The sequence below is a fragment of the Azospirillum sp. TSO5 genome (genome assembly GCF_003116065.1).
Classification (GTDB): domain Bacteria; phylum Pseudomonadota; class Alphaproteobacteria; order Azospirillales; family Azospirillaceae; genus Azospirillum.
Genome location: NZ_LGQY01000093.1, coordinates 1 through 46889 on the forward strand (window position 1 = coordinate 1; position 46889 = coordinate 46889).

A 46889-nucleotide genomic window follows, 5' to 3' on the forward strand; every position below is an offset into this window, starting at 1 on the left:
GCCCAGCCGTGCAGTCCTTCGCGCTACCGCGCTGACCATGAACGCCGAATCCCCTCTTGACCGGTATGACGGGGGATCATCGGCACTCTCCGGAGGATGCGGGCGCTGGGTCTCGGGCGCTGGGTCGGGGGTGGCTTGCGGGTCTCAAAGCCACGCGCGCGCGACCATAGCGGTGCCGGGGGGCGTTTTAAAGCCTCACGATGCGCCGTGCCCAACCCGGCCCGGGCTTGGCCATGATCGGGCGCCGGCGGCGGCCTGCGGCGTCATTAATCTTCGCGGTCGAATCGTTGCCGGCCGAAGGGAATCCGCGCCTAAGATTGAATGGACCGACTTTCCGCCGATTCCCTGTCCGTTCGCCGCGGTGCCGCCCCATGGCGATCCAGGGGAGAGGAAAACAGTCAAAGAGTCGCGCCGCGGTGGATTTGGTTCGCTCGCAGTTGAATCGGCGCGAGCATTAAGCAACACTTGCACAGCGCATCGGGGCTGGCCCAAGCTCGCATCCGGAAAGCCTATCCGAAGGGAGCCCTTCTTGTCCGACCCCGTCGTCGAACTGGTCCGTGCGCCGTCGCGCTCGTCCGACGAGGCGCGGCTCTACCGCCTGCAGTTCCTGGCGTCGATGGCGCTGGTGTCGGCGCTCGTCCTCGGGCTTGGCTTCTACTTCGTCTGGCAGCATTGGGCCGACCTGGAGCACGACCTGCACCAGAGCGAGACGCGCTATCTCCAGGAGCAGCGTCAGACTCTGATGCAGGAGGTGGAGAATGCGCAGTCCTATCTGGCCTACATGCGCTCGCGCGTCGAACCGCTGCTGAAGGACCATCTGCGCACCCAGGTGAACGAGGCCTATGCCATCGCCCGCAGCGTCCATGACCGGGAACGGAACATCCTGCCCGAAGCGGCGGTGAAGGAATCGATCAAGCAGACCCTGCGGCCGCTGCGCTTTTCCGGCGGTCGCGGCTACTACTTCATCCACGACATGAACGGCAACTCGCTCCTGATGCCGCCGGACCCGTCGAGGGAGGGAGCGCCGAATGACGGAACGTCGCCCTCCGCCGTGCCCGAAACGGCGGAGGATTCGGTCGTGGACGAGCTGATGCGGGCGGCCCATGACCCCAACCGGCGCGGCTTCGCCCGCTATCGCGTGAACCAGCCCGACGATCCGACGCAGACCGTCGACAAGCTGGCCTTCGTCCGTCTGTTCGAACCCTATGACTGGCTGATCGGAGCCAGCGATTCGCTGAGCGCCGTGGAGACGCGGCTGCAGCATGAATCGCTGGATCGCCTGCGCGCCTTCCGGTTCGGCGAGACCGGCTTTATCGGCGTGCTGCGCCAGGACGGGCAGGTGCTGCTGTCGCCCACCGCCCCGGCGTCGGAGGGGATGAACGCCCGCGATCTGCCATGGAAGACCGAGCGCGACATCGTCACCCGCATGCTGGACGTCGGGCGTCAGGGCGGCGGCGAGCTGCGCTACGATTGGATCCATCCGGTCTCGGCGCGGCCTACGCCGAAGATGGCCTATGTTTCCGCCCCCAACGTCTGGGGCTGGATCCTGGTCGCCGGCTCCTACATCGACGATGTCGGCCGCGAGATGGAGGTCCGCCGGGCGGAGATCAGCCGCGGCGTCAACCAGCGGGTCTGGACTACGGTCGCCGTGCTGGGCGTGGCGTTGGCGGCCTCGGTCGGCGTGTCGTGGCTGGTCACCGGCTGGATCCGGCGCATCGTCGGCGGCTATCAGCTGCGGGTCCGGCACAGCGACAGCATGCTGCGCGAACGGGCGCGCCAGCTCTATCTCGCCAACTTCTTCATCGACCATGTGTCCGAGATCGTCGTGCTGGCCGACGCCGGCCTGCGCATCGCCTACGTGAACCCATTCGGCTGCAAGGCGCTGGGCGGCAGGCTGGACGATCTGGTGATGGGGCAGGCCGACCTGCTGAAGCGCTTCGCCGCGGAGGGCGAGGACGCTGCCAGCCATTACGAGACCGCCTATCTCACCGCCGACGGCCGCATGCTGGAGCTTGAGGTCACCGCCAGCCGCATCACCTACGAGGGCGACGTCTATTACTCCGCCATCGCCCGCGACATCAGCGAGCGCAAGCGGGCGGAATGGCAGCTGCGGTTGTCGGCCAAGGTGTTCGACAACGCGGCGGAAGGCATGTTCGTCGCCAACGAACACCGGCAGATCGTCGCCGCCAACGATGCCTTCTCCCGCATCACCGGCTATGGGCGGGACGAGGTGCTGGGCCGCGGCCCGGAATTCCTGCGCTCCGACCGCAACCCGCCGGAATTCTATGACGAGCTTTGGGCGCAGCTGCGCGCCGAGGGCCATTGGGCCGGCGAGATCTGGAGCACCCGCAAGAATGGCGAGGTGTTTCCGGAATGGCTGAGCGTCAAGCTGGTCAGGAACGAGGACGGCGCCGTCGCCAACTACATCGCCGCCTTCACCGACATCACCGAGACCCGCGCGCAGGAGGAGCGCATCCGCCATCTGGCGCAGTTCGACTTCCTGACCGACCTGCCCAACCGCTTCCTGCTGCGCGACCGGCTGGAGCGCGCGATCCTGGCCGCCGGCCGCCACGGCACCAAGGTGGGGCTGCTGTTCGTCGATCTCGACCGTTTCAAGACCATCAACGACAGCCTGGGCCATCAGGTCGGCGACGGCCTGCTGCGCGAGGTGGCGGTGCGGCTGAGCGGCACCGTGCGGGCCAGCGATACGGTCAGCCGGCAGGGTGGCGACGAGTTCATCATCCTCATCAGCGACATGGACAGCCCCGACGCCGCCGGCATCGTCGCGCGCAAGGTGCTGCACGCCCTGTCGGAACCTTATCTGATCGACGGGCACGAGCTGCAGGTCACGCCGTCCATCGGCATCGCGATCTACCCCGACGACGGCACCGGCATCGATGCGCTGCTGAAGAGCGCCGACATGGCGATGTATGCCGCCAAGGAGGCCGGGCGTGCGACCTACCGGTTCTTCACGCCGGAGCTGAACCGCCGTGCGTCGGATCGCATGTGGACCGAAAACAACCTGCGCCGCGCCTTGGCCAACAACGAGCTGGAGCTGCATTTCCAACCGCAGTTCTCGCTGGACGACCGCCGGCTGGTCGGGGCGGAGGCGCTGGTTCGCTGGCGCCAGCCCGACGGCACGCTGATCATGCCCGGCCAGTTCATTCCGGTGGCCGAGGACACCGGCCTGATCCTGCCGCTCGGCGACTGGGTGCTGGGCGAGGCTTGCCGCCGGGTGTCTGAACTGCTGCGCCACCGCGACCTGCTGATCGCCATCAACCTGTCGGCGGTGCAGGTGCGCCGCCCCGGATTGGCGGAGCGGGTGGCGGGCTGGCTGTCGGCCTACGGCATCCCGCCGTCGGCGCTGGAGCTGGAAGTGACGGAAAGCGTCCTGATGGACGAGTCCGATGTGGTCTCGGAAACCTTCTCGCAGCTGCGCGAAATGGGCGTGCCGCTCGCCATCGACGATTTCGGCACCGGCTATTCCTCGCTGGCCTATCTGAAGCGCTTCCGCGTCGACAAGCTGAAGATCGACCGCAGCTTCGTCAGCGGCCTGCAGGCCGACGACCCGGACAGCGGCGCCATCGCCGAGGCGATCATCGGCATGGCCCGGTCCTTGCGCATGCAGACGCTGGCCGAAGGGGTGGAGACGGAGGAGCAGTACGACTGCCTCGCCGGGATGGGCTGCGACCAGTGCCAGGGCTATCTGCTGGGCCGCCCGATGCCCTACGAGGATTTCCTGGACTTCGTCCGCCGCGATGCCGCCGCGGCCGGGCTGCTGGTGGCGGAGGTGGTGGACTAGGCGCCCATACCCGCACTGCGGTCACCCGTACCGGTCACCCGTACCGCAGCAGCCTTGTCCCGTTCGACTTCAGCCATGCCCGCGGCCATTCCACGCCGGTGCCGTCGGTCAGGCTGGCGCACAGAGCCCAGAAGCGCGGGGAATGGTTCATCTCGCGCAGATGCGCCACCTCATGCCCGACGACATAATCCAGCACCGGTTCGGGTGTCAGGATCAGGCGCCAGGAGAAGGACAGCCGGCCGGTGGACGAACAGCTGCCCCAGCGGCTCCTGGTGTCGCGGATGGTGACGGCGGCGACGCGGGCGCCGATGGTCGCGGCCTTCAACCGGGCACGGGTCGCCAGTTCGCGCTTGGCCTCGGCGGTCAGGAAATCGCGGATGCGGCGGGCGATGTGCTCCGGCTGGCCGCCGACCAGCAGGGCGCCGTCCTCGATCCTGGTCGCACCGCGCAGGGCAGGGTCGTGGCGGATGACATGCTCGACGCCGAGATAGGGCACGCTGGCGCCGTCGGCGAAGGGCAGGGAGGGCGGCATCGCCGCCAGCCGCGCCCGCAGCCAGCCGTCATGGCGGCCGACGAACTGGCGGGCGTCGGTTTCCGACACGCCGACCGGCACCACCACCTGGACCAGCCCGCGACCGGGATCGACGCGCAGGGTCATGCGGGTGGCGCGCGCGCTCTCCCGCAACTCCAGCGGCATCGGCAGGCCGGAAATCTCCAGCGCCCGCGGCGGCTGGGGCGGTCGGGCGGCGGATCGCTTGCGGCGACGGGACGGGGCGGGGCGGCGTTGCACCATGAGCGTCTTATAGCGCGGCCGACGCCGGATGCGGAAGCGTCCTCCGCCCTTTGTCGGAATGGCGCAGCGGCCCGGCTTCTGATCTAAGTCTTAAGGCTTTCGAACGAACTTAGGCCATGGGGTGGACTGAGGTCACATTTGACACGATCGATTGGAGCACAAGATAAAGCAGAGGTAACGCGGCGGTCAGTGGACCTCCCTTTTATCGCCGATCCTGCCGCCCGTTTTCCTGTTGTTGGTCTTTCCCGTAGCCTTGCCGAGTACACGCCAATGCCTCTCATCCCAGAACAAACGCCGACACGCGAGGATTGGTTGGACGCCCTGCTGTCGGTCGGCGGATCGCCTCAGGCCCTGCTTGGTGAGGATGGGCGCGTGCTGGTGGCGAATCGTGCCTTCGCCGACGCTCTTGGCTGCCCGCCAAACGCGGTGGAGGGGAAGACCCTGGTGGAGGCCGGTCTGCCCGCCGGCACCGCCGACGGGATCGAGGGGCTGCGGCGGCAGGTGATGGAGACCGGGATAGCGGCCAGCGCGGCCGGCCCGCTCCCCGGCCTGCCGTCTGCGCTGGCGCTTTCCCCGGTGGCGGATGCCGGAGGGCGGATTCGCGCGGTGGCGCTGGTCGCCGATGCCGCGGCAGCCGCCTTGGCCGAAGCGAGGGCGGAGACCGCGCAGGCGCGTGCCGATGCCGAACGCGCCCGCACCGCCAAGGGCAAGTTCCTGTCCGCGGCCAGCCACGATCTGCGCCAGCCCTTCCAGGCGATGCACCTGTTCCACCATCTGCTGAGCGGCCGGCTGACCGATCCGACCTCCATCGAACTGGCGAACAAGCTGGAGCAGGCGATCATCGGCGGCGAGACCCTGCTGCGCGCCCTGCTGGACGTGTCGGCGCTGGAAGCGGGGCTGGTCACCGCCAAGCCGCAGACCTTCCCGGTCGACGAACTGCTCGCCAAGATGCTGGAGGAGTTCGGGCCGGAGGCGGAGGCCAAGGGGCTGCGCTTCAACGTCCATCCGCTCGACGCCCAGGTGACCAGCGATCCGGTGCTGATGGAGCGGCTGCTGCGGCCCATCATGGCCAACGCCCTGCGCTACACCCTGAAGGGGGGCATCCTGCTGGCGGCGCGGCGGCGCGGTGCGAACCTGCGCATCGAGGTGTGGGACACCGGCGTCGGTATCGATCCGGCCAACCATGCCGTGATCTTCGAAGACTTCCACCAGCTCGGCAATCCCGGACGCGACCGCAAGCAGGGACTCGGCCTCGGTCTCGCCATCGTGCGGCGGCTGGCCCAGGTGCTGGGGCATCCGGTCACCGTGCGCTCCAGGCTTGGCAAGGGTTCCGTCTTCGCGGTGGAGGTGCCGCTGGCCGGCAATGACGGTGACCGGTCGGGTGACGACTCCGCTGACAGCGACCCTGACCCGGCGGTCGGCCAGTCTGCGTCCGCAACTCCGACGGCGGCCGGCACGGTGCTGGTGATCGAGGACGATGCCATGCAGCTGGAGGGGATGGGGCTGCTGTTGCAGGGCTGGGGCTATGCCGTCATCCCCGCCCGCGGCATCGACGAAGCCTGTGCCGGGTTGGACGGGGGCGCCGCCACTCCCGACCTCGTGCTGTCCGACCTGCGCCTGTCGGGGCCGGAGACCGGCATCGACGCCATCCAGGCGGTGCGTGCCCGCTGCGGCCGGCGGGTGCCGGGCGTCATCGTCACCGGCGACACCGATCCCGACCGGCTGCGCAGCGTCGACCGCAGCGGCTTTCCTATGGTCCACAAGCCCTGCGACCCGACCGCCCTGCGTCGCCTGCTCAGCCGCAGCCTGCCGCCCGTTCGCCGGCCTGATACCGCCTGCCCAAGTTAGACATTTCGCGCCCGCGCATTTTCGCTCCGCAACATTTCATCACCGTGGTTTTCACGTCATAAAACTGTAAAGCGGCGTCTTGACAGACCCTGGTATGCGTGCGCAGTGTGACGGTTAGAGCAACCAAACAGTTTCGAAAACGATCATCGTACCGCCGGTCTTTTTCGCAAGCGCACACAGCGCCGTATGCGTTTGCCACCAAAACTTCACGAAAGCGTCGCGGGATGGCAACCCGTTGCCCTCATGACAACCGCGCACCATACCGGGATAGGGAGACCCACCGCATGTTGACCCGCCGCAAGCTTGCCCTCCTGACGGGCGCCGCCACCACCACCGCGCTGCTGTTCGCCGCCGCCCTGCCGGGCTCGGCCCTGGCGCAGCAGAAGACGGTGGTCGATTTCTGGCACGGCCTGCCGCAGCCGCTGGGCGGCCAGCTGGAGCAGATCGTCAAGGACTTCAACGACAGCCAGCAGGCGGTCCAGGTCAACGCCTCCTACAAGGGCAGCTATCCGGAGACGATGCAGGCGGCCATCGCCGCCTTCCGTGCCGGCAACGCGCCGCACATCGTGCAGATGTTCGAAGTCGGGACCGCCACCATGATGGCCGCCGGCCCGGCGGTGAAGCCGGTCTATCAGCTGATGCAGGAGACGGGGGCGTCCTTCGACGCCAATGCCTACATCCCGGCGGTGAAGGGCTATTACTCGTCCAAGGACGGCAAGATGATGGCGCTGCCGTTCAACAGCTCCACCACCATCATGTTCTACAACAAGGACGCTTTCCAGAAGGCCGGCCTCGACCCCAACAAGCCGCCGGCGACCTGGCCGGAGATGATCGAAGCGGCGAAGAAGCTGAAGGCGTCGGGCTCCACCTGCCCGCTGACCACCTCCTGGCCGGTGTGGGCGCAGTTCGAGCAGCTGGGCGCCATTCACAACACGCCCTTCGCCAGCCAGGCCAACGGCTTCGGCGGCCTGAAGGCCGAGCTGAAGATCAATGCGCCGCTCTACGTCAAGCATGTCCAGACGCTGATCGACATGCAGAAGGACGGTCTGTTCAAGTATGGCGGCCGCGACAACAAGCCTGACGCCCTGTTCCCGTCGGGCGAATGCGCGATGATCCATGCCTCATCGGGCCTGCGCAGCCGTATTCTGAAGGAGGCGACCTTCGCCTGGGGTGCCGCCCCGCTGCCCTATTGGCCGGAATTCGCCAAGGATGGCCCGAAGAACAGCATCATCGGCGGCGCCGCCTTCTGGGTGATGACTTCGCCCAAGCGCACGCCGGCCGAATACAAGGCGGTGTCGCAGTTCTTCACCTACCTCGCCCGGCCCGAGGTCGATGCCAAGTGGCACATGGACACCGGCTATGTCCCGGTGACGATGAAGGGCTTCGAGCTGACCAAGGCTCAGGGCTATTACGAAAAGAACCCCGGCGCCGACGTGCCGGCCGCCCAGCTGACCCGGACGCCGACCACCGAGAACAGCATGGGCCTGCGCCTGGGCAACCTGCCGGAAATCCGCAACATCATCCAGGAAGAGCTTGAGAAGGCCTTCCAGGGCCAGCAGGACGCCAAACAGGCGCTCGACGCCTCGATCAAGCGCGGCAATGCCGTGCTCCGCAACTTCGAGCGGGCCAACAAGGGCTGATTGGCAGACTGAAACCTTCCCGCCTCCCCCTCTCCCCCCGGGGAGAGGGGGAGGCGGGCGGAGAGGGGACTCCGCCCTAGCGCAACGCCTAACCCACGAAAGACCAACCTTTGCAGCGTCGCGTCACCTTCGACAGCCGGCTGTTGCCCTATCTGCTGCTTGCGCCGCAGGTGGCGGTGACGCTGGTGTTCTTCATCTGGCCGGCGGCCCAGGCGGTCTGGCAGTCGGTGCATCTTCAGGACGCCTTCGGCATCCGCAGCGAGTTCGTCTGGTTCGAGAATTTCACCTATGTGCTGGGCGATCCGAACTATCTCGACACGCTGAAGACCACGGTGATCTTCAGCGTCGCGGTGACGGTGCTGGCGATGGGCGTCGCGCTGCTGCTGGCGGTGCTCGCCGATTCCAAGATCAAGGGCGCCAGCGCCTACAAGACGCTGCTGATCTGGCCCTATGCGCTGGCCCCGGCCGTCGCGGCGGTGCTGTGGATGTTCATCTTCAATCCCGACATCGGGTCCTTCGGCCGCGCGCTGCGGGCGCTCGGTTTTGATTGGGACTACCGGCTGAACGGCGGGCAGGCGCTGCTGATGGTGATCCTCGCCGCCAGCTGGAAGCAGGTGTCCTACAACTTCATCTTCTTCCTGGCCGGGCTGCAGGCGATCCCGCGCTCGGTGATGGAGGCGGCCAGCATCGACGGCGCCGGGCCGGTGCGGCGGTTCTGGACCATCACCTTCCCGCTGCTGTCGCCGACCACCTTCTTCCTGCTGGTGGTCGACATGGTCTATGCCTTCTTCGAGACCTTCGGCACCATCCACGCCCTGACCCAGGGCGGGCCGGGCAAGGCGACGGAGACGCTGATCTTCCGCGTCTATCAGGACGGCGTGGTCAACAACGACCTCGGCGGGTCGTCGGCCCAGTCGGTCATCCTGATGGTGATCGTCATCGCGCTGACCGCGGTGCAGTTCCGCTTTGTCGAGCGCAAGGTCCATTACTCATGAAGCAGACCCGTTTCATCGATCTGGTGCCGCACATCGTCCTGATCGTCGGCGTGCTGATCTTCGCCTATCCGATCTATGTGACGCTGATCGGCTCCACCTGGGATGCCGGCACCATCGGGCGCGGCGGCCTGCCGCTGTGGCCGGGCGGGGAGGGGGCGGCGAACTACGCCCAGGCCTGGGTCGGCGAGGCGGGCGAGCGCGCCATGTACACGCCCGTCCGCACCATGATGCTGAACAGCCTGGTGATGGCGCTGTCCATCGCGCTGGGCAAGATCGCCATCTCCATCCTGTCGGCCTATGCGGTGGCCTTCTTCCGCTTTCCGCTGCGCATGGCCTTCTTCTGGCTGATCTTCATCACGCTGATGCTGCCGGTGGAGGTGCGGATCATCCCGACCTACAAGGTCGTCGCCGATCTGGGGCTGATCAACACCTATGCCGGGCTGTCCATCCCGCTGATCGCCTCGGCCACCGCGACGCTGCTGTTCCGCCAGTTCTTCCTGACCATCCCGGACGAGCTGCTGGAGGCGGCGAAGATCGACGGCGCCGGGCCGGTGCGCTTCTTCATCGACGTGGTTCTGCCGCTGTCGCGCACCAACATCGCGGCGCTGTTCGTCATCCTCTTCATCTATGGCTGGAACCAGTATCTCTGGCCGCTTCTGGTCACCAGCAGCGGCGACATGGAAACCATCGTGACCGGCATCACCAAGATGATCGGCACCGGCGAATCGGCCAACGACTGGCACATCATCATGGCGACCACGGTGCTGGCGATGCTGCCGCCGGTGGCAGTGGTGGTGTTCATGCAGCGCTGGTTCGTCAAAGGTCTTGTGGACAGCGAAAAGTAAGCGCGGGCGAAGGGAAAGAAGAACAATGGCAACCGTTGAAATCCGCAACGTCCGCAAGTCCTACGGCCCGGTCGAAGCGATCAAGGGCATCGACATCGCGATCCAGGACGGCGAATTCCTCGTCCTGCTTGGGCCGTCGGGCTGCGGCAAGTCCACCCTGCTGCGCATGGTCGCCGGACTGGAGGGCATCACCGGCGGCGAGATCGCCATCGGCGGGCGCGTGGTCAACCAGCTGGACCCCAAGGATCGCGACATCGCGATGGTGTTCCAGAACTACGCGCTCTACCCGCACATGTCGGTCTTCGACAACATGGCCTACGGCCTGAAGATCCGCGGGATTCCGAAGGCGGAAATCCGCGCCCGCGTCGACAAGGCGGCGGAGATCCTCGAACTCGGCCGCTTCCTCGACCGCCGGCCGAGCCAGCTGTCGGGCGGCCAGCGCCAGCGCGTCGCCATGGGCCGCGCCATCGTGCGCGAACCCGCCGCCTTCCTGTTCGACGAACCGCTGTCGAACCTGGACGCCAAGCTGCGCACCCAGATGCGGGTGGAGATCAAGCGGCTGCAGGACCGGCTCGGCATCACCAGCCTCTACGTCACCCACGATCAGGTGGAGGCAATGACGCTGGCCGACCGTATCCTGGTGATGAACCATGGCGTGGCCGAGCAGATCGGCACGCCGCTGGAGGTCTATCAGCGCCCGGCCAGCCTGTTCGTCGCCGGCTTCATCGGCTCGCCGCCGATGAATGTGCTGGACGGCCGCATCGACGACCGTGGCGAGGCCGTGCTGCTGCCGCGCGGACAGCGTCTGCCCCTGCCGCAGCCGCGCGCGACCGATGCCGGCCGGCCGATCAAGCTGGGCATCCGGCCGGAGCATCTGGCGGTCGCCGCGGACGGCTTCACCATCGAGATCGAACTGGTGGAGGCGCTGGGGGCCGACACGGTGGTCTATGGCCGCCTGCCGGACGGCGAGACGCTGCTGGTCCGCATGGCCGGCATTCCCACCGTGCGCGAACGCGACCGGCTGACGGTCGCCCCGCAGGACGGCGCCCTGCACCTGTTCGATGCGGTGACGGGGCGTCGGATGGAGTGACCGGGGGGAGTCACTCTCCGATCAGAAGTCCGAACAGCGTCCCTTGAATTCCCAGTCGCCGTAGCGGGTCGGTTCCGGCCCCTTCGGACCGCCGATCTCGCCGGGCTTCTGCTCGGGGCCCTTGGTCTCCGTGGTTTCCGGGGCGGCTTCGGTGGCGGTCACCGTCTCGGCGGCGTCCTGCTGCGGCTTGGTCTGTTCGGTCATAATATCCATCGCACTGCTGCGGGCATCTTGAACGCGGGCGCGGATCGGGCCCATATCTTGGATCGGGGCGGGTTACCCCGCCTCGGCGCATCCTGAACCGATATGGCGATCATGACCAGCTATCTGAAGACCACCATTCTCCTTGCCGGCCTGACGGCGATCTTCATGGCGGTCGGCTTCCTGCTGGGCGGCAAGACCGGCCTGATCATCGCCTTCGTCTTCGCGCTGGGCATGAACCTGTTCAGCTATTGGAATTCCGGCGACATGGTGCTGTCGATGTACGGCGCCCGCGAGGTCGACGCCTATTCGGCGCCCGAATTCCACGGCATCGTCGCCCGGCTCGCGGAGCGCGCCGGCCTGCCCATGCCGCGCGTCTACATCATCCAGAACGACCAGCCCAACGCCTTCGCCACCGGCCGCGACCCGGAGCATGCGGCGGTCGCCGCCACCACCGGCCTGCTGCAGCGGTTGACGCCGGAGGAGATCGCCGGCGTGATGGCCCATGAACTGGCTCATGTGAAGAACCGCGACACCCTCATCATGACCATCACCGCGACCATCGCCGGTGCGGTGTCGATGCTGGCCAATTTCGGCCTGTTCTTCGGCGGCTCCAGCAATGACGAGCGCGGCGGCAACCCGCTGGGCATGGTCGGGGCGATCCTGGCCGCCATCCTCGCCCCCATCGCCGCCACCCTGGTGCAGATGGCGATCAGCCGCACCCGCGAGTTCGAGGCCGACCGCATCGGCGCCGAGATCTGCGGCCGACCCAACTGGCTGGCCGATGCGCTGACCAACATCCACAACAGCGCCACCCACATCGCCAACTATCAGGCGGAGGCGCATCCGGCGACCGCCCACCTGTTCATCGCCAATCCGCTCAGCGGCGCCAGCATGGCCAGCCTGTTCTCCACCCACCCCGACATGGGCGAGCGGGTGGCACGGCTGCGCGCCATGGCGGCCCAGACCGGCAGCTTCAGCAGTGGTGGGTTCGGGGGTGGCGGCTTCGGTGGCGGCCATACCCCGCCGCGCGACGGCCGCTCGCCCTGGGGGGCGCCGCCGCAGGGTGGCAATCAGGGTGGAACTCAGGGCGGGCAGGGCGGCTTCATGCCGCAGAACCGCCGCGGCCCGTGGGGCTGATCCGGGGCTGATCTCCGCAATGGTCCTCTGGTAAAGCATTGCGCGCCGAAGGGGTAGACGACTACCCTTCCGGCACGCGCTCAACCATGACGGTTGCCAGGGGAAGCTTGGCCAGGGGAAAATTGCATGTCCGACGCCGCGAAATACCGCCTTGTTACCCGTTCCGATTTCGACGGGCTCGTCTGCGCCGTCCTGCTGAAGGAACTGGGCATCCTCGACGAGATCAAGTTCGTCCATCCCAAGGACATGCAGGACGGCAAGGTCGAGATCACCGGCCGCGACATCACCACCAACCTGCCTTATGTCGAAGGCGCCCATCTGGTGTTCGACCATCACCTGTCGGAGACCATGCGCGTCGGCGAGAAGCCGAACCACATCATCGACCCCAAGGCCCCGTCGGCCGCCCGCGTCGTCTATGATTACTATGGCGGGAAGGAGCGCTTCCCCACCATCTCCGACGAGATGATGCTGGCGGTCGATCAGGCCGACTCGGCACAGTACCAGCGCGACGACGTCCTGAACCCCACCGGCTGGACCCTGCTGAACTTCATCATGGACGCGCGCACCGGCCTGGGCCGCTTCCGCGAGTTCCGGGTGTCGAACTACCAGCTGATGATGGACCTGATCGACTACTGCCGCAGCCACTCCATCGCGCAGATCCTGGAACTGCCCGACGTGAAGGAGCGGGTGGAGCTTTACACCCAGCATGCCGAGCTGTTCGTCGATCAGCTGAAGCGCTGCGCCACCGTGCGCGGCAACGTCGTTGTGCTCGACCTCCGCAAGGAGGAGACGATCTATGCCGGCAACCGCTTCATGATCTACGCGCTGTTCCCCGACACCAACGTGTCGATCCATGTGCTGTGGGGCCTGAAGCAGCAGAACACCGTGCTGGCCTGCGGCAAGTCGATCCTGAACCGCAGCTCGAAGACGGACATCGGCCCGCTGATGCTGCAGTATGGCGGCGGCGGCCATCAGGCGGCCGGCACCTGTCAGGTCGACAACGACCGGGCCGAAGAGGTATTGGAGGCCATCGTCGCCCGCATGCGCGCGGACGGCTGACCTTCACGGGCAGAGCCTTCACGGGCAGAGCCCCCACTGACAAAGCCCCCAAAGACAAAGCGTTGAGCGATTGAGCGCCTTTCCTCCCTTCCCCGACGGCACCCTGTTCGACGCCGGCTGGCTGTCCGCCCTGTCGGATGAGGTGCCGAGGGCGGAGGCGCTCGACCGCGCCCGCCCGGTCGTCGCCGACGCCATCGCCCGCACCGACGCGGCCGGGGTGGCGGCGCTGGCCCGCATCGACGCGCTGGTGACAGGGGCGGCGCTCGACGCCATCCCGGCCTTGCTGGCGGCAGAGACGGTGGAGTTGCCGGATGCCGCCGCGGCCGCCGAACGTTCGATCCACGATTTGATGAGCCGCGTCGCCTACAAGCGGCGCGAGCTGATGCCGCTGTTCCCGGACCTGATCGAGCGTGTCGCCGCCGTCCATGCCGCCGCGGTGCAGGCTTGCGGCACGGCACGCTGGCGCCTGATGGCGGCGCGGGCCCGGCTGCAGCCGGGCCGGCCGTCCAGCCCGATCCAGGGGGGCGGCACCCGCTATGTGAAGAGCGACCGTTTCGACGCCCGCGCCGCCGAGAGCCTGCCCGCCATCGACCGCACCCGCGCCGACCGCATCCTGAAACGGCTGGGCGAGGCGCCGGTGCCGGACGAGCTGGAGCTTCGCCCGCTGGATGACGGCGACGACCTGTGGACCATCAAGGCCGGCGGGATCAGCCGCTTCATCCTGCGGGTCGAGCGCGACCGGCGGGGGCCGTTCTATATGGTGGAGGATGTCGGGCCGCAGGCGGCCTGAACCTCACGACGCCTGCCGTGATCGTGTCTGTTCCCGATAGAAGATGTAGACGCCGCTGCCGACGATGATGATCGTGCCGGCGATCGTCGACAGGCGCAAATCCTCGCCGAACACCATCAGAGAATAGACCGCCGCCCACACCAGCGTCGTGTAGCCGAAGGGCGCCACGGTGGCCGCGGGCGCGGCGCTGTAGGCCCGAATCAGGCAGAAATGGCTGATGCCGCCCAGCGTCCCCAACAGCACCATCAGAGCTGCCGCCGTCAGGTCCGGTGTCACCCAATTGAAGGGCAGGGCCAGGGTGCAGACCACGGTGCCGGCCATGCCGGTGTAGAAGATGGTGGTGGTCGGCGAATCCGCGCCTCTCAGCTTGCGCGTCGCGATCTGGTACAGCGCGTTGCTGAATGCCGCAGCCAGCGGCAGGGCCAACGCCCATTGGAAGGTGCCGCCCACCGGCCCGACGATGATCAGCGCCCCCGCCATGCCCACCAGCACGCCGACCCAGCGCCGCCAGCCGACCTTCTCGCCCAGCAGGGGCACCGACAGCGCCGTGATGAGGACCGGCGCGGCGGCGGCGATCGCCTGCACCTCTGCAAAGGGGATGCTGCGCAAAGACAGGACGGCGAGCAAGGTTGTCGCCAGCAGCAGGCAGGAGCGGACGAGTTGCAGGGGCAGGCGGTGCGACACCATCAGATGCGGGCTGCGCCACGCGACGACGATCCCGACCAGCAACATATGGACCGCAAACCGCGCCCAGGCGACCTCCATCACCGGATAGCTTTTGGCCAGGATGCGGGTGGTGGCGTCCTGGCTGACGAACAGCAGCGTGGTCAGGATCATCCAGAAGATGCCGGCCCGGCCGGCCCGCCGCTCGGCCAATGAATGCTCCGGCAAGGATCGCTCCGCCTGCACCGCATCGCCGGGGCTGGCCCGCGTGCCCGCAGCCGTCGTCGTTTCCCCCATCGCCATGGCCCCGCCTTCCCCAAGGTTGCCATATTAGTATATGGGCGGAGCGGATGCGGTGACCTGCCAAGGGCGTGACATTGCCGTGCCTGCCGCGCAGGGCTGCGGAGCGTCAGATCCCCGCCACGCCCCACAGCAGCAGCGCCACCAGCCCGACCAGCAGCAAGGCTGCGACAGCGGAGAGAGCGAGCGCTCGCCCGATGTCGGCGGGGGTGGCGCGGGCTCGGCCGTCGCCGATCCAGTTCTCGGTGATGACCACGCCGCCGTCGCGGTGCGGGCCGCCCAGCGCCAGCCCCAGCGCGCCGGCCATCGCGGCGATGGGCCAGCCCATGTTCAGCGACGGGTGCTTGCGCGCGTCACGGCCCAGTGCGCGGAGCGCGGCGCCGGCCTTGGCGGTGCCGATGAAGGGCGCGGCCAGCGCCAGCAGCAGACCGGCCAGCCGGGCGGGCAGGGCGTTCAGCGCATCGTCCAGCGTCGCCGCGGTCAGGCCGAAGCGGCCATGGCGGACGCCGGGGCTGCCCAGCGCGGCGTCGGCGCCGTCCAGCGCGGTCCAGACGAACAGGCCCGGCACGCCGAGCAGGGCATAGCCGAAGACCGGCGCCACCAGCTTGCGGTCGAAGGCGCGGGCGGCGGCCTCCACCGCGGCGCGGGCGATGCCGTGCTCGTCCAGGCCATAGACATGGCGGCGGGTCAGCGACTGGATCGCCTCCTGACCGGGAACAAGCCCACCGCTTTCCAGGGCGCGGCGTACCGCGCGGATGCGGGTCCAGGCGGCCCGGCCGCGCAGGCCGCAGAGCAGGGCCAGCAGTTCCACCATCCAGCCGCGGCCGATGGAGCCGATCCACTCGACCAGCAGCCCGGCCGCCACCGCGATCAGCACCAGCGCCAGCACCACCAGCGCCCCGCGGATCACCTGGGCCGACTTGCCCCGCTCCGCCCGGTTCAGCCGGGCATCGGCGGCGTTGCAGAATCGCCGCGCCAGCCCCGCCGGGTCGGGCAGGATGCGGTCCAGCCAGTCGCCGAACAGCGCGTCGATCCCAAGCGCCAGCAGCAGGAGCAGCAGCGGGCCGGGACCGCCGAAGGCCGAACCGAACATGAAGTCTCCGCGAAGTAGAGTCCGGCTGTCAGCGTGCGCCGGCTTGGCGCAGCAGGGTGCCGACGCGGGCGTTGCGGCTGTCCTGCGCCCAGTTCAGCGCGGTCCGGCCGGTGAAGTCGGAGCGGTCGACCTGCGCCCCGGCCTTCAGCAGCCGGTCCACCACGTCGGCCCGGCCGCTGCGGGCGGCGACCATCAGCGGGGTCATGCCCTCGCGGTTCTCCATGTCGACCTTGGCGCCCTTTTTCAGCAGCAGGTCGATCAGCTCCGGATTGCCGTTCTCCGCCGCGGCCAGCAGCGGCGTGTTGCCGGCCTTGTCGGCGCGGTTGACGTTGGCGCCGCTCTCCAGCAGCAGCTTGGCGATGGCCGGGCTGGAGCGGTCGACGGCGGCCAGCAGGGCGGTCTTGCCGTGGATGTCGGCCTGATTCGGGTTCTCGCCCCGCAACAGGGCGCCCTTCGTCTTGGCGACGTCGCCGTCATTGACCGCCTGCATCAGCCCGGTGTCCTGGAACAGGCTGATCTGGGCGAGGGCCGGGGCGGCGGAACCGGCGGACAGGCCGGCGGCGAACAGGGTGGCGAGCAGGAGCCGCTTCATGGCGGGTGTCCTTCCTTGACAGCAGGGGTGCCGGATACTAGCCAAAAGACGGGTGCTTTTGCCAGATCGGCATTCATCTCCAAGCCTGCTGCATCGACAGGTTGAAGCTCATGCTCCGCAATCCGCTGGCCCGCCACATCGCGCTGTTCCTTCTGGTGAAGGCCGTGCTGATCGGGTTGGGCCTGTGGTGGTTCCTGGGCGCCATACCGGAACCGCGCGGCACGGTGCTGCCGCCGGTCACATCATCGCGACCCTGAGCGGAACCTTGCCCCCGCTTTCCGGTTGGATCCGGATTGTTCGGACTTCCTGCGAAGCGAAGGGGTGGAGGCATGATCGAGAGCCGCGACCAGAACCCGACCACGATCGATTCCAGTGCCTGGACGGGCGACACCGGAAGCACCGGCACTGATGCCGCGGTGCGCGAGGCCGTGGCGGTCTTCGACAGCCGCGACGCCCTGCAGAGCGCCATCGACGACCTGACGCTGGCCGGATTCCAGCGCCACGAGCTGAGCGTGCTGGCCAATGACGAGACGATCCGCGAGCGTCTGGGCGGCGTGCCCGGCGATGTCGGCAGCCTCGCCCACGATCCCAACGCGCCACGCCAAGCCTACATTTCGCCGGAGGATGTCGGCAGCGGCAAGGGCGCCGCGGTCGGCTTCCCCGCCTATGTCGGGGCGATCATCGCCACTGGCGCGGTGCTGGCCACCGGCGGAACGGCGCTCGCTGCCGCTGCGGCCGCCGCCGCTGCCGGGGTGGGCAGCGGAGCGGCGGGGTCCTTCCTGTCGCAATGGATCACCGACAAGCGCAACGAGCCGATGCTGCAGCAGCTCGACAAGGGCGGCATCCTGCTGTGGGTGAATGTCGGCGACGCCGCGCGCGAACGCATCGCGCTGGAGGTCTTGAACCGCCACGCCGCCCATCCGGCCGAGGTCCACGAGGTTCGCCAGACCGGATCCGAGTGATCGCTCTGCGGATTGTCACCCCCGCCGGCCACGGCGGACCAGGGCGTCGGGGGTGAAATCCTGCGGCGTCAGCGGCGCGCCGAACACCGGCGGGGGCAGGCCGTTGTCCAGGCCGCGGGCGGTGTAGCGGTCGGTGGTCAGGTCGAAGGCGAACTCCACCGCCGGCACCAGGGCGGGGACCTGCCAATGCTGCACCGGGTGCGCCTCGGCGTAGCGCAGCAGGTCGCCCTTGCCGTCGTAATGCTCCGACGCCAGGATCTGCCAGCTGTCCTCGTCCAGGTAATAGGTGCGGTCGGGCAGGGCGTGCTGGAAATTCGGCTTCAGGCGGGCATCGACCACCCAGACCCGGTGCATCTCATAGCGCAGGAATTGCGGGTTGGGGTGCCCCGGCCACAGGATGTCCCGCATCGTCAGGCCGGGGTTGGACAGCCGGTAGGCGTTGTAGGGCATGTACATCTCGCGTCGCGTCACCAGCGTATAGTCGAAGCGGTCGAGCGCGCCGCTGAACATGTCCAGCATGTCGGCGGTGCAGATGCCGCCCGTCACCGGGTCCGGCGTGTCATAGGCGAAGTCGGGCGCCCGCACCACGCGGCCGCGCTCCCCCTCCCGCGCCCAGGCGTGGGTGCGCGCGGCGATGGGGTCGAGGGTCCCCTGCAGGATCAGGCTGCTGCCGGCCTGCTCCTTCGGTTCCAGGATGGTGCGGCGATAGAGCAGCGGCGGTGCCGCCATGTCGCCGTCGGCATAGGGGGAGGCGAACTCCTCCCGCAGCTTCGTCATCGAACGGCTGCCGTCGCCGGACTGGACCACGGTCAGGCTGGTGCGCGACACGCTGCCGCCGCGCCAGCGCAGCTTGTGGTTCCACATCGCCTGCACGCCGTTGGCCGGGATGGGAAAGGGCACGCCGACCGACGCATCGCGCAACGCCAGACCGTTTTCCCCCAAACCGGCGCGATCGGCGTTGGCGAGCGTGGCGTCATAGATCCGCTGCGGTGCGGCGGCGCTGCGGTGGCAGGGGAACAGCGCCAGTTCGAAGCTTTCCGGATATTTCGCCAGCAGCGCCTGCTGTCCGGCGGTCAGCCGGACCTTGTAGCGCTCGACATCGGCGGCGCCGACGGTGAACCAGCGGACATCCTCGATGTAGGGATCGGGCGGCGGGCGGCCGGGCACATAGCCGCGCGGCGCCTCGGTCAGGCCGCCGGTCCAGCGCGGGATCGCCCGCGTGCGGTTGCCGGCCTGTACCGCCCCGAAGGGGGTCAGCTCCTCCCCCAGCCGCGGCACGCCGACATCGGGCGGAGCGTCCTGGGCGAAGGCAGGCGGGGCGGCGGCCGTGGCGGCAGCCCCCAGCAGCAGGCCGAGAGCCTCCCGCCGGCCGGGCCGGAAATCGAGTCGGGAATCGGTCGGATCGTTCATGCCGGATCGCTCATGTCCTTAGCCGCTCCGTTCCGGCGAGATCCTGTTCGATGGCGCCGCAGGTCGCGGCGAAGCTGTCGCGCAGCCGGTCAGCCGCTTCCGCCAGCCGGTCGAGCGGAGCGCCTTCGGTGGCGGCCTGTTCCAGAAGGCGGGCCGCCTCCGCGAGCGGCTTGGCGCCGGCGTTGCGGGAGGAGCCCTTCAGATTGTGGGCGCAGGCCCGCACCCAGTCACGGTCGCCGTTGCCGAGCGCTGTCATAAGGTCGGCAAGCACGCCGCGGCCGATGGTGACGAAATCGTTCAGCAGCTCCGCCAGCATCGCCGCATCGCCGCCGCACAGCGCGCGCAGAGTGCCGAGATCGACCAAAGCGTCGCTGCCGGCGGTGGTCGGCGTCGTTGGTGCCGGCAAGGGCGTCACCACGGCGGCATCGGCCGGGGCCGGCGGCATCCAGCGGGCGAGCGTCACCGCCAGTTGCGACAGTTCCAGCGGTTTGCTCAGCACATCGTCCATGCCGGCTGCGCGGTAGCTCTCGATGTCGGCCGGTGCGGCGTTGGCGGTGATGGCGACGATGGGCAGGCGGTTGCCCGCGCCGGCCGACACCTCGCCGCTGCGGACCTGACGGGTCAGTTCGAACCCGTCGATCTCCGGCATCTGCACGTCGGTCAGCAGCATGGCGTAGCGGCGCCGGCCCTGCCGCATGGCGTCGAGCGCAGCCAGTGCCTCCGCCCCGCCCGGCGCCATCTCCGCGGCATAGCCCAGCGCCTGCAACTGCATCTGCAGGACCTTGCGGTTCACCGGGTTGTCTTCCGCCACCAGGATCAGCCGCCCCTGGGCCATCGCCTCCTCGACGCTGGGCGCCCCCTGGCCATTGGCAGAACCGGCCGTGCCGCGTCCGGCTTTGGTCGAGGACTGTGCCGTCGAGGAACGGTGGGGGTGGGTTTGGGCCGCCGGCTGGGAAGGGCACAGACGACCCGCGGCGATGGCCACCGCGCGCAGCACCACCAGCCGGCGCAGCGGCCGGCTCAGCACCATCGTGCCCGGCTCCGCCCCCCGCGTGCCGGGGAGGGAATCTGGACCAGGCTTCCCGCCGGTTTCGTGGCAGAGCAGGACCACCGGCGGCCGGGCCTCGCCGCTGCGGCGGCCCAACTCCTCCGGTGCGCAGGCGGCGGCGGGGATGTGCAGCGCCTCGTCGATGGCGACGACCCCGACGGCGCAGCCGGCCTCGCGCGCGATACGGGCCTGGGCCGCCAGTTCGGGCGGCGAGGCGGCGGGCAGCACGCGGGCGCCGGCCTGCTCCAGATAGCGGGCGAGGAAGCCGCGCTCCATGTCGTCGGGCACGCCCAGCAGAACCGTCAGCCCGTCCAGCCCGATGGCGTCCTGGCCGTCCTCCGCCGACGCCGGACCGGCGGCGCGGTCCATCGGCAGGCGCAGCCAGAAGGTGGAGCCTTCGCCGGGCTTGCTCTCCACCCCGATCTCGCCGCCCATCAGCGCCGCCAGCCGCCGGCTGATCGACAGCCCCAGCCCGGTGCCGCCGAAACGCCGGGTGGTGGAGCTTTCGGCCTGGGTGAAGGGCTGGAACAGGCGCTGGCACGAGGCCTCGGCGATGCCGATGCCGGTGTCGGACACGGCGATGCGCAGCATCGGCTCGGCCGCACTGTGTTGTGCGCCGGGCGGCTCCAGTTCGGCGCGCAGCACGACGCGGCCGGCTTCGGTGAACTTGATGGCGTTGCCGGCCAGATTGAACAGGATCTGGCGCAGCCGCACCGGATCGCCCAGCACCGCCTGTGGAATCGCCGGGTCCACATAGGTCAGCAGCGTCAGCCCCTTGGCCCCGGCGGCGGGCGCCAGCGTTTCCGCCACCCCTTCGACCAGGGCCGGCACCGACATCGCCACCCGCTCCAGATCCATCTTCCCGGCTTCGATCTTCGAGAAGTCCAGGATGTCGTCGATGATCCGCAGCAGGGCGTTGGCCGATTCGCGCATGGTGCCGACGGTGTCGCGCTGCTGCTCGTCCAGGCGGGTCCGTTCCAGCAGGCCCAGCATTCCCAGCACCCCGTTCATCGGCGTGCGGATCTCGTGGCTCATGGTGGCGAGAAAAGCGGATTTGGCCCTGGTCGCCTCCTCCGCCTGCTCGCGGCTCTCGCGCAACTCGCGCGTGCGCTCCGCCACCCGGGTTTCGATCGACTGGATCTGGTCGAAGGCGCGCAAGGCCGCGATCACCGCGGTGAACAGGCTTTCGGCCGACAGATCGGCCTTCGGCTTGTAGTCGTTGATGTCGTAATCGACGATCACGTCGCGCTGCGGCGCCTGTCCCGGCTGGCCGGTGCGCAGGATGATGCGGATGTCGCGGTTGCCCAGCTCGTCGCGGATCCAGCGCACCAGCTTCAGGCCGGAATCGTCCTCCTCCATCACCACGTCCAGCAGGATCACGGCGATGTCGCGCCGGTGTTCCAGCACGTTGCGGGCGTCCGCCGCAGTGAAGCTGCTGATGAGGTCCAGCCGCCGCCGCTGGAAGGTGACGTCGGCCAGCAGCAGTCCGGTCATGGAATGCACGTCGGACTCGTCGTCGACCACCAGGATCGGCCAGGGCGGTGCCGCCGGGTCGATGATGGCCGCACGGGCCGCCGCCACCGCGCCAAGCCCGGCCGCGGCACCGTCCGCCTCTTCGTCGGCGAACAGAATCTCGTCGTCGTCGTAGGCGCCGCTGCTCATGCGGGTTCCTTCTCCAGCGATACGGGCGTCGTTGTCGGGGACGAAGCGGTTGCTGCGGTCTTCGGGATGCGCAGCGTGAAGGTAGTTCCATCGCCGGGAACGCTGTCAACCGAGATCCGCCCGCCCAGCGACTGCGTCACCAGATTGAACACGATGTGCAACCCCAGCCCACTGCCGCCCGCGCCGCGCCTCGTGGTGAAGAAAGGCTCGAACACCTTCGGCAGGTTCTCCGTGGGGATGCCGACGCCGTCGTCGGCGAAGCGGATCTCCACCTCGCCGTCCGCCGTCTCGTCCACGTCGATGACCATGTGCCCCTTGCTGTCGGCCGGAAAGGCGTGGGTCAGCGCGTTCATCACCAGATTGGTCACCACCTGGCTCAGCGCGCCGGGGAAGCTGTCCATCACGATGCCCGGCGAACAGGCGATGGCGACCCGGTGGCGGCTCTTGCGCAGGGTGGGGCCGAGCGAGGTCACCACCTCCTCCAGATAGGCCAGCAGGTCGAAGCGGCGCCGCTCCTCGCTGGTCTGGTCGACGGCGACGCGCTTGAAGCTCTGGATCAGCTCGGCCGCGCGGGTCAGGTTCTGTTCGATCAGGCGGGAGGATTCGCCGGCGGTGGCGACATAGGCGGCGAGTTCGGACTTTTTCATCGTTCCGCCTTCGAACGCCTCGGCCAGCGTCGCGGTCCGCCCCGACAGGTGGGTGGCGCAGCCGAAGGCGATGCCGATGGGTGTGTTGATCTCGTGCGCGACGCCGGCGACCAGCAGGGCGAGCGAGGCCATCTTCTCCGCCTGGACCAGACTGGCCTGGGTCTCCTTCAGGTCGGCATAGGCGCGTTCCAGCTCCTGCATCGCATTGAAGATCTCCTCGGCCGAGCGCGCCTCCACCGTCACGTCGGTCAGGGTGCGGACGAAGCCCCCCTCCGGCAGCGGGTTGGTGCGCACCTCGACGATGCGGCCGTCGGGGCGGCGGCGCTTGAAGGTGAAGGGCTGGTCGATCATCCCCGCCGGCTCGCCCAGCGGGATCCCGAACTCGTCGTCGGACCCCGCTCCGGTGGCCGCCATACCCGCGTGCCCCATGCCGGCGCCCCCCAGGCCGGTTCCGAAACTCAGATACAGGTCGGGGTCGTCGCCCATCTCGCCGAATTCGCCCTGGCGGCGCTGGATCGCCACGATGTCGGCGAAGCGCGGGTTGCCCGACAGCACCTCCGGCGCGATGTTCAGCAGTTCCGCGGCGCGGCGGTTGGCCGTCACCACCCGCCCGTCGCCGTCGACCTTGATGATCCCCTGGTCGGTGTTGTCCAGCGTCACCTGCAGCACATTGCGTTCATGCGCCAGATCCAGCTCCGCCCGCACCCGTTCGGTGACGTCGGACATGGTTCCGGTCAGGCGCAGCGCGCGGCCGTTCGCGTCGCGCTGGGCGGTGGCGCGATCCTCGATCCAGGCCCATTGCCCGTCGCGCCGCCGCATGCGGTAGACGGCGGTGTAGGCCATGGCGTGATCGCGCAGGCGCCGCCGCGATTCGGCCATCACCCGTTCCGCCTCGTCCGGGTGCAGCAGCGAAGACCAGGTATCCGCCGTCATCGGCAATTCGCTGGAGCCATAGCCGAGCAGGGCGGGAAACTCCTTCGACCACCAATAATGCCCGGTGTGCAGGTCATAGTCCCAGACGGAGGAGCGGGTCGCGGTGATCGCCAGCGCCAGCCGCTGCTCGCTCTTGCGCAGGGCCGCCTCCTCCTGTCCCAGCCGGGCGAGCATCGCGTTGTAGGCCTGGATCACCCGGCCCAGCTCGTCGGCGGCACCCCAGTCCACCGGCTCGTGGCCGCCGCGCTCCGCTTCCAGGATGGAGGCGATCAGCCGCCCCAGCGGCCGACCGACCGTCAGCCGCAACGCCGCCAGCGCCGCCGCGATGGTGCCGGCCAGCATCAGCAGAAGCAGTGCGGCGGTGTTCATCACCTCCTGCCGCAGCTGTTCGCGCACGACGTCCTGGCTGTAATGCAGCGTGAGGGTGCCGACCTGGAGGTTCTGCACCCGGATCGTCCGGCGCTCGACAAGGGTATCGCCGCCGGCCCGGCAGTCCGATTCCGGCCAGACGAATTGCCCCTCCGCCAGATCGTCGCTGACCTCGACGCAGACCAGTTCGCGGTTGGCGCCGATGGCCTGAATGACGTTGCGGATCGCCGGGACGTCGAAGGTCCACAGGCTGTTGGTCAGCGCCGCCGCGTTGATGTCGGCGATGGCCGCCACCTTCTCCCGCAGCCCGGCCTGAAGATCCTTGTAGCGGTCGTAATAGAACAGGGCAGAGCACAGCGAGACGGCCACCACCAGACTCGGCACGAGGATCAGAAGGAACTTGGCCGATACCGTCGGGACACGACGCCACGCCTCAGCGATCCTGGTCATGCGTTGCCGTTCCGGAGGTTCTTGGTAAGGGCGGTTGGACGGGCGTGCGGACTGGGCGGGGCCCGGCGGTGGACGTCCGCGACTGGTGTATCTTCGAGCCGGCGATGCCGGTTCGGCACGCGGCGCGCGTGCCTTCCCGGATATGTTCTACTCCGTTGCGTACAACCCGTCCATGGGGGTGAATCCCGAGGCCGGCCATCGAAGCAATGTCGCAGTTCCGGGAAATACTGCGCAACCGCAGTATCGACACTTGAGACAAGGCGACGGAATGCACTACTGTGCATAAGCAATGTGCCTGGGTTTCGCGCGCATTCGTATGGATGCGGCCAAGGCTGCGGACCGGTTGAGGGGATTTATGGATTTCAAGACGACCAATACAGGCGATGCGACCGAAGTCAGGCTGACCGGCCGCCTGGAGTTCACCGACCATGACAAGCTGCACGAACTGGTGGAGCTGTTGGGGCAGACCAGCACACGGCGCTTCGTCCTCGACCTGTCTGTGCTGGAGTTCGTCGACTCCGCCGGTCTTGGCATGTTGCTGATCCTCCAGGAAGAGGCCGAGAGCCGCGAAATGAAGATGGTCATTCGCGGCCCGGCGGGAGACGTCAGGCGGTCGATTGAACTCGCGCGGCTGAGCGAGATCATCACCATCGAGCCCTGAGCGGCCGAATTCGAACCGCGGGACGGAGCGATCCAATCCCGCCCGCCTGCCGGTTTCCGTCCGATGGGAGTTTGCCGCATGGACGCCGCTCATCACGACCGCAGGGCCGAGCCTCCGGCCGAAGCGGCTTTGCGTGGCTTCAGCCTGCTGCGCGACCGGGTGCCTGCCGACATGGCCGCCCGCGTCCTTGCGCGCTTCTGCGGAACGGACCAGCAGCCGGGCGACGGTCCTGCGTCCCCGGACGCGCGGCCGGGGGAGCGCTCAGGCGAGCGGCCGAGCGAACATGTGGTGGAAACGCTGCTGATGGACCGGGCGGACCGCGACCGGCTGCGCGCCGCCTTCGACCGCGGCCCATTCCTGACGGTAGAGCTGGGTGAGGGTGCCGACGAGGCGGCGGCCCTGCTGGACGACTGGTCGGGCGCGCCGGCGGCGGACCATCCGGACCTGCCCGGATTCTATCTGTCGCTGACCACCGGTACCGCCTATGGCCTGCAATGCCCGGTGCTGGTCTGCGACGAGCTGGTGCGGCGCGGCGCGCTCGATCCGCAACGCCGCTCCAACGTGGAACTCTGCCTGCACGAGGCGGTCGCCAACGCCATCGTCCACGGCAACCTCGGCCTTTCCAGTGCAGTGAAGGGAGAGCCCGGCGGCTACCGCCGCTTCAGCGAGATGATGCGCGACCGGCTGGGCGATCCCGCCGTGGTGCGGCGGCGGCTGGACATCTTCTGCCGCTGGAACGAGCGCAGCATCGCCATCGCGGTGGTGGACCAGGGCGGCGGCTTCGACACCGAACTGGCTCCGGCCATCAGCGGCAACAAGGCGCGTTCGGGCCGCGGCTTCGTCTTCATGCGCACGCTGGCCTCACGGGTGACGGTGACCGATGGCGGGCGCTGCACCGTCCTGCAGTTCGAGCGCTGACGGAGCGTCCATGGCCGGGCCCGCCCTGTCGTTGTCGGACTGCCGCGTCCTGATCGTCGACGACAACGAATTCAACCGCAAATCCCTTGCCCTGGTGATCCGCCGCGCCGGCATCACCGACATCGCCTTCGCCGAGAACGGCCGGGAAGGGCTAGCGGCCGTCGACCGCTTCCGCCCCGACCTCGTCCTGCTCGATGTCGACATGCCGGTGATGAACGGCTGGCAGATGTGCGAGGCGCTGCGCCGCAACGCCACCCACCTGGAGCTTCCGGTGCTGTTCCAGACGGCGCTGGACAGCGACGAGGAGCAGGTACGCTGTTTCGAGGCCGGCGGCAGCGACTTCATCTCCAAGCCGATCAAGCCGGGCGAATGCGTGGCCCGCGTCCGCCACCAGTTGGAGAAGCGCAAGCTGTTCGGCGACCTTGCCGCCTTCCGCGAGCGGGTCCAGCGCGAGCTGTCGCATGCCCGCGCCATGCAGACCTCGCTTCTGCCGGAGAACCGCCGGCTGGCCGAGGTGGCCGACCGCTATGGCCTGACGCTGGATGCGCATTTCGAGACGTCGTCGGAACTGGGCGGCGATTTCTGGGGCCTCTACCCGCTGGGCGACCGGCGACTGGGGCTGCTGATGGTCGATTTCGCCGGGCACGGCATCACCGCGGCGATCAACACCTTCCGCCTGCACACGCTGATCGACCGTTTCCCGATGCAGCACATGGCGCCGTCGCAATGGCTGGTGCAGCTGAACGCCGCCCTGAAGGACGTGCTGCCGACGGGTCAGTTCGCCACCGCCTTCTTCGGCATCCTCGACCTTGCCATCGACACGCTGACCTTTGCCGCGGCGGGTTCGCCCAACCCGGTTCTGGGAACCCCGTCCGCCACCAGGGGGAACGCACCGGACATCCGCCTGCTCGACTCGGCGGGGCTGGTGCTGGGCGCCTCGCGCCGGGCGCAGTATGTCGACCAGAGCCATCGCCTGCCGCGCGGCGGCTTCCTGTTCCTGTACAGCGACGCCCTGATCGAATGCGGTGGTGAGGAGTGCGGCCCGCTGGGGCAGGACGCGGTGCCCGACTTCGTCCGCGACGGGCTGGCTCGCGACCGCCAGCGTCCGCTGCGCCCGATGATGGACAGCTTCTATGCCCGCACCAGCCTGCCGCTGCGCGACGATTTGACCGCCGTCTGGGTCGCCAGACGGGCGTGAGAGGGCGTGAGCTTTACGGCGCGAACTGCTCCTTCAGGATGCGTTCCTCGAAGTTCAGCTCAGGGTCGAACAGCAGGGTCAGACCGACGTCGCGGCATTCCTGTACCTCGACCCGCAGGACCTCGCGCACTTCGGTGAAGTCGGCGACGGCGCTGACCGGGCGCTTGGTCTCCTCCAGCACGTCGAAGCAGATGCGGGCGGCATGGGGAAGCAGGGCGCCGCGCCAGCGCCGCGGGCGGAAGGCACTGATCGGGGTCAGGGCCAGCACGCCGGCGTTCAGCGGCACGATCGGGCCATGGGCCGACAGGTTGTAGGCGGTGCTGCCGGCCGGCGTCGCCACCAGCGCGCCGTCGCAGATCAGCTCCGGCAGCCGGACCACCCCGTCGATGGTGATGCGCAGCTTCGCCGCCTGCCGCGTCTCGCGCAGAAGCGACACCTCGTTGATGCCCAGCGCCTCCACCCGTTCGCCGTTCACCCGTGTGGCCACCATACGCAACGGGTGCAGGTTGACATGCTGGGACGCGACGATGCGCTCGGCCAGATCCTCCTCGCGGTAGACATTCAGCAGGAAGCCGACCGACCCGCGGTTCATGCCGTAGACCGGCGTCGGCCGTTGGCGGTTGCGGGTCAGCGCCCGGTGCAGCGTTTCCAGCAGAAAGCCGTCGCCTCCCAGCGCGACGATCACGTCGGCCTCGTCCGCGGTGGCGTTGCCGTAGCGGTGGACCAGCCGGGTGCGGGCAGCCCGCGCCTCCTCCGTGTCGGCGCAGGCGAAGGCGATGCGCAGCGCGTCGGGCGCGGGCATCAGGGGAGCCTGCGCGTCGGCGGAATGGGGAAGGGCGGGCGCAGCGGCGGACTGCATGGCGACGGGATCGGTCATGCCGCGACCATAGCGCAGTCCGGCAGTCGCGCAAAAGTATCGCGCGGTGACGAGGCGATGCAAAAGAGCGCATCCACCTGTCGCACAACGAAAAAGGAGGCCGCGGACGGCCTCCTTTTTTACGATATGGAACGGATCGGCCGAGGTTACTCGACCATCTCCGACACCATCTCCTCGTCATCGTCGCCGGAGGTGCGCTTCGGCCGGTTGCCTTCGGCATAGTCGAAGGCCGGCTTGTCGTCCTTGACGGTGACCTTGACCAGACCGCCCTTGCTGAGCTTGCCGAACAGCAGCTCTTCCGCCAACGGCTTCTTGATGTACTCCTGGATCACGCGGCCAAGCGGGCGGGCGCCATAGAGCGGGTCGTAACCCTTCTTGCCCAGCCACTCGCGCGCCTCTTCGTTCAGTTCGATGGACACGCCGCGGTCTTCCAACTGCGCTTCCATCTGCATGATGAACTTGTCGACGACGCGGTTGATGACCTCCTGCGTCAGCGGCGCGAACGGGATGATCGCGTCGAGACGGTTGCGGAACTCCGGCGTGAACATCTTCTCGACCGCTTCGATATCCTCGCCGACCCGGCGGTCACGCTCGAAGCCGATGGCGGGCTTGGCCATGTCGGCGGCCCCGGCGTTCGAGGTCATGATCAGGATGACGTTGCGGAAATCGACGATCTTGCCGTTGTGATCGGTCAGCTTGCCGTGGTCCATGATCTGCAACAGGATGTTGAACAGATCCGGATGGGCCTTCTCGATCTCGTCCAGCAGCAGGACGCAGTGCGGGTGCTGGTCGATGGCGTCGGTCAGCATGCCGCCCTGGTCGAAGCCGACATAGCCCGGCGGGGCGCCGATCAGGCGCGACACCGTGTGCCGCTCCATATATTCGGACATGTCGAAGCGGGTCAGCTCGATGCCCAAGGTCATGGCGAGCTGGCGGGCCACCTCGGTCTTGCCGACACCGGTGGGGCCGGTGAACAGGTAGTTGCCGATGGGCTTCTCCGGCTCGCGCAGGCCGGCACGGGCCAGCTTGATCGCGGAGACCAGCGCGTCGATCGCCTTGTTCTGGCCGAAGACCATGGTCTTCAGGTCGCGCTCAAGGTTCAGCAGCGTTTCCTTGTCGTCGCGGCTGACCGACTTCGGCGGGATGCGGGCGATCTTGGCGACCACCGCCTCCACGTCCTTCACGCCGATCTTCTTGCGACGCTTGTTCTCCGGCAGCAGCATCTGCGCCGCACCGACCTCGTCGATGATGTCGATGGCTTTGTCGGGCAGCTTGCGGTCGCCGATATACTTGGCCGACAGCTCCACCGCGACGCGGATTGCGTCGTTGGTGTAGGTGACCTTGTGGTGCTTCTCGTAGTAGGGCTTCAGGCCTTGCAGGATCTTGATCGCATCCTCGACCGACGGCTCGTTGACGTCGATCTTCTGGAAGCGGCGGACCAGCGCCCGGTCCTTCTCGAAGTAGCTGCGGTATTCCTTGTAGGTGGTCGAGCCGATGCAGCGCAGCGAACCCGACGCCAGCGCCGGCTTCAGCAGGTTCGAGGCATCCATTGCACCGCCCGAGGTGGCGCCGGCGCCGATCACCGTGTGGATCTCGTCGATGAAGAGGATTGCCCCCTCCGTCGCCTCAAGCTCCGACACGACGGCCTTCAGCCGCTCCTCGAAATCGCCGCGATAGCGGGTGCCGGCCAGCAGCGAGCCCATGTCGAGCGCGAAGATGGTGGCGTTGCGCAGCACCTCCGGCACTTCCTGCTGGACGATGCGGCGGGCAAGGCCCTCGGCGATGGCGGTCTTGCCCACACCGGGGTCGCCGACGTAGAGCGGGTTGTTCTTCGACCGCCGGCACAGGATCTGGATGGTCCGTTCGACCTCCTGCTCCCGGCCGATCAGCGGATCGATCTTCCCGCCGGACGCCTTCTTGTTCAGGTTGACACAATACGCCTCTAGCGCTTCGCTGCCTTTTTTCACGACCTTCTCCGCCGCCGCCTCGTCGTCAGCGCCCGAGACACGCTTTGTTTCCGAGCGGCCCGGAGCCTTCGCGATTCCGTGAGAGATGTAGTTGACCGCATCGAACCGGGTCATCTCCTGCTCCTGCAGGAAATAGACCGCGTGGCTCTCGCGTTCAGAGAACAAGGCAACGAGCACATTTGCTCCCGTCACCTCCTCACGTCCCGACGACTGGACGTGGATGGCCGCACGCTGCAGAACCCGTTGGAAACCAGCCGTCGGCTTGGCATCATCAGGCCTGTTCGTGATAAGGTTCGCCAGTTCGTTGTCGAGGTAATCCGACAGTTCCGCGCGCAGACGGTCGAGGTCGATCCCGCAAGCGCGCAAGACGGCGGTAGCATCGGAGTCTTCGGTCAACGCGAGCAAAAGATGTTCGAGCGTCGCGTATTCATGCCTGCGCTCGTTCGCGTGGGCCAGGGCTCGGTGCAGCGTCTGTTCCAGGTTACGCGACAGCATGTGTGGGTCTAATCCTTTTCTAACGTGCATTGCAGCGGATGCTGGTGCTGGCGCGCAAAGTCCATCACCTGCGTGACTTTCGTCTCCGCCACCTCGTAGGTGAACACGCCGCACAACCCCACACCCCGCCGGTGCACATGCAGCATGATCTGGGTCGCTTCCTCCCGCGATTTGCTGAAGAAGCGTTCGAGAACGAGAACGACGAACTCCATCGGAGTATAATCGTCGTTCAACATCAAGACCTTATACATCGACGGCTTTTTGGTCTTTGGCTTGGCCTTTACGACCACGCCGCTGTTCGTGCCGTCGTTGCCCTGCTTGTCAGAGTCGGCCATGGTCCCAGTCGAATGTCATCGCGATGCACTGTCACTGTGAATGATATGGTCATTTCGGGCGCGGTGGGAAGGGGCCGTTTTCGGTCTCCCTCCATTTGGCAGACCCTCCTTTGGTCCGGTCGGCCGTCCGATACCCCGAAATAGGAGACACCCCTTCCGGTTGGGCCGCAATCGGCGGGAAACCCTAAGTCTTTGTGCGGTATCGCCAGAACATGGGGCCAGGGCAGGTGGACCAGGGCAGGGGGCCTTCCGGACGCAAAAACGGCCCGGCACCCCTGTGCGGGATGCCGGGCCGCTGCGATGCGGTCGGTCAGGTGGGCATGGGATGCCCGCCGGTCAAGCCGGGAGGATCAAATCCCGGCCCGTGGGCGCCAGTCAGGCGGCGACCTGCTTCTTCGACAGGACCTCGACCGTGGCGTTGACGCGGGCGCTCAGCGGAGCCAGCGCCTCGTTGGCGACCTTGACGGTCAGCTCCTGCAGCTTGGTGCTCTCGGACACGAAGGCGTCGAGGCTGGCCTTGGTGTAGGCCTTCTGCAGTTCGACCAGTTCCTGGATCGTCTTCACCGCCAGCATGGACTTGGCGTTCGACACACCCTTCTCCAGCGAGGACTGGGTGAAGGCGGCGACCTGCTTGCCGGCCTCTTCTGCGCCCTTGGCGACGACGGTGCCGGACTGCACGAACGCGTCGACATTCCCCTTGGTGAGGGCGGTCAGCTCCTCATAGCCCTTCATCACCTGGGCGGAGGCCTTTTCCATCTGCTCCTGCTGGGCCTTCACGAGGCCTTCCAGGTTCTGCTTGGCGGTGGCGATGGCGTCTTCGACGGACTTGGTGACGGCGGCGATCTGGTCGGACATGGCTATGCTCCTCGCGCTCTCTCAGGGGTCAACCGCGCGGCCCCGACGATGCGGCGACCGGGCGCGGAGTGGGTTGAGGCCCTCGGACCCCGAAGGACCGGGCGCCCGAGATATGTTGCACTGCAACATGAGCAGAATGTAGGGAAACCCAGGCGCGGAGTCAATGGGTATTGTGCACTGCACAAAAGTCGCCGGCGTGCATTGGACGGAGCCCGGAACGCAAAACGGCCCGGCAACCGTATGGGGGTTGCCGGGCCGTCTGCGGGGCCGGGGGCCGGGGCTGAACCCCGGCCGTCAGGTCTCGTCCAATCGGGCCGATCAGGCGGCGAGCGGCTTGGAGAAGGTCTCCACCGTCGCGGTGACGCGGGCGTTCAGCGGGGCCAGCGCCTCGTTGGTGACCTTGGTGGTCAGCTCCTGCAGGCGGCTGGTCTCGGCCAGCATCGCGTCGAAGCTCGACTTCAGGAAATCGTTCTGCAGCTCAACCATTTCCTGCAGGGACTTGGCGGTCAGCAGGGCCTTGCCGGTGGTGATGGACTTGTCCAGCGCCGACTGGCCATAGGCGACGACCTCGCGGCCCAGATCCTCGGCGCCCTTGGCGGCGATGGTGCTGCTGGCGATCAGCGCCTCGACATTGGCCTTACCGGTGGCCTGCAGGTCCTCATAGCTCTTCAGCAGCTGGGCGGCAGTCTTCTCGAACTGCTCCTTGGCGGCGGTCGCGGTCTGCTCGAACTGCTTGACCGTCTGCTCCTGACCGGCCTTCACCAGACCTTCGTACTGCTCCTTGGCCTGGGCGGCGACGTTCTCGAGCGACTTCGGCGTAAACTGGTTCATGACGCGCGTTCCTTCCTGGCAGATGCCGGCGTATGGAGAGTGGGCCCGCCGCAAAGCGTGGCGCGGAGCCGGCCGGCAGCGGTGTGCGTTGCGTTTTTACGTTGTGCAGCCGTTGTCACGGTTTTCCAGGCGACCCCGGGCCAGCCCCGAAAATGCTGCACTGCAATATAAGGGTTTTATGGGCTAAGCACTGCGCGGTGTCAACAGTCCGTTCGGCGGGTATGCGGCGTACTCCGTTGTGCCGATCTTACCCCGAAAGCGTGAAATTCCTGTGACGCCAAAGCCGCCTTCGTTGTGGACGGAGGCGGCGGTCGCGGAAGCGGCGGCAAGTCTTCGACGGAGCCTGTCCTTAACGAAGACTTTACCGGCGCTGGGACAAGTGTAGCGTGGCCGTGGAGGGGATTCGCCTCGGCCATTGGTCAGGTGCGGCGCTTGGACGCGGCGCGTCGGACCATCCCTTCGTCAGGCCGCATCTTCGGGACCATTTCGACCATGACCTATTGCCTTGGCATCAAGACCCGCGACGGCCTGATCGGTCTGTCGGACGGCCGGATCACCAGCGGATCGCAACTGTCGTCGGCCCGCAAGGTGACGATGATGGGCAGCGGCGGCGACCGCTTCTTCATCATGAACTCCGGCCTGCGCAGCGTTCGCGACAAGACGCTGGCCTATCTGCGCCGCGACATGCAGAAGCGCCGGGGCGAGGCCTATGCCACCATGCTGGACGCGGTGTCGGCCTTCACCACCTGCCTGCGGCAGGTCGCCGCGGAGGATCGGGAGTCGCTGGAGGCGTCCAAGCTCCACTTCAACCTGCACGCCATCATCGGCGGCCAGCTTGCCGAGGACCGCGAACCCTCCATGTTCCTGGTCTATCCGGAGGGCAACTGGATCGAGGTGGACGAACGCACGCCCTACCTGTCGATCGGCGCCACCGCCTACGGCAAGCCGATCCTGGATCGCGCGCTGACCTACGGCACCGACATGCAGACGGCGCTGAAGCTGGCCTATCTGTCCTTCGACAGCACCCGCTTCTCCACCAACGACGTCGGCTTCCCCATCGACATGGTGTCCTACCATGCGGAGTCGCGCAGCTGGCGCCAGTCGAACTATGACTATGATGATCTCAGCGAACAGCGCCAGTGGTGGAACCGCAACCTGACGGAACTGGCCCGCCGCATGCCGGACGGCCCCTGGGTCGAGACGCTGGTCCCGGAAGAGATGCGTCCGCGCCAACCGGCCGAAGAGGCGGTCTGAAAGGGCGGCGGCCTGGCTAGCGATCAGTTCCCCGGAAGGGCGCTCAGCAGCAGCGCCCCGAAGGGGGCGGTCGGGCCAACCAACCCATCCCGTCCGACCTGAATCTCGAAGAACACCCCGCCGTCGGCCAGTTGGCCGGAGGAGGGCAGGGTGCGTGGCGCGTCGTCGGGGTCCGGCAGGCCGGGGAAGGCGACGCCGGTCGGGTCGAGTCCGCGCAGAAGCTCGGGGAAACGGGCGTCGGTGAAGCGGCTGGACGGGTAGGGAAAGGCGGTGAAGAACCACTGCCCGGCACGGCAGCCGTTGATCAGCCAATAGAAACCGTTGGACGGCAGCCGCAGCCCCTGGGGAGGCGGGTCGAACGCCCCGTCGTCGCGCAGGCGGCCGATGAAGTTGTCATATTGCGCCGCGGTCAGCTGCAGGGTCGCCGTGCGGCCGCGCGCCGCGGAGAACGGGTCGGTCAGCGTCATGCGGGCGAGGTCGGTCGCCTCGATCACATGCGCCTCCACCGCGGCGCCGCCGCGGTCGGGATCGCCGACGACGTCATAGGTGCGCACGTGCCGATTATAGTCGGCGTTGAAGATCAGGCGGAAGCGGTCGGCACCGTCCTTGCCGCAGCGCGACCGCAGATCGTCGCCGTTGAGATAGCTGAACCAGGTCAGCTTACGCGCCAGCGGATTGTCGGTCGGTCCCACCGAGCCGCAGCCGGCGAGCGCCAGCAGGGAGGCGGCCATGGCCGCCGCCATCGCCCCCCGCGCGAAACGCCGGGCCAGGCCATGGCGGAAAAGAGTGGCCGGAACGGTTCTTTGATGACCACGACTCATTGTCGCTTGCCTCGCGTCTGCGGCCCCTGGTAGGTGGAGAAGAAAGGGCGCTGCGGCAAGCCCCGGATGGCGGGCTTCGGCCTGTCGGATGGCGCCGGTAACCCGTCTGCCCCCTGCCGTAACCCTTCCGCTGTGCCGTGTCCGCCGTTCCTTTCCCTCGTCATGCAGGACCCGCAATTTTGGCCACAGAAACTGCGAAAAGCCAAAGCAGTAAATTAACGAATTCATGCTAGACACTGATTTCGCACGAATTTACCATTGAACCAAGCACCAGGATCTAGCGGTTGGCGGGGCCATCATGAGTGTAACGCGCAGCACCGTTCGTAACGGATTGTTTCCGTTCGCCTTTCGCGCGGCGGACACGAACGGGGGGCGGAGTTCGGCGGGTGTGGGTCGCCATTTGTTCGCGGCCGCCGCGCTGCTGGGCATGGTGGCCGCCGGGTCCGGCCTGTCCGCCGCCGAGGCGCTGGCGGCAAAGGCCGCGGCCATCGTCGTCGATGCCCGCACCGGGCAGGTGCTGATCGATCAGGATGCCGATGCGATCACCTATCCGGCGTCCCTGACCAAGATGATGACCCTGTACCTGACCTTCGACGCGCTGGACGACGGTCGCCTGACCCTCGACCAGCAGTTGCCGGTCTCGTCCTGGGCGGAGAGCATGTCGCCGACCAAGCTGGGCCTGCGCGCCGGCCAGACCCTGAAGGTGGAGACGGCGATCCTCGGCCTCGTCACCAAGTCGGCCAACGACGCCGCGGTGGTGCTGGCGGAGGCGCTGGGCGGCACCGAGTCGCGCTTTGCCGAGATGATGACCCGCAAGGCCCGTGAAATCGGCATGCGCCACACCGTCTACCGCAACGCCTCCGGCCTGCCGAACATGGAGCAGGTGACGACCGCCCGCGACTACGCGATGCTGTCCCGCGCGCTGATGCGCGACCATGCCAAGTACTACCCCTATTTCAGCCGCCGCAACTTCGCATATGGCGGCCGCACCCTGGCCAACCACAATCACCTGATGTCCCGCTACGAAGGGATGGACGGAATCAAGACCGGCTATACCGTCGCGTCCGGCTTCAACCTCGCCGCCTCGGCGGTGCGGGACGGGCGGCGTCTGGTCGGCGTTGTGCTGGGCGGCAAGTCGGCGGTATCGCGCGACAACAAGATGGCGGCCCTGCTCGATCAGGCCTTCGGCCGGCCCAGCCGGGGCAACGAGGACGCGCCGGTGGTGGCGAGCCTCGACACCACGCGCTCCGACGCCATCGACGGCGAGGGGGATGACGATGAAGAGCCGGTGGTGAAGGCCAAGCCGGTTCGCGCCTCCCTGCAGACGGCGGCGATCCCGGTCGCGGCTCCGAAGGAAGAGAAGGCGAGCCGCGGCAGCGCCTCTTCGCACTGGGGCGTCCAGGTCGGCGCCTTCTCCAGCAAGGCGGCCGGCAACAAGGCGGTGAGCCAGGCCGTCAAGCAGGCGCCGTTCCTGCTGCGAACGGCCAAGCCCAGCGTCGTGCAGGCGAAGACCGGCAAGGAGACCGTCTACCGTGCCCGCCTGACCGGACTGGACGAGAAGGACGCCCGCAAGGCCTGCGCCGTTCTGACCAAGCACGGCCACCACTGCGTCGCCGTGTCGCCGGGCGAGCGGGGCTGACGACGGCAGCGGCGGGCAGCCGCGGACGGCCGGGCTCAGTCCCGCGCCGCGGCGGCGCTCCGCTTCAGGAACCCGATGGCCGGCGCCAGCGTGCCGGCCAGTTCCTCGGCCAACTGCGCCTGATCGGCGCCCGGCTGCTCCAGGCCCGCTTCCAGGGCACGGGCCGCCCGACGCAGGGCCAGACAGCCATATTGGCCCGACACGCCGGCGATCTTGTGGGCCATCGCCCCGGCCGTTGCCCGGTCCCCCGCCTTCAGCGCCGCGGTCAGCGCCTGCCCATGCTGGTCCAGAACCGCAGCCGTCCGGTCGAGCAGTTCGGCGGCGCGGGCGGCGGGCAACATCTCCCGCATCGTTCTGATCGCCCCCTCGTCGAAGGCCGGCTCGGTAGCCGGCGGTGCGGCTTGCGACCCGTCTCCCGGCTTGGAGGACAAGGCGTCCAGCCGCAGCGGCTTGGTCAGCATGCCGTCGGCGCCGCAATCGGCACAGCGGTCGCGCCCTTGCGCGGTGGCGCTGGCGGTCAGCATGAGAATGCGCGGGGCGGCGCCGTTCGGCTGCCGGCGGATCGCGCGGACCGCCTCGTCGCCGGGCAGGCCGGGCAGGTCCAGATCCATCAGGATCAGGTCGAAGCCGCCCTGCGCAGCCGCCGCGACGGCGGTCGGGCCATCCTCCACCGCCACCACCCGATGGCCGGCACGTTCCAGCAGGACGCGGGCGGCAAGGCGGGTGACCGTCTCGTCCTCCGCCAGCAGGATCTGCAAGGGCTGTGCTTCGCCCGTCCGGTCCGCCGTCATGCCGATCCGCTCTCCCTGGTTGATATGATCGCCCACTCTACCCGGTTTCGCGCCGTGGCGCACCGGTAAGGTCAGGGGAGCGGCGGGATCACACCGTGGGCGAGGCCTGGGTGAACATCGGATCCTCGATCCGGTGCAGGCGCCCGGCGCCGGTCATCGCGGCGCGCAGCAGCAGGGTCTTGCGGCGGGCGGCGGCCAGCTTGGCGATCGGCGCCTCGCGCAGGACCTCCGCGCCATAGGCGTCGGCAACCATCAGCCCGCAATCCTCCGGGATCAGTTCGGTCGGGAACCCGTCGTCGACGGCAAAATAGAAGGCGTCGCACCAGTCGCGATACTCCTGCCATTTCTGATCGGAGCGGAAATCGGGAACGCCGCTCTTCACTTCGACGATCAGAATGCTGCCGGCTTCGTCGATGGCCAGCACGTCGGCCCGCCGGCCGCTCGCCAGCCGAAATTCGGTCAGGGTCGCATAGCCGCGCAACGCCAGCGCCCGCCGCACACCACGGAAGATCGGCGGAGCACCCCCGGCCGGGAGGCCGGAGTCGCTGTCGGATACCGGAACGGCAAAATCGTCGCTCATGGCGCGGTGCCACCATCGAAATAGGAACGGGTGGGGAACATGGCTCCACAATGACCGGTCGCCGCGTCGCCGCCAAGGGGCAAAAGTATGGCTGGTCGCGATCAGGCCGTCCCAGTCAGCTTGGCAGAACGACCGGGGGCAGGGGGGCCGGACGGCAGCGGTCGCGCGGCAGGCTGCGCTCGGCGGGGAAGACCAGCACCGCCGCGGTACCGACCCCCGGCTGGCTGGTCAGCTCCAGCCGTCCGCCATGCATCTCAACCAGCCGCTTGACGATCGGCAGCCCCAGCCCGGTCCCACGGGAGTTGCGGGCGATGGTGGAGTCCGACGGCTCGAAGGGGTGGAGGATGTGCGGAAGGTCGGCGGTCGGGATGCCGACGCCGGTGTCCGCCACCATCAGCCCGAGCCCGCCGTCGGGCATGAGATTCACCGTCAACACCACTTCGCCGCCGGGACGGGTGTGGGTGACGGCGTTCGACAGCAGGTTGGTCAGCATCTGGATCAGCGCCTGGGCGTCGCCCCGCAGCAACGGCAGGCCGGGCGGCACCTCACGGCGCATGCGGACGTCGCCTTCCGCCGCCGCCTCCTGCAGGGCGGAAACGACCCGCAGCGACAGCGTGTCCAGATCCACCCCGTCCTCCGCCAGCGGCATCCCGCCGCTGTCCAGGCGCGACAGCTCCAGAATGTCGTCGATCAGCGCCAGCAGGTGGGTGCCGGCATCGCGGATGTCGCCGGCATAGCTGCGGTAGCGCGGATTGCCGAGCGGCCCGAACGGCTCCGACAGCAGCATTTCCGAGAAGCCCAGCACCGCATTCAGCGGCGTGCGCAGCTCGTGGCTCATCTGGGCCAGGAAGGCGCTCTTGGCGCGGCTGGCGCTTTCCGCTTCCGCACGGGCGGCGCGTGCCTCCGTCTCGCGGATGCGCAGCCGCTCCTCGTTCAGCTTCAGCGTGGTGACGTCGGTGTAATGGACCAGCACGCCGCCCGGCACCGCATGTTCGCGGCTGAGCAGCCAGCGCCCGTCGGGCAGCGGCACCACCACCGGCGGCTCCTGGCGGCGATGGCGCTCCAGCCGCGCCGTCATCCAGACCGCACGCTCCTCGTCGGTGGTCAGGCGCGGATCGGCCAGGGCGAAGCCACGGGCCAACTCCTCGAACGGCACGCCGGGAATCAGCCGGTCGGCCAGGGCGGGCAGGTCCTTCTTCAGCCGGCCGTTGGCGTGGACCAGACGGTCCGCGTGATCGAACAGGGCGAAGCTCTCGGCGCTGTGTTCCAGCGCCGCGGTCAGGCTTTCGGCCAGCGCCTCGGCCACGGACGGGTTCTCGGGGCCGAGATCGGTCAGGATGGCGCACAGGCCGCCGGGGGCCGGTCCGGCCGCAACCCGCCAGCGCACCGGCGTCGTCCCGCGCCGGGCGGCGACGGTGCGCTCCACCGGGCCATGCAGGGCATCGGCCAATGCGGCGAACAGTCCGGGGCAGGCGGCATCGGTGCCATCCCCGCGCAGCCGCTTGCCGGTCAGCGGAACGACGCCCAGCAGCCGCTCCGCCGCCGGGTTGGCCGACTGCCATTCCAGGTCCGTCAGCGCGCCGGTGCAATCGGTGTGCGCTTTGAAGAGGGCAACGGCGTCCGGTAGTTGCAGCATGGCGAACAGCAGCGGATCGATCGACGGGAATTTCCCGGCCTCGGCCCTGTCGTGCCCACCATCGGCACAAGTCTGCGCGTCGCAATCCATTCCGCCATCATTGCGGGCCATTCCTAAAAAACACTGAAGGCCCGGCTTGGAAGGTCATCGAATATTTGTCGAATTGTAACATGGGAGGCTGATTGTTGAATCAGTTTTGTGGATTTGTCGAAAAAGCAACGAAAGGTTTGATTGAGGATACCGTTATGATCTTCGCGCGAAGTCTGCCGAATGGCGGGCTTTGCAACGGGCCGCGCCTTCCATAGTGTTGAGTCCTATCGGAGCATGAGGCATGGGATGCAGGTGTGACCGTGAACGGCAGCCAAGACGACGCCGGCGGTGCTGTGCCGGCCATTCTGGTGTTCGGAGCCAACGGACTGCTGGTCGATTGGACGCCCGCGGCAGCGGACCTGCCCGCGCTCGCCGGCCGCCTGATCGCCGGTCTGTCGGCCGAGGAACTGTGCGCCCACCTCTCCTCCGGCGCGGAAACGGGCTTGATGCCAACGGGCGTAATGCCGAAGCACACGGTCCTGCCGCTTGCCGGCGGCGGCGCGGTGTGGCGGTTCCACGGTTCGCCTCCGTCCTCGAGCGCTCGCACGGCTGTGGCCACGCCGATGGATGATCCCGCCGGGCGCCTTTTCGCCGCCGCGAGCCATGACCTGCGCCAGCCCCTGGCGGCGCTGTCCCTGCTGATCGGCACGCTCGATGGCAGGCTGGGCGGCAGGCTTGATGGCCGGGAGGATCGCGACCTGCTGCGCTCGATGGCCCAGGCAGTGGAATCGATGCGCAGCATGGTCGACGGCCATTTCGACCTTGTCCGTCTGGAAAGCGGCCTCACCGAGCCGGACATCCGCACCCACGCGGTCAACGGCGTGCTGATGCGCCTCGCGCTGGAGGTGGCGCCGCGCTTTGCCGACCGTGGGCTGCGCTTCACCGTGATGCCCTGTTCCGCCATGGTGCGGACCGATTCCGCTTTGCTCGAACGTCTGCTGCATGGCCTGGTTGCCAATGCCCTGCGCGGGACGATCCGGGGCCGCGTGCTGCTGGGCTGCCGCACGCGCGGCGACCGTCTGCGCATCGAGCTGTGGGACAGCGGCCGTGGCCTGTCGCCGCAACGTCTGGCCTCCCTGCGGGCGGAACTGGCGAAGCCGGCCGGTGAAGGGGCGGGAACGCTGGGGCTGGACTTGACCCTGGTGCGCGGCCTTGCGCGGAAGCTCGGCCTTGGGCTGGAAGTCTGCGCCGAGGACGGGCGAGGCACCGTCATCGCCGTCGTGGTTCCCCTGTCGGTCGAAACGGGCGCCGACGCGACCGATACCTCCGGCCGGGAGGAGGCCGTCGCGGCCCCGGCGCCGGACAGCAGCACCGCCGACATCAGCCGCACCCGCATCCTGGTGATCGAGGACGACCTCATGGTGCTGGCCGCGCTGGAGGCGCTGCTGGGGCAATGGGGGTGCAGCGTCGTCGGGGCGGAGTCCTACGACATGGCCGTCGAACGGATCGGTCCGGTCCCGGAACCCTTCGACCTCGTCATCTCCGACCTGCGGCTGAAGGGAGCGGCCAATGGCATCGTCGCCATCCGGCAGATCGCCAAGCTGTTCGACCGTCCCGTGCCCGGCATGATCCTGACCGGCGATACCGATCCCAAGCGCCTGCGCGAGGCGCGGTTGTCCGGATACCCTCTGCTGCACAAGCCGGTCGCGCCGCTCGCCCTGCGTGCCGCCGTCGTCCGCCTGCTCGGACATGATCCCCTTTGATAACAAAGATCAAGTTTGGAAATCGAGCCTTTCGGGAAAGCGTGTCGAATATATAGTGTCGCATCTTTCGGCCCCTGCTGCGGTGCAATGACATTCCTGAAACAGAGGTGGGGGATGCGGCGAAATGCAACAAGGTTGCGACGTTTATTCGCAAGGCAAGCTCAATCTCATCCTCCTATCGGCGGAGTGAACTCTTCCTTTGGTTTGATGGTGAACTTAAACATACCCATTTATGATTTTGCTTCGCTATGATCCGGTTTGAGCAGCGACTGTTCGAACGGATGGGTTGGGGGGCGTTCGGATGAACCGGCGATATATGGCGGGGGGAAGGACGGCAGCGCTGCCGGTGATCATCATCGCCGGGCTGTTCCTGTCGCTTTCGGCCTTTCTGCTGGTCCGCAGCGCGACGAGCCAAGCCGAACATGCCCTGGCCGACCGTCAGGCGATCCAGCTCCACGACGAGCTGAAGGCGAGCTTCGAACATCAGAGCGTGCTGCTGCGTGCGCTCAGCGGTCCGTTGGCCGGCCCCGCCCCGGTGACGGATGCGAGCTTCGCATCGGCGGCCGAACCGCTGCTGCCGCTTTATCCCAATCTGCGGGCGGTCGCCTGGGCGCGGCGGATTTCCGAACGGAACGTGCCGCTGCTTGAGCGGGCGATGCACTCGGCCGGCTACACCTCGTTCGCGGTTCGCAATGCCGATGGGGGAAGCGGTCCGGAATACGGAAGCCGTCCCGAATACGACACCACCGGGATGGCCGCGGACCGGTTCGTCAACGTGCTGGCCGAACCACAATCCGCGGCCGGACTGATCGGCCTCGACATGGCCAGTCTTCCCGGCCAGCGCGACGTGCTGGTGCGGTCCTGTGCCGCCAATCGTCTGGTCGCGGCCGAAGGCGAGCCGTTACGGGCGAATTTGGGCGAGAATTCCGTGCTGCTCTACCTGCCGGTCTATACCCGCGAAGTCGAAGACGATCCGGGCCGGCTGGTCGAGCCCATCGTCTGCGATCTGCTCACCGGTTTCCTGTGGACCAGTTTCGACATCGGGCAGTTGCTGCGGGATGCGGTGCGCCGGGTCGGCCTTTCCATCGGCGACGTCTATCTTCTGGAGCCGCCGGTCCGGCCGGATATGGGCGCGCCACGGATGCTGGCCGCCGAAGGGGCGATCGGCCGTCCCGGAGAGCTGCCCCATCCGCCGGTCGATCCCCTCACCGTCGAGCAACTGACGGGAGACGAGGCGCCGCATGCCATCGTCCGCGACATCGCCTTTGCCGGGCGGGTGTGGCGGCTCTATGTGCTGCCGGACGCGGCGCGACTGTTCAGCGCGGACGACCGGTTGGCCTGGACCATGCTGATCGGCGGGATTCTCCTGACCGCGGGCGTTGCGGCCTATGTCCTGCGGGAAGCGCGCACCAAGCGCCTGCTGCGGACCGAGGCGCGTGCCCGTGCCGCCATGGCCCGCGCCCTGCGCGAGAGCGAGGAACGCTTCCGGCTGGCGCTGCGCTATTCCAAGGTCACGCTGTTCAGCCAGGACTGTAACCTGAGGCATCTGTGGATCTATTGCCCGCGCACCGACCTGCATCCGGAGCGGATGATCGGCCGGACCGATGCCGAGTTGTTCCCGGCGGACGAGGCGGTGCGGATGTCGGCCATCAAGCGGTCCGTGATCGAAAGCGGCATCGGCACCCGGTGCGAGCTGGAGGTGACCTATGGCGGCAGCCGGCGGGTGCTCGACCTGTCGGTGGAGCCGATGCGCGACGAAACCGGGGCGGTGGCCGGCGTCGTCTGCGCCGCCATCGACATGACGGAATCGGTCGAGATCCGGGAGGCGCTGTCCCGCGCCCATGCCGATGCGGAGCGGGCCAATCAGGCGAAGAGCCGCTTCCTGGCCGCCGCCAGCCACGATCTCCGCCAGCCTTTCCAGGCGATGAGCCTGTTCCACCACATCCTGATGAGCAAGCTGGACGATCCCCAGCAGGTGGAGGTGGCGAACAAGCTGGGGGAGGCGCTGACCGCCGGCAACACGCTGCTGTCCACCCTGCTCGACACCTCCGCGCTGGAGGTCGGCAACGTCAAGCCGCGGGTCGGGGAATTCGATGTCCAGGACATCCTCGCCCGGCTGTCGGTCGAGATCGGCGATCAGGCGATCGACCGCGGGCTCCAGCTGCGGACCGTCGACTGTTCCGCCCGGGTGCAGAGCGACCCGATCCTGCTGGAGCGGATGGTCCGCAACCTGCTGGTCAACGCCCTGCGCTACACCACGGAGGGACGGATCCTGCTGGGCTGCCGGCGCCGGTCCGACGCCGATGGCGGGTTCCGCCTTTCCATCGAGGTGTGGGACACCGGCCCCGGCATCGCCGAGGCGGAAATGGCGGCGATCTTCGAGGATTTCTACCGCTGCGGCACCGACCAGCGCGACAGCGGCCGGGGACTGGGGCTGGGGTTGTCCATCGTCCGCCGCATGTCCCAGATGCTCGACCATCCCGTCACCGTGCGGTCGCAGGTGGGACGCGGCACCGTCTTCGCCGTCAGCGTGCCGCTGGTCGAGCAGCGCTGCCATTGCAGCGCCGCGGCGGAGTGAGCAGCCGCCCCCGCCTTCTGTCCTGGACCTCCTGTCCCGGTTCCTCCATACCGCAGCGCGCAATGGTGGCAGTTCTGCCGGCGGGTCCGCTTTTCTCGTCCGCGTCCGCGCAAGTTTCGGTTATGCTGCGGCTGCTCACTGCACCGAAACGATCCCAGTAACCCAGCTGCAACAATAGCTTGGCGACTTTATTGATGTAGGTCATTGGGCTCCCTCGCCATAGGGGCTATTGCTTTCGCACAAGCACACTCCTTGGATAATCCTTGGAGGGCGAAGGTTCCGCTTCGACGGAACCCAACAAGACGGAGTCCGGCCCGTCGCCATGGCATGCCCCCGAAGGGCGCCGATGGCAGCGTGAACCGGGCTTGGGAGGATACGGCCTGCCGCCGCGACGGATGCCCCGGTCCAACGGGGCATCCGTTCCGGTCACCGGCATTCGGGCATCCGCCGCCTCGGGGCGGGGTCCGTTGGTCGGGCGCCGCGATCCTTTTCAGGAGCATTCTAGTATGGACACCGCCATCGCCGCCCTCTCCGCCGCCCCGGCGGGTCGCAGCGGCCTCGTTCCGACCGGCAAGAACGGCAGCCCCATGATCGAAAACGTCACGTTCGAGGAAATCCACATCGGCCAGCAGGCCAGCCTGTCGCGCCGCCTGACCATGTCCGACATCGAGCTGTTCGCGACGGTGTCCGGCGACCTCAACCCGTCCCATGTCGACGAGGATTACGCCGTCGACCACAAGGTGGTCGGGCATGGCATGTGGTCGGGCTCGCTGATCTCCGCCGTTCTCGGCACCCTGCTGCCCGGCCCCGGCACCGTTTATGTCGGCCAGGATCTGCGGTTCGAGCGTCCGGTCCTGCTGGGCGACATCGTCACCGTGACGGTCACTGCCAAGTCCAAGGATGCGGTGCGCAAGACGGTCGTCTTCGACTGCCTCGCCGCCAACCAGGACGGCAAGACCGTGGCGACCGGCATCGCCGAGGTGATCGCCCCGACCGAGAAGGTGCGCCGCGCCGCCGCGGAACTGCCGCAGGTGCAGGTGATCCGCCATGACGGTCACGAGTTGATGCTGAAGAAGTGCGAGTCGCTGCCGCCGGTGCCGACCGCCGTCGTCCACCCCTGTGACGAAAGCTCGCTGCGCGGCGCCGTCGAGGCGGCGGAGGCCAACCTGATCGACCCGGTTCTGGTCGGTCCGGAAGCCAAGATCCGCTCCGTCGCCGAGACGTACGGCCTGGACATCTCGCGCTACCGCATCGTCGACGTCGCCCATAGCCATGCCTCTGCCGAGACCGGCGTGCGGCTGGCCCGCACCGGCGAGTGCGAGGCGGTGATGAAGGGCAGCCTGCACACCGACGAACTGATGGGCGAGGTGGTGCGCAAGGAGACCGGGCTGCGTACCGGCCGCCGGCTCAGCCACGTCTTCGTGATGAACGTCCCGACCTATCCGCGTCCGCTGCTGATCACCGATGCGGCGATCAACATCTACCCGACGCTGGAGGACAAGGTCAGCATCGTGCAGAACGCCATCGACCTCGCCAAGGTGCTGGGCGTCGAGGTGCCGCGCGTCGCCATCCTGTCGGCGGTCGAGACCATCAACACCAAGATCGCCTCGACGCTGGAAGCCGCCGCGCTGTGCAAGATGGCCGACCGTGGCCAGATCACCGGCGGCATCCTCGACGGCCCGCTGGCCTTCGACAACGCCATCAGCCGCGAGGCCGCCATCACCAAGGGCATCAAGTCTGAGGTGGCCGGGCAGGCCGACATCCTGCTGGTCCCCGACCTGGAGGCCGGCAACATGCTGGCCAAGCAGCTGTCCTTCCTGGCCCATGCGGACGCCGCCGGCATCGTGCTGGGCGCCCGCGTGCCGATCATCCTGACCAGCCGCGCCGACAATGTGCGCACCCGTCTGGCGTCCTGCGCCGTGGCCGTCCTGTCGGCCGCCGCCCGCCGCCGTGGTGCCACCGCCGCGGCCGAGTGAGAAAGCCCGACGCCATGTCCAACGCGATCCTCGTCATCAATGCCGGCTCCTCCAGCCTGAAATTCTCGGTGTTCCGGGATCATGGCGGCGGGGATCCGGTGGTCACCGTCAACGGCCAGATCTCGGGCATCGGCACCCAGCCGGTGTTCGAGGCCAAGGACGCCCAGCGCCGCCCGCTCGCCGAAAAGATCTGGGGGGCGGGGGAGCCCAGCGACCGTACGGCGCTGCTGTCCTACCTGCTCGACTGGATCGAGGAACGGCTGGAGGGGGCGACCCTGATCGCCGCCGGCCACCGGGTGGTGCATGGCGGCATCCGCCACGCCACCCCGGTGCTGCTGACCTCCGCCGTGCTGGATGAACTGGACGGTCTGGTGCCGCTGGCTCCGCTGCACCAGCCGCACAACCTCGCCGCCATCCGCGCGCTGGCCGAGGCGCATCCGGAGCTGCCGCAGGTCGCCTGCTTCGACACCGCCTTTCACCGCAACCAGCCCTGGCAGGCGCAGACCTTCGCCATTCCGCGGGAACTGACGGAGGAGGGCGTGCGCCGTTACGGCTTCCACGGCCTGTCCTACGAGTACATCTCCCGCCGCCTGCCGGAAATCGCGCCGGATCTGGGCGATTCGCGGGTGGTCGTCGCCCATCTCGGCAGCGGCGCCAGCATGTGCGCCATCCATGGCGGGCGTAGCGTCGACAGCACCATGGGCTTCACCGCCCTGGATGGCCTGCCGATGGGCACCCGCTGCGGCACCATCGACCCCGGCGTGCTGATCTACCTGATGCGCAAGGGCATGGACGCCGGGGCCATCGAGAAACTGCTCTACAACAAGTCCGGCCTGCTCGGCGTGTCGGGCATCTCCAACGACATGCGCGCCCTGCTGGAAAGCAGCGACCCGCATGCGCAGGAGGCGGTGGAGCTGTTCTGCTTCCGCATCGCCAAGGAGACCGGCGCGCTCGCCGCGTCGATGGGCGGGGTGGACGCCGTGGTGTTCACCGCCGGCATCGGCGAACGCTCCGCCCCGGTGCGGGCGCGGGTCGGCGACAAGCTGGCCTGGATGGGAGTGGAGATCGACGCGGCGGCCAACGAAGCCAATGCGACGAAAATCTCGACCGCCGGCAGCCGTTTGCCGGTCTATGTCATCCCGACCGACGAGGAACGGATGATCGCGCTGCACACCCGCAAGGTGCTGACGGGGCGGTGAAGGGTGTAGCATCGCGGCCCCCTCCCTAACCCTCCCCCGCTAACGCGGGAGAGGGGACTGCCGCTGTACGTCTGCAAAGCTCCTACCCCCTCTCCCGCGAAGCGGGGGAGCAACCATGTTGTTTTCATGGTGAGTGTGGCATTGCCTCCCATT

Annotated in this window: 37 protein-coding genes; 20 read left to right on the forward strand and 17 right to left on the reverse strand. The window is 68.0% G+C overall.

The window, feature by feature from the left end; genetic code table 11:
* The first annotated feature begins 529 nt into the window (after positions 1–529).
* Entirely contained in the window at positions 530–3802 is a 3273-nt protein-coding gene (locus TSO5_RS22370) for an EAL domain-containing protein (RefSeq protein WP_109153701.1), read from the forward strand.
* A 34-nt stretch (positions 3803–3836) separates the two neighbouring features.
* Here the strand turns inward: TSO5_RS22370 and TSO5_RS22375 are convergent, their stop codons facing one another.
* Complete coding sequence (locus TSO5_RS22375) at positions 3837–4595, reverse strand: SprT family zinc-dependent metalloprotease (protein WP_109153702.1); 759 nt, start codon at positions 4593–4595, stop codon at positions 3837–3839.
* A 270-nt stretch (positions 4596–4865) separates the two neighbouring features.
* Here TSO5_RS22375 and TSO5_RS22380 point away from each other — a divergent pair, with 270 nt between their 5' ends.
* From TSO5_RS22380 to TSO5_RS22400, 5 genes are all read left to right on the forward strand, one after another.
* Positions 4866–6443, forward strand: a complete 1578-nt coding sequence (locus tag TSO5_RS22380; RefSeq protein ID WP_109153703.1) for a PAS domain-containing sensor histidine kinase — start codon at positions 4866–4868, stop codon at positions 6441–6443.
* A gap of 284 nt (positions 6444–6727) precedes the next feature.
* Positions 6728–8083 carry a sn-glycerol-3-phosphate ABC transporter substrate-binding protein UgpB gene (ugpB, locus tag TSO5_RS22385; RefSeq protein ID WP_109153704.1) on the forward strand — a complete coding sequence of 452 codons (1356 nt, stop codon included), beginning with the start codon at positions 6728–6730 and terminating at the stop codon, positions 8081–8083.
* Positions 8084–8193: 110 nt separating this feature from the next.
* Entirely contained in the window at positions 8194–9078 is an 885-nt protein-coding gene (gene ugpA / locus TSO5_RS22390; protein WP_109075475.1) for a sn-glycerol-3-phosphate ABC transporter permease UgpA, read from the forward strand.
* Positions 9075–9923, forward strand: coding sequence for a sn-glycerol-3-phosphate ABC transporter permease UgpE (gene ugpE / locus TSO5_RS22395; protein WP_109153705.1), 849 nt, complete (start codon positions 9075–9077; stop codon positions 9921–9923). The genes ugpA and ugpE overlap by 4 nt, the downstream gene beginning before the upstream one ends.
* A gap of 25 nt (positions 9924–9948) precedes the next feature.
* Positions 9949–11013, forward strand: coding sequence for a sn-glycerol-3-phosphate import ATP-binding protein UgpC (locus TSO5_RS22400; protein ID WP_109153706.1), 1065 nt, complete (start codon positions 9949–9951; stop codon positions 11011–11013).
* Between the two features lie 21 nt (positions 11014–11034).
* On the opposite strand, the gene TSO5_RS22405 is transcribed toward TSO5_RS22400, so the two are convergent.
* Entirely contained in the window at positions 11035–11226 is a 192-nt protein-coding gene (locus tag TSO5_RS22405) for a succinate dehydrogenase assembly factor 4 (protein WP_109153727.1), read from the reverse strand.
* Positions 11227–11319: 93 nt separating this feature from the next.
* Here TSO5_RS22405 and htpX point away from each other — a divergent pair, with 93 nt between their 5' ends.
* The 3 genes from htpX (at position 11320) to TSO5_RS22420 (ending at position 14203) form a co-directional block, all read left to right on the forward strand.
* Positions 11320–12354, forward strand: coding sequence for a zinc metalloprotease HtpX (htpX, locus tag TSO5_RS22410; RefSeq protein WP_109153707.1), 1035 nt, complete (start codon positions 11320–11322; stop codon positions 12352–12354).
* Between the two features lie 126 nt (positions 12355–12480).
* Positions 12481–13413, forward strand: a complete 933-nt coding sequence (locus TSO5_RS22415) for an exopolyphosphatase (RefSeq protein ID WP_109153708.1) — start codon at positions 12481–12483, stop codon at positions 13411–13413.
* 70 nt (positions 13414–13483) lie between these two features.
* A complete protein-coding gene (locus tag TSO5_RS22420; protein ID WP_109153709.1) occupies positions 13484–14203 on the forward strand; it encodes a hypothetical protein in 720 nt (239 codons plus the stop codon).
* Positions 14204–14206: 3 nt separating this feature from the next.
* Here TSO5_RS22420 and TSO5_RS22425 read toward each other — a convergent pair whose 3' ends face one another.
* The 3 genes from TSO5_RS22425 to TSO5_RS22435 all read right to left on the reverse strand — a co-directional run bounded on the left by TSO5_RS22425 (position 14207) and on the right by TSO5_RS22435 (position 16851).
* Positions 14207–15169 carry a DMT family transporter gene (locus TSO5_RS22425; RefSeq protein ID WP_247870897.1) on the reverse strand — a complete coding sequence of 321 codons (963 nt, stop codon included), beginning with the start codon at positions 15167–15169 and terminating at the stop codon, positions 14207–14209.
* A gap of 106 nt (positions 15170–15275) precedes the next feature.
* On the reverse strand, positions 15276–16259 hold the full coding sequence (locus tag TSO5_RS22430; protein WP_109153710.1) for a CobD/CbiB family cobalamin biosynthesis protein: 984 nt from the start codon (positions 16257–16259) through the stop codon (positions 15276–15278).
* Between the two features lie 28 nt (positions 16260–16287).
* Positions 16288–16851 carry an ankyrin repeat domain-containing protein gene (locus TSO5_RS22435; protein ID WP_109153711.1) on the reverse strand — a complete coding sequence of 188 codons (564 nt, stop codon included), beginning with the start codon at positions 16849–16851 and terminating at the stop codon, positions 16288–16290.
* A 110-nt stretch (positions 16852–16961) separates the two neighbouring features.
* Here TSO5_RS22435 and TSO5_RS33010 point away from each other — a divergent pair, with 110 nt between their 5' ends.
* Both TSO5_RS33010 and TSO5_RS22440 read left to right on the forward strand, forming a co-directional pair.
* The gene (locus TSO5_RS33010; RefSeq protein WP_199230982.1) at positions 16962–17108 is read left to right on the forward strand and encodes a hypothetical protein; all 147 of its coding nucleotides are present in this window, start codon (positions 16962–16964) and stop codon (positions 17106–17108) included.
* Positions 17109–17180: 72 nt separating this feature from the next.
* Complete coding sequence (locus TSO5_RS22440) at positions 17181–17813, forward strand: general stress protein (protein ID WP_109153712.1); 633 nt, start codon at positions 17181–17183, stop codon at positions 17811–17813.
* Between the two features lie 15 nt (positions 17814–17828).
* On the opposite strand, the gene TSO5_RS22445 is transcribed toward TSO5_RS22440, so the two are convergent.
* From TSO5_RS22445 to TSO5_RS22455, 3 genes are read right to left on the reverse strand one after another with little or no spacing between them, the layout of a single operon-like run.
* Complete coding sequence (locus TSO5_RS22445; RefSeq protein ID WP_109153713.1) at positions 17829–19223, reverse strand: DUF1329 domain-containing protein; 1395 nt, start codon at positions 19221–19223, stop codon at positions 17829–17831.
* Positions 19224–19233: 10 nt separating this feature from the next.
* Positions 19234–21933, reverse strand: coding sequence for an ATP-binding protein (locus TSO5_RS22450; protein WP_109153714.1), 2700 nt, complete (start codon positions 21931–21933; stop codon positions 19234–19236).
* On the reverse strand, positions 21930–24332 hold the full coding sequence (locus tag TSO5_RS22455; protein ID WP_109153715.1) for an ATP-binding protein: 2403 nt from the start codon (positions 24330–24332) through the stop codon (positions 21930–21932). Before TSO5_RS22455 ends, TSO5_RS22450 begins: the two co-directional genes overlap by 4 nt.
* A 355-nt stretch (positions 24333–24687) precedes the next feature.
* Here TSO5_RS22455 and TSO5_RS22460 point away from each other — a divergent pair, with 355 nt between their 5' ends.
* From TSO5_RS22460 to TSO5_RS22470, 3 genes are all read left to right on the forward strand, one after another.
* Positions 24688–24993 (forward strand): STAS domain-containing protein, encoded by a 306-nt coding sequence (locus TSO5_RS22460; protein ID WP_109153716.1) that lies wholly within the window; start codon positions 24688–24690, stop codon positions 24991–24993.
* Between the two features lie 78 nt (positions 24994–25071).
* On the forward strand, positions 25072–25911 hold the full coding sequence (locus TSO5_RS22465; protein ID WP_247870899.1) for an ATP-binding protein: 840 nt from the start codon (positions 25072–25074) through the stop codon (positions 25909–25911).
* 10 nt (positions 25912–25921) lie between these two features.
* Positions 25922–27109 (forward strand): fused response regulator/phosphatase, encoded by a 1188-nt coding sequence (locus tag TSO5_RS22470; protein ID WP_109153718.1) that lies wholly within the window; start codon positions 25922–25924, stop codon positions 27107–27109.
* 13 nt (positions 27110–27122) lie between these two features.
* On the opposite strand, the gene TSO5_RS22475 is transcribed toward TSO5_RS22470, so the two are convergent.
* The 5 genes from TSO5_RS22475 to phaP all read right to left on the reverse strand — a co-directional run bounded on the left by TSO5_RS22475 (position 27123) and on the right by phaP (position 32469).
* Entirely contained in the window at positions 27123–27911 is a 789-nt protein-coding gene (locus TSO5_RS22475) for an NAD kinase (RefSeq protein WP_109153729.1), read from the reverse strand.
* 221 nt (positions 27912–28132) lie between these two features.
* Positions 28133–30448, reverse strand: a complete 2316-nt coding sequence (gene clpA, locus TSO5_RS22480) for an ATP-dependent Clp protease ATP-binding subunit ClpA (RefSeq protein WP_109075459.1) — start codon at positions 30446–30448, stop codon at positions 28133–28135.
* Between the two features lie 8 nt (positions 30449–30456).
* A complete protein-coding gene (gene clpS, locus TSO5_RS22485) occupies positions 30457–30783 on the reverse strand; it encodes an ATP-dependent Clp protease adapter ClpS (protein WP_063633957.1) in 327 nt (108 codons plus the stop codon).
* A 375-nt stretch (positions 30784–31158) separates the two neighbouring features.
* On the reverse strand, positions 31159–31638 hold the full coding sequence (locus TSO5_RS22490; protein WP_109153719.1) for a phasin family protein: 480 nt from the start codon (positions 31636–31638) through the stop codon (positions 31159–31161).
* A 318-nt stretch (positions 31639–31956) separates the two neighbouring features.
* Positions 31957–32469, reverse strand: coding sequence for a TIGR01841 family phasin (gene phaP, locus TSO5_RS22495; RefSeq protein ID WP_109153720.1), 513 nt, complete (start codon positions 32467–32469; stop codon positions 31957–31959).
* A 492-nt stretch (positions 32470–32961) separates the two neighbouring features.
* On the opposite strand from phaP, the gene TSO5_RS22500 reads away from it, so the two are divergent.
* A complete protein-coding gene (locus TSO5_RS22500; RefSeq protein ID WP_109153721.1) occupies positions 32962–33723 on the forward strand; it encodes a peptidase in 762 nt (253 codons plus the stop codon).
* Between the two features lie 23 nt (positions 33724–33746).
* On the opposite strand, the gene TSO5_RS22505 is transcribed toward TSO5_RS22500, so the two are convergent.
* Positions 33747–34454 (reverse strand): hypothetical protein, encoded by a 708-nt coding sequence (locus tag TSO5_RS22505; protein ID WP_109153722.1) that lies wholly within the window; start codon positions 34452–34454, stop codon positions 33747–33749.
* Positions 34455–34932: 478 nt separating this feature from the next.
* On the opposite strand from TSO5_RS22505, the gene TSO5_RS22510 reads away from it, so the two are divergent.
* Positions 34933–36183 (forward strand): D-alanyl-D-alanine carboxypeptidase family protein, encoded by a 1251-nt coding sequence (locus TSO5_RS22510; RefSeq protein WP_109153723.1) that lies wholly within the window; start codon positions 34933–34935, stop codon positions 36181–36183.
* Positions 36184–36218: 35 nt separating this feature from the next.
* On the opposite strand, the gene TSO5_RS22515 is transcribed toward TSO5_RS22510, so the two are convergent.
* From TSO5_RS22515 to TSO5_RS22525, 3 genes are all read right to left on the reverse strand, one after another.
* Positions 36219–36974, reverse strand: coding sequence for a response regulator (locus tag TSO5_RS22515; protein WP_109153730.1), 756 nt, complete (start codon positions 36972–36974; stop codon positions 36219–36221).
* Between the two features lie 88 nt (positions 36975–37062).
* Entirely contained in the window at positions 37063–37554 is a 492-nt protein-coding gene (locus TSO5_RS22520; RefSeq protein ID WP_109153724.1) for an MmcB family DNA repair protein, read from the reverse strand.
* Positions 37555–37669: 115 nt separating this feature from the next.
* On the reverse strand, positions 37670–39280 hold the full coding sequence (locus TSO5_RS22525) for a PAS domain-containing sensor histidine kinase (protein WP_247870900.1): 1611 nt from the start codon (positions 39278–39280) through the stop codon (positions 37670–37672).
* Between the two features lie 260 nt (positions 39281–39540).
* Between TSO5_RS22525 and TSO5_RS22530 the strand changes: the two genes are divergently transcribed.
* The 4 genes from TSO5_RS22530 to TSO5_RS22545 all read left to right on the forward strand — a co-directional run bounded on the left by TSO5_RS22530 (position 39541) and on the right by TSO5_RS22545 (position 46736).
* The gene (locus TSO5_RS22530; protein WP_109153732.1) at positions 39541–40983 is read left to right on the forward strand and encodes a hybrid sensor histidine kinase/response regulator; all 1443 of its coding nucleotides are present in this window, start codon (positions 39541–39543) and stop codon (positions 40981–40983) included.
* Between the two features lie 301 nt (positions 40984–41284).
* Positions 41285–43561: an ATP-binding protein gene (locus TSO5_RS22535; RefSeq protein ID WP_109153725.1), complete on the forward strand. Its 2277-nt coding sequence runs from the start codon at positions 41285–41287 to the stop codon at positions 43559–43561.
* Between the two features lie 587 nt (positions 43562–44148).
* Entirely contained in the window at positions 44149–45537 is a 1389-nt protein-coding gene (locus tag TSO5_RS22540) for a bifunctional enoyl-CoA hydratase/phosphate acetyltransferase (RefSeq protein ID WP_109153733.1), read from the forward strand.
* A 14-nt stretch (positions 45538–45551) separates the two neighbouring features.
* Positions 45552–46736, forward strand: coding sequence for an acetate/propionate family kinase (locus TSO5_RS22545; protein ID WP_109153726.1), 1185 nt, complete (start codon positions 45552–45554; stop codon positions 46734–46736).
* Positions 46737–46889 lie beyond the last annotated feature (153 nt).

Bases quoted from the DNA above. Each gene is read 5' to 3' on its own strand.
- TSO5_RS22375 (WP_109153702.1), bottom strand. From the start codon at position 4,595: ATGGTGCAACGCCGCCCCGCCCCGTCCCGTCGCCGCAAGCGATCCGCC.
- TSO5_RS22380 (WP_109153703.1), top strand. From the start codon at position 4,866: ATGCCTCTCATCCCAGAACAAACGCCGACACGCGAGGATTGGTTGGAC.
- ugpB (WP_109153704.1), top strand. From the start codon at position 6,728: ATGTTGACCCGCCGCAAGCTTGCCCTCCTGACGGGCGCCGCCACCACC.
- ugpE (WP_109153705.1), top strand. From the start codon at position 9,075: ATGAAGCAGACCCGTTTCATCGATCTGGTGCCGCACATCGTCCTGATC.
- TSO5_RS22400 (WP_109153706.1), top strand. From the start codon at position 9,949: ATGGCAACCGTTGAAATCCGCAACGTCCGCAAGTCCTACGGCCCGGTC.
- TSO5_RS22405 (WP_109153727.1), bottom strand. From the start codon at position 11,226: ATGGATATTATGACCGAACAGACCAAGCCGCAGCAGGACGCCGCCGAG.
- htpX (WP_109153707.1), top strand. From the start codon at position 11,320: ATGGCGATCATGACCAGCTATCTGAAGACCACCATTCTCCTTGCCGGC.
- TSO5_RS22415 (WP_109153708.1), top strand. From the start codon at position 12,481: ATGTCCGACGCCGCGAAATACCGCCTTGTTACCCGTTCCGATTTCGAC.
- TSO5_RS22425 (WP_247870897.1), bottom strand. From the start codon at position 15,169: ATGGCGATGGGGGAAACGACGACGGCTGCGGGCACGCGGGCCAGCCCC.
- TSO5_RS22430 (WP_109153710.1), bottom strand. From the start codon at position 16,259: ATGTTCGGTTCGGCCTTCGGCGGTCCCGGCCCGCTGCTGCTCCTGCTG.
- TSO5_RS22435 (WP_109153711.1), bottom strand. From the start codon at position 16,851: ATGAAGCGGCTCCTGCTCGCCACCCTGTTCGCCGCCGGCCTGTCCGCC.
- TSO5_RS33010 (WP_199230982.1), top strand. From the start codon at position 16,962: ATGCTCCGCAATCCGCTGGCCCGCCACATCGCGCTGTTCCTTCTGGTG.
- TSO5_RS22440 (WP_109153712.1), top strand. From the start codon at position 17,181: ATGATCGAGAGCCGCGACCAGAACCCGACCACGATCGATTCCAGTGCC.
- TSO5_RS22445 (WP_109153713.1), bottom strand. From the start codon at position 19,223: ATGAACGATCCGACCGATTCCCGACTCGATTTCCGGCCCGGCCGGCGG.
- TSO5_RS22450 (WP_109153714.1), bottom strand. From the start codon at position 21,933: ATGAGCAGCGGCGCCTACGACGACGACGAGATTCTGTTCGCCGACGAA.
- TSO5_RS22455 (WP_109153715.1), bottom strand. From the start codon at position 24,332: ATGACCAGGATCGCTGAGGCGTGGCGTCGTGTCCCGACGGTATCGGCC.
- TSO5_RS22460 (WP_109153716.1), top strand. From the start codon at position 24,688: ATGGATTTCAAGACGACCAATACAGGCGATGCGACCGAAGTCAGGCTG.
- TSO5_RS22465 (WP_247870899.1), top strand. From the start codon at position 25,072: ATGGACGCCGCTCATCACGACCGCAGGGCCGAGCCTCCGGCCGAAGCG.
- TSO5_RS22470 (WP_109153718.1), top strand. From the start codon at position 25,922: ATGGCCGGGCCCGCCCTGTCGTTGTCGGACTGCCGCGTCCTGATCGTC.
- TSO5_RS22475 (WP_109153729.1), bottom strand. From the start codon at position 27,911: ATGCCCGCGCCCGACGCGCTGCGCATCGCCTTCGCCTGCGCCGACACG.
- clpA (WP_109075459.1), bottom strand. From the start codon at position 30,448: ATGCTGTCGCGTAACCTGGAACAGACGCTGCACCGAGCCCTGGCCCAC.
- clpS (WP_063633957.1), bottom strand. From the start codon at position 30,783: ATGGCCGACTCTGACAAGCAGGGCAACGACGGCACGAACAGCGGCGTG.
- TSO5_RS22490 (WP_109153719.1), bottom strand. From the start codon at position 31,638: ATGTCCGACCAGATCGCCGCCGTCACCAAGTCCGTCGAAGACGCCATC.
- phaP (WP_109153720.1), bottom strand. From the start codon at position 32,469: ATGAACCAGTTTACGCCGAAGTCGCTCGAGAACGTCGCCGCCCAGGCC.
- TSO5_RS22500 (WP_109153721.1), top strand. From the start codon at position 32,962: ATGACCTATTGCCTTGGCATCAAGACCCGCGACGGCCTGATCGGTCTG.
- TSO5_RS22505 (WP_109153722.1), bottom strand. From the start codon at position 34,454: ATGGCCGCCTCCCTGCTGGCGCTCGCCGGCTGCGGCTCGGTGGGACCG.
- TSO5_RS22515 (WP_109153730.1), bottom strand. From the start codon at position 36,974: ATGACGGCGGACCGGACGGGCGAAGCACAGCCCTTGCAGATCCTGCTG.
- TSO5_RS22520 (WP_109153724.1), bottom strand. From the start codon at position 37,554: ATGAGCGACGATTTTGCCGTTCCGGTATCCGACAGCGACTCCGGCCTC.
- TSO5_RS22525 (WP_247870900.1), bottom strand. From the start codon at position 39,280: ATGGATTGCGACGCGCAGACTTGTGCCGATGGTGGGCACGACAGGGCC.
- TSO5_RS22535 (WP_109153725.1), top strand. From the start codon at position 41,285: ATGAACCGGCGATATATGGCGGGGGGAAGGACGGCAGCGCTGCCGGTG.
- TSO5_RS22540 (WP_109153733.1), top strand. From the start codon at position 44,149: ATGATCGAAAACGTCACGTTCGAGGAAATCCACATCGGCCAGCAGGCC.
- TSO5_RS22545 (WP_109153726.1), top strand. From the start codon at position 45,552: ATGTCCAACGCGATCCTCGTCATCAATGCCGGCTCCTCCAGCCTGAAA.